The sequence below is a fragment of the Flavitalea flava genome (assembly GCF_054461575.1).
The window spans coordinates 1-46085 of sequence record NZ_JBTLQH010000051.1; the positions used below are offsets into that span (position 1 = coordinate 1).

General features: G+C 46.3%; 31 protein-coding genes. 18 read left to right on the plus strand and 13 right to left on the minus strand.

Annotated elements, in window-relative coordinates:
* Nucleotides 1-1700, plus strand: a 1700-nt coding sequence (locus ACX0G9_RS27325) for a TonB-dependent receptor domain-containing protein (RefSeq protein ID WP_459068155.1), incomplete at its 5' end; no start/stop codon positions are given.
* 27 nt (nt 1701-1727) lie between these two features.
* Complete coding sequence (locus ACX0G9_RS27330) at nt 1728-3116, plus strand: hypothetical protein (RefSeq protein ID WP_459068156.1); 1389 nt, start codon at nt 1728-1730, stop codon at nt 3114-3116.
* Between the two features lie 59 nt (nt 3117-3175).
* On the opposite strand, the gene ACX0G9_RS27335 is transcribed toward ACX0G9_RS27330, so the two are convergent.
* The 5 genes from ACX0G9_RS27335 to eat form a co-directional block, all read right to left on the minus strand.
* The gene (locus ACX0G9_RS27335; RefSeq protein ID WP_459068185.1) at nt 3176-4588 is read right to left on the minus strand and encodes an aldehyde dehydrogenase family protein; all 1413 of its coding nucleotides are present in this window, start codon (nt 4586-4588) and stop codon (nt 3176-3178) included.
* On the minus strand, nt 4585-5289 hold the full coding sequence (locus tag ACX0G9_RS27340; RefSeq protein WP_459068157.1) for a gamma-glutamyl-gamma-aminobutyrate hydrolase family protein: 705 nt from the start codon (nt 5287-5289) through the stop codon (nt 4585-4587). The genes ACX0G9_RS27335 and ACX0G9_RS27340 overlap by 4 nt, the downstream gene beginning before the upstream one ends.
* 16 nt (nt 5290-5305) lie before the next feature.
* Entirely contained in the window at nt 5306-6457 is a 1152-nt protein-coding gene (locus ACX0G9_RS27345) for an iron-containing alcohol dehydrogenase (RefSeq protein WP_459068158.1), read from the minus strand.
* A gap of 64 nt (nt 6458-6521) precedes the next feature.
* Nucleotides 6522-7895 (minus strand): glutamine synthetase family protein, encoded by a 1374-nt coding sequence (locus ACX0G9_RS27350; RefSeq protein ID WP_459068159.1) that lies wholly within the window; start codon nt 7893-7895, stop codon nt 6522-6524.
* Nucleotides 7892-9376, minus strand: coding sequence for an ethanolamine permease (gene eat, locus ACX0G9_RS27355; RefSeq protein WP_459068160.1), 1485 nt, complete (start codon nt 9374-9376; stop codon nt 7892-7894). Before eat ends, ACX0G9_RS27350 begins: the two co-directional genes overlap by 4 nt.
* Before the next feature lie 241 nt (nt 9377-9617).
* Here eat and ACX0G9_RS27360 point away from each other — a divergent pair, with 241 nt between their 5' ends.
* Both ACX0G9_RS27360 and ACX0G9_RS27365 read left to right on the plus strand, forming a co-directional pair.
* Nucleotides 9618-12686, plus strand: a complete 3069-nt coding sequence (locus tag ACX0G9_RS27360) for a SusC/RagA family TonB-linked outer membrane protein (RefSeq protein WP_459068161.1) — start codon at nt 9618-9620, stop codon at nt 12684-12686.
* Between the two features lie 21 nt (nt 12687-12707).
* On the plus strand, nt 12708-14159 hold the full coding sequence (locus ACX0G9_RS27365; RefSeq protein ID WP_459068162.1) for a SusD/RagB family nutrient-binding outer membrane lipoprotein: 1452 nt from the start codon (nt 12708-12710) through the stop codon (nt 14157-14159).
* 98 nt (nt 14160-14257) lie between these two features.
* Here the strand turns inward: ACX0G9_RS27365 and ACX0G9_RS27370 are convergent, their stop codons facing one another.
* From ACX0G9_RS27370 to ACX0G9_RS27380, 3 genes are all read right to left on the minus strand, one after another.
* Nucleotides 14258-15355 carry a histidine kinase gene (locus ACX0G9_RS27370; protein WP_459068163.1) on the minus strand — a complete coding sequence of 366 codons (1098 nt, stop codon included), beginning with the start codon at nt 15353-15355 and terminating at the stop codon, nt 14258-14260.
* A 215-nt stretch (nt 15356-15570) separates the two neighbouring features.
* The gene (locus tag ACX0G9_RS27375; RefSeq protein WP_459068164.1) at nt 15571-16938 is read right to left on the minus strand and encodes a SusD/RagB family nutrient-binding outer membrane lipoprotein; all 1368 of its coding nucleotides are present in this window, start codon (nt 16936-16938) and stop codon (nt 15571-15573) included.
* Between the two features lie 20 nt (nt 16939-16958).
* The gene (locus ACX0G9_RS27380; protein ID WP_459068165.1) at nt 16959-20273 is read right to left on the minus strand and encodes a SusC/RagA family TonB-linked outer membrane protein; all 3315 of its coding nucleotides are present in this window, start codon (nt 20271-20273) and stop codon (nt 16959-16961) included.
* A 167-nt stretch (nt 20274-20440) separates the two neighbouring features.
* On the opposite strand from ACX0G9_RS27380, the gene ACX0G9_RS27385 reads away from it, so the two are divergent.
* The 3 genes from ACX0G9_RS27385 (at nt 20441) to ACX0G9_RS27395 (ending at nt 23091) form a co-directional block, all read left to right on the plus strand.
* A complete protein-coding gene (locus tag ACX0G9_RS27385) occupies nt 20441-20680 on the plus strand; it encodes a hypothetical protein (RefSeq protein ID WP_459068166.1) in 240 nt (79 codons plus the stop codon).
* A gap of 478 nt (nt 20681-21158) precedes the next feature.
* On the plus strand, nt 21159-22193 hold the full coding sequence (locus ACX0G9_RS27390) for a sensor histidine kinase (RefSeq protein WP_459068167.1): 1035 nt from the start codon (nt 21159-21161) through the stop codon (nt 22191-22193).
* A 142-nt stretch (nt 22194-22335) separates the two neighbouring features.
* Nucleotides 22336-23091, plus strand: a complete 756-nt coding sequence (locus ACX0G9_RS27395) for a LytR/AlgR family response regulator transcription factor (protein WP_459068168.1) — start codon at nt 22336-22338, stop codon at nt 23089-23091.
* Nucleotides 23092-23235: 144 nt separating this feature from the next.
* Here ACX0G9_RS27395 and ACX0G9_RS27400 read toward each other — a convergent pair whose 3' ends face one another.
* Together ACX0G9_RS27400 and ACX0G9_RS27405 are read right to left on the minus strand one after the other, a co-directional pair.
* Nucleotides 23236-24579 (minus strand): sensor histidine kinase, encoded by a 1344-nt coding sequence (locus ACX0G9_RS27400; RefSeq protein WP_459068169.1) that lies wholly within the window; start codon nt 24577-24579, stop codon nt 23236-23238.
* Nucleotides 24576-25937, minus strand: a complete 1362-nt coding sequence (locus tag ACX0G9_RS27405) for a sigma-54-dependent transcriptional regulator (protein ID WP_459068170.1) — start codon at nt 25935-25937, stop codon at nt 24576-24578. Before ACX0G9_RS27405 ends, ACX0G9_RS27400 begins: the two co-directional genes overlap by 4 nt.
* Nucleotides 25938-26373: 436 nt before the next feature.
* On the opposite strand from ACX0G9_RS27405, the gene ACX0G9_RS27410 reads away from it, so the two are divergent.
* From ACX0G9_RS27410 to ACX0G9_RS27450, 9 genes are all read left to right on the plus strand, one after another.
* Nucleotides 26374-27633 carry an efflux RND transporter periplasmic adaptor subunit gene (locus ACX0G9_RS27410; RefSeq protein ID WP_459068171.1) on the plus strand — a complete coding sequence of 420 codons (1260 nt, stop codon included), beginning with the start codon at nt 26374-26376 and terminating at the stop codon, nt 27631-27633.
* 9 nt (nt 27634-27642) lie between these two features.
* On the plus strand, nt 27643-28113 hold the full coding sequence (locus ACX0G9_RS27415; protein WP_459068172.1) for a hypothetical protein: 471 nt from the start codon (nt 27643-27645) through the stop codon (nt 28111-28113).
* 68 nt (nt 28114-28181) lie between these two features.
* Entirely contained in the window at nt 28182-28859 is a 678-nt protein-coding gene (locus ACX0G9_RS27420) for an ABC transporter ATP-binding protein (RefSeq protein WP_459068173.1), read from the plus strand.
* A 56-nt stretch (nt 28860-28915) separates the two neighbouring features.
* Nucleotides 28916-31357 (plus strand): ABC transporter permease, encoded by a 2442-nt coding sequence (locus ACX0G9_RS27425; protein WP_459068174.1) that lies wholly within the window; start codon nt 28916-28918, stop codon nt 31355-31357.
* A gap of 52 nt (nt 31358-31409) precedes the next feature.
* Nucleotides 31410-33842 carry an ABC transporter permease gene (locus tag ACX0G9_RS27430; protein ID WP_459068175.1) on the plus strand — a complete coding sequence of 811 codons (2433 nt, stop codon included), beginning with the start codon at nt 31410-31412 and terminating at the stop codon, nt 33840-33842.
* 76 nt (nt 33843-33918) lie between these two features.
* Nucleotides 33919-36336: an ABC transporter permease gene (locus ACX0G9_RS27435; protein WP_459068176.1), complete on the plus strand. Its 2418-nt coding sequence runs from the start codon at nt 33919-33921 to the stop codon at nt 36334-36336.
* Nucleotides 36337-36398: 62 nt separating this feature from the next.
* Nucleotides 36399-38786, plus strand: a complete 2388-nt coding sequence (locus ACX0G9_RS27440) for an ABC transporter permease (protein ID WP_459068177.1) — start codon at nt 36399-36401, stop codon at nt 38784-38786.
* 211 nt (nt 38787-38997) lie between these two features.
* Nucleotides 38998-39663 (plus strand): ABC transporter ATP-binding protein, encoded by a 666-nt coding sequence (locus ACX0G9_RS27445; protein WP_459068178.1) that lies wholly within the window; start codon nt 38998-39000, stop codon nt 39661-39663.
* Between the two features lie 71 nt (nt 39664-39734).
* Nucleotides 39735-41222, plus strand: coding sequence for a TolC family protein (locus ACX0G9_RS27450; RefSeq protein ID WP_459068179.1), 1488 nt, complete (start codon nt 39735-39737; stop codon nt 41220-41222).
* 72 nt (nt 41223-41294) lie between these two features.
* Here the strand turns inward: ACX0G9_RS27450 and metX are convergent, their stop codons facing one another.
* Nucleotides 41295-42305 (minus strand): homoserine O-acetyltransferase MetX, encoded by a 1011-nt coding sequence (gene metX / locus ACX0G9_RS27455; RefSeq protein ID WP_459068180.1) that lies wholly within the window; start codon nt 42303-42305, stop codon nt 41295-41297.
* Between the two features lie 67 nt (nt 42306-42372).
* Between metX and ACX0G9_RS27460 the strand changes: the two genes are divergently transcribed.
* Together ACX0G9_RS27460 and ACX0G9_RS27465 are read left to right on the plus strand one after the other, a co-directional pair.
* Nucleotides 42373-42795, plus strand: coding sequence for an OsmC family protein (locus ACX0G9_RS27460; RefSeq protein WP_459068181.1), 423 nt, complete (start codon nt 42373-42375; stop codon nt 42793-42795).
* An 87-nt stretch (nt 42796-42882) separates the two neighbouring features.
* On the plus strand, nt 42883-44052 hold the full coding sequence (locus ACX0G9_RS27465) for a trans-sulfuration enzyme family protein (protein ID WP_459068182.1): 1170 nt from the start codon (nt 42883-42885) through the stop codon (nt 44050-44052).
* A gap of 46 nt (nt 44053-44098) precedes the next feature.
* On the opposite strand, the gene ACX0G9_RS27470 is transcribed toward ACX0G9_RS27465, so the two are convergent.
* Both ACX0G9_RS27470 and ACX0G9_RS27475 read right to left on the minus strand, forming a co-directional pair.
* Nucleotides 44099-45424, minus strand: a complete 1326-nt coding sequence (locus ACX0G9_RS27470) for a citrate (Si)-synthase, eukaryotic (protein ID WP_459068183.1) — start codon at nt 45422-45424, stop codon at nt 44099-44101.
* Nucleotides 45425-45616: 192 nt separating this feature from the next.
* The coding region (locus ACX0G9_RS27475) for an LptF/LptG family permease (protein ID WP_459068184.1) at nt 45617-46085 on the minus strand (469 nt) is incomplete at its 5' end.

Sequence of the window (46085 nt, forward strand, 5' to 3'; positions counted from 1 at the left end):
GGTTATATTCTACTCAAACCAACCGGGTTGGTCTCCATAATAAGATAGATTATGTATTCAATAACCGCAATAAGATCTCCCTATATAATTTATACCTGCATCAGAATGAATATGAGACCAGGTACACACCCGATACGACAATTGGCACCAATTCTTCGCAAGGTTCCAAATCCGTGGATGTGGAATATCGCAGCAGGTGGCAGATCCAGACTATTTATAATGCTACCCTCCAGGGAGAACATCATCTCAGCGAAAAAGTAAAGCTGGATTGGAGCGGTGTATATTCCATTGCCTCGAACAAGGTACCTGATATGGCATCCTATAATTTTAATGCCAATGTGCTGGCTGACCCGTCAGGCAAAATAACCAGGGTGGACTCCAGTACGTATGGCTCTGGGATGAGCAGGATCTGGCAACACAATACCGACAAAGATTGGGCAGGTTATCTTAATCTTACCTATATCCCCAGGATTTTCCATCGGGAAGTGGAATTGGCCGGCGGTGGTCTTTACCGCTACAAAACCAGGGAGAACTATTATAACGACTACTCACTAACGCTGGCATCCGACACTTCACAGCGTTTCACAAACATCGATGCGGCCCAGCTGGTATTCCGCCCGGCAGCTACCTATGGAACCGGTAATATTACTACGACAAAGCACGCTAACAGTTATAGCGCTCACGAAAAGATCGCTGCGGGATATTTACAGGCTAAATTCATGCTGACTCACGCATTGCAGGTGTTGGGCGGCGTACGTATAGAGAACACCCAACAGGATTATACGGCTGCTATGCCGGCCTCTTTTGACCAAAGACATGGCACTATCCAATACACGGACGTATTACCAAGTCTTCATTTAAAATATATGTTGGACCGCCGGCAAAACCTTCGTCTTTCCTATTTTAAATCCATTAGTCGTCCTGGTTTTGGCGAGATCGATCCGTATGAGATCCCTGGAGATTATTACAAAGAAATTGGCAACCCTCTCGTGAAACATACAAGGGCTGACAATTTCGATCTGCGGTATGAATTATTCCCCGGCCTGGCCGACCAGGTTTTGCTTGGCGTCTTTTACAAGCAATTGAAAAACCCTATAGAATATTTTATTTGGACCAACGGGCACCCAAGTGATCTTTATATTCAACCTCAAAATGCGGACAAAGCCACGAACTATGGCCTTGAAGCCGTAATCACTAAATACTTCGGAATGTTCGGCATTTCGGCAAACTATACTTATACACATTCCCGCGTTACAACCGACAAAATACTTTGGGTAAATAATATCAAAACTTCGGTCTCTCAGACCAGGCCTTTACAAGGCCAGGCCGATCATGTTGGCAATCTTTCCTTATTGTTTAAAAACCCTCAAATGGGCCTTGACATGCAGCTGGCCTTTGCTTATACCGGTGACCGGATCGCCCAGGTATCCCCCTGGTACGGTCTTGATTTCTGGCAGAAACCAAACATCCAATTGGATTTCTCTTTAGAACAAAGAATTGCCCGGCATTTTTCATTTTACGCCAAAATCAATAACCTGACCAACTCACCCAATAAACAGTATTTGAAATTCTCTCCATCGGAAATCTCAAAGAACAATGCAGGTGCGTCTTTGCCATTTCAAACATCAAACAGTTATACAACCGTGCAGAGAGATCTTTACAAGATCAGCTTCCTGGGAGGTTTCCGGTATAAATTTTAACCATCAATTCTCTAATAAAGAAAAGTCATGAACAAACTGATAATACCCGTCCTGATCATCCTTACGGGGTCTTTTTTGACAGGTTGTACAAAATGGGCAGAAGAAAAAACAAATATTTCTCATTACGTTCTGCCTCCGGGAAAAGCCGTGAGCGATGCCGCACCTGTGAACGGCTCCGTTAAAGGCGTTATGCTCGCAGGCAAGACCTACATTCTGGATGGTGACATCTATATCAATAAAGGGGATACATTGACCATTCAGCAGGGAGTGACGCTGAATATCAAAAACGCTGCCGGTATCGTTGTCAGGGGAATTCTTCTTAGCCTGGGAAGTCAGGCTCAACCCATCCTGATGACTGTCCCCGGTTATTTAAAAGATCCGACTCCCGGAGCTAAGGATTCCGCTCATAGCGGAGGATGGAAAGGTATAATCGGTGATACATCCTGCCCACTGATGGTGATCAAATGGACCCGCATGAATTTTGGCGGCGCCAATTATGGTCCCGTTGTCGGCCCTAGCGTCAACCAGGGCTCCGGAACCTCCTATAATATTCTCTTCCAGAACAAAAACGGCTCATTTATCCTGGAGGATTCCTGGATCTATGGGGGTACAGATGACTGTATCCGTATATCCAGCGGTAAGGTCCATGTCTTCAGGAACACGTTTGAGAATAATGGAGGCAGTGGAGGAGATTGTGTGAACATGAAAGGGGGTACCGTTGGGACTTTGGCCTATAATTTCTTCATTGGAACTGCTTATAATGGGCAAAAAGCATCCAATAAAGGAGGTGGTATCGGTTACCCCGAAACCAATATTGTGATGTACAACACTACCTTCGTGAATGGAGGAAGGGGGGTCGTTCCGGGGCAGCGGGGTTCTACGGTCAATTTTGAACAAGGTGCAGGAGGCGCGTTTTATAACAACGTAGCGATCAACTGTCGTGTAGGCTACCGTGTGGTCAACAATCCAGTGGCAGATACTGCTAACATGACCTACGGTTACAACTACCAATGGGCAGACAACACAGACATTGCCAACCAGTTTTTTACCTTCGGCCCGGTTTGTACAAAACCGCAATCCACCGATCTGCCTGATCCTTCTTCGTACCTGCCGGCCAATTTTAACTATCAATCCCCCCAGACCTATGATGGTACTTCCGCGGTACAGAAACTAAATCCCCTGTTCGTCAATTATCCGTTGCCGGTCGTCGGAGGTATTTCACCCTGGACCATTACTGCGATCGGAAGCTTTAACTTCCATCTGCAACCGGGCTCCCCGCTTATTGGAAAAGGATATATAGGAGTTCACCCCTTGGTCGTCGTTCCGGTAGACCCTGTTTACGGCGCAACAGAGGTAACCCCTCCCGGCTCCGATCTGGGTTGTTATCAATACAATGGAAAAGGTAATCAGCATTAAAAACGTAAAAGGCCGTCTGATCAGGACGGCCTTTTACTATATCTATATCTTTTGATTTTTCAGGGCCGGATATGATAAGCCTTGGGCACTACAAAGGCCCGGATACCCTGATAGGAAAGGGTCATCCCCAGACCTGAATGTTTCCTTCCCGACCAGGGAAGGGAAGCGCTGACCCGGTCGCAGCAATTCCAGTATACCGTTCCCGTGTTCAATTGTTTCATGATCGCCTCAGCACGCTCATAATTTTTTGAGTAGATAGCAGCCGTCAATCCATATTCCGAATCGGCCATCAATGCAGCAGCTTCAGTATCGTCTTTGACTCGTTGTATCCCAACTACCGGACCGAAAGATTCCTCGGTCATCAATCGCATGCTGTGATCCACATTCACCAGCACGGCCGGTTCTATGAAATAACCCTTACGATCAACCTTTCGTCCTCCATATAATAATTTTGCACCTTTGGCGACCGCATCGGCAACCTGTCCCAATAAAAACTCCAATTGTGCCTCCCTGCTCAAAGGACCGATCTCCGTTCCCGGATCAACCGGATCCCCGATCACCATTTTCCTGGCCTGTTCCGTATAAGACTCCACAAAACGATCGTAAACCGCTTCATGGACATAGATCCTTTCCACCGCACAGCAACTCTGTCCGTTATTATAAACCACTCCTTCAAGGGCGGCGGCAGCCACTTTCTCAATATCCTCCACATCTTCCATTACGTACAAAGGATCTTTACCCCCTAATTCCAATTGACAGGGTACCAGTTTGGAAGCTGTTTTCTCTGCAATGTACCGGCCGGTTCGGTAACTGCCGGTAAAAAAATATCCCTGAAGCGGTAAGGAAAGCAGGTGCTCCCCTACCGTTCCTTTTCCAATAACCATTTGAAAACAATTTTCGGGTACCCCTGCCTGGTATAACAACCGTTGAATATGCATCCCCGTCAGCGTGGCATATTCCGAAGGCTTATAAAAAACCGCATTCCCTCCGATAAGGGCTGGGATAAAGACATTAACCCCCACCAGGTAAGGATAATTCCAGGCTGAAATATTCGCGATCACTCCCAGAGGTTCGTAAACGATTTTTTCGCGGGTAGCGCCTTCCGTGGTAATCCATTCTTCCGCCAGGTATTTAGCGGAGTTGTCCAGAAAAAAACGAATCCTGCTGCGGGCGCCATTCAGCTCGTTAAAGGCCTGCTGCAAAGGTTTTCCGGTTTCCCTGGTAAGGGTAGCGGCCAGATCCAGTTTTTCAGCTTCCAGCAAGTCATAGAAACGGGCAATGCAGGCAACCCTTTCTTCCACCGGAAGAGCTGCCCAGCCTGCCTGCCCCTTTTTTAGCAATTGATATTTTTCCTTTACGGTCGATTCTGTATCTTCTCCAATTTTTTGTATGATCTCTTCGGTGGCAGGATTAATGATTGTCATAATAGTATGTTCTTTTCGGCTTGTAATTCTATGCTTGATTTTTATTATTTTTTATTCTTTTTTATCTCATGTACAAAACGTTCCCGGATATTTTTATATAGAAAGGCATCGGGAAGATGATTGGTATACATCCTTTCCGGATGCCATTGAACGGCCAGCAGAAAAGACTTCCCCTCAGGCTGCATCCATTCTATCCCTTCGATCGTGCCATCTTCTGCATGGCAGTTCACCCGCAGCCCCTCGCCCAATTTATCTATCGCCTGGTGATGGGCGCTATTGGCTTCACCGTTTTTTACTCCGGCAATCCCAAAAAGCAAACTCCCTTCTTCGATCGTTACCGGATGCTCCTGGTCTTTATTGTTTGCATACTCATGTGTAAGATCCCCTTTTTCGCCCAGATCCTGGATCAGCGTTCCCTTCAGCAGCACATTGATCAGCTGCAATCCACGGCAAACGCCGATCACCGGTAATTTCCTTTCCAGCGCAAATTCGAAGACCGATTGCTCGAATTGATCCCTGTCCTTTTTCCATTCCTTTGGAGCCTTTGTATATACCGAAGTTCCCCCATACATTTCCGGGTGGATATCCACTCCGCCGGACAGGACAAAACCATCACAATCCCTGATGGCATCTTTATCCCCATCAACAGAAAGTTTTATAACCTCAACTTCCGGGTTATTCCCCTTCAGCCATTTTACATAATTCTGATGTTTTTCCCCGTAACCCGTATATGTCAATCCTATTTTCATTCCCAGGTGTTTATGTTTATAACGCCTCCGAATAGAGCTTTCTAAAATCTTCCCTGCTCACCGGCCTGGGGTTATTGGGGTGACAAAAATCAGCAAAAGCAAGATCGGACAGCGTTTCCAGGTGTTCTTCCTTTACCCCGATATCCCTTAACCGCAGTGGCAGGCTTAATTGTTTGTTTAGTTCAAAAAGACGTTCCACTACAGCCTTTCCGGTTTCTTCGGTCAATTCCATCGTCCTTGCGATCGTCCGGAACTTATGCTCGCTGCCGGTAATATTAAATTGCATCCCGTACGGCAGATTTACCGCATTGGCAAGCCCGTGATGCGTATCGAGGAGCGAGGAGAGCGGATGCGCCAGCGAATGCACGACCCCGAGTCCTTTTTGAAAAGCTACGGCCCCCATCAGGGACCCCAGCATCATTTTGCTTCTTGATTCCAGATCGGGTGCAGTCACCGCTTTGACAATCGATCCATTGATCAGGATGATGCCTTCCAGGGCGATCCCATCGCACATGGGATGATAATTCTTTGCCAGGTAGGCTTCCAGGTTATGGGTCAGCGCGTCCATGCCTGTTGCGGCCGTTACAAAAGGAGGCAGTTCCATCGTCAGCAAGGGATCGGCAAAAACAATCTTAGCCAGCAACTTGGGCGAGAACAGGATCCTTTTACGATGCGTATCATTTTCTGAAATAATGGCACTTCTGCCAACTTCGCTGCCAGTACCGCTGGTTGTCGGTATGGTAATAAAATAAGGAACATCCCCCGTAACGTATTGATCTCCGCCGATCAGGTCATCATAATCGAAAAGATCCCGGAGATGATGGATCCTCAGCGTGATGGCCCTGGCCACATCCATAGCCGCACCACCACCTATGCCGATAATACAATCCCTGTCTGTTCGCTTAAATGCTTCTCCTCCATTCTCTACATCGGACTTTACCGGATTCTTATGAATATCGGAAAACACTTCTACGGAAATGCCCCGTTTGGTCAGGTCTTCCTTTATTTTTTGAAAAAATCCCAATTGAACAACAACCGGGTCCGTTACCAAAAGCGCCTTCCTAAGGCCGTTTGCAAACAGGTGATCAGGCAACTCCCTGACCGCCCCTGCACCAAATAGAATAACCGTTGGAAAATTAAATTGCCGGATCATATTAAAATCTGTCATCGTCTATATCAAATTAAAAGGTTAATTCAAATTATTATACCATCAGCCTCCCAGAGCAAAAGGATCAAATTATCTCGAAATATCGTTTCAGTTCCCAATCTGTCACCACTTTGGCAAATTGTCTCCACTCCCACTCCCTCGTCCGGGTAAAATGATCCACGAAGGTTTCCCCGAAAAGCTCTGCGGCAATGGGAGATTGTTTCATGGCCTCTGTAGCCTCCCAAAGATTTTTTGGCAATATCCCGTTACGTTTGTCTGAATATCCGCTGCCGACAGTGGCTGCAGTAGTCAGTGTCAATTTATTCCGGATCCCGTACAACCCTGCCGCCAGACAAGCGGACATGGCCAGGTAAGGGTTGGAATCGGATCCGACCACCCTTGTTTCCAACCGGGTGGAGGCCGTTCCTCCGGGTAAGGCCCGAAGGGCAGTTGTCCGGTTGTCATGACCCCAGGTCAGCGTAGTAGGCGCCCAGGCGCCTTCGACCAGGCGTTTATAACTATTGACGGTTGGTGCGATCATCGGCAGGATATAGGGCAGACAAAGCAACTGTCCGGCCATATAACTCTCCATCAGTGAACTCATTCCCGTCCGGCTTTCCTTATCATAAAATAAATTCCTGCTGCCGTCCTCCGACCACAAACTTTGATGCACATGCCCGCTGCAACCTGGCAGGGATTCATTGAATTTGGCCATAAAGGTAGGAAGGATGCCATGCCGGAAAGCGATCTCTTTGACCCCGGCCTTGAAAAGAACGGCACGGTCTGCCGCTTCCAGGGTATCGGCATATAAAATTGCCGCTTCATATACACCGGGGCCCGTTTCAGTGTGGATACCCTCCAGGGGCACTCCGAATTTCTTCAATTGATCGAAAAGATCATGAAAAAAGGCACTTCCCTGTGAAGCACGCAGGATGGAATAACCAAACATACCCTGTGAAATCGGTTGCAGATCACGCAAAGATTCTTCCACCGAAGCGCTCGGTTTTCTGATAAAATTGAACCATTCGAATTCCTGGGAAAAAAAGGCCGAGAAACCCTGGTCCTGAGATTGACCGATGATCTTCTTCAACAGCCCCCTTGGGCAAACCGGTAAATCGTTTTGAGCCGCATCCCGGAAATCCGCCAGAAAAAATGGAATTCCATTTTCCCAGGGCACTTGCCGGTAAGTCTTCCAGTCAACGACAGCCGCCGCATCCGGGTAACCGGTATGCCACCCGGTAAAACTTCCGTTATCATAAGCCTGATCGCCGGCATCCCATCCAAACACCACATCACAAAAACCAAATCCCTTTTCAGCCACCGATCTGAATTTTTCAAAACTCATGACCTTACCACGAAGGATCCCGTCTATGTCTGTGACAGCCAGTTTTACTTTTTCCACCCCCTGCGCGGCCAATTGTTCTATTAATTCAGGAAGGGATTGTTTGTTTCGCATCATGGGCGTTTATCATTAGGGATTTTTACAATATGTTGCTTTACAAAAAAATGAAACCAAATATAGCCCAGACCCAGTATCGAAAAATAGATCAGGGACAAATTAATATTCAGGGTGATCATGGCAACCATGGACAGCGCGGCAATCAATAGAGCGATCAGGGGGAAATAAGGATAAAAAGGCACTTTGAAAGGACGTTCCAGATCAGGTTCTTTTTTCCTTAGGGCCAGCACCGCGAGCATGGAAAGAATATAGAGGGTCAGGGCCCCGAAACAGGACAAAGTAATGATCTCGGAAGTTTTTCCGGTCAGCAGGGCGATAATACCAATGACCATATTGACCAGCAAAGCATTTACCGGGGTCTGGAAGCGTACATGAACCTTTCCGAAGACAGCAGGTATATATTTCACCCGGCCGAATTCCAGGGTAGCCCGGCTGGCGGCCAGGATAATACCATGGAAAGAGGCAACCAGGCCCATTAAGCCGATGGTAATGAGTAAATGATATAACCACCCCCCTGCGCCGGTGATCTTTGACAAGGCCAGGGGAAGAGGTGAGTCCGAAGGAGGGGCGCCCGGAGCGGGATAAACGATGGCCTCCCAACCTGCCACTCCAACGGAGGAAAGAAAGACCAGGATACAAAGAACAACCAGGGTAGCAAGAGCGGACCCGAATCCCAATAATATATTCCGCTGAGGCCGGACCGTCTCTTCGGCCACATTGGCCACTCCTTCCAGTCCCAGAAAGAACCAGAGCGCAAAAGGGATGGCAGCCCAGACGCCATTCCATCCGTGGGGAAAATCATTATGCCTTATATTTTCCATGGAAAAATGAGGAAAGGTGATTCCAGCGAACAGCAGCAATTCGAAAACTGCCAGAATGGTAATGATCAGTTCAAAACCTGCTGCCGCCTTAACACCGGCAATATTCAGCCCCGTAAAGATCAGGTAGGCGACGATGGCGATCACGGTGACAGGGATCTGGGGAAAAAAGATATGAAAATAAGCGCCAATGGCGGCAGCTATGGCGGGCGGGGCAAATACGAACTCGATGATCTGCGCCATCCCTGCAATAAAACCGATCTCGTTATTGAGCCCGCGGGTGGCATAATCGAACACACCGCCAGCCTTTGGAATGGCACAGGCCAGCTCCGTATAAGAAAAGGTAAAAGTGATGTATAACAGGATAATCCCTGCGGTGGCTATGGCAAGCCCCAGGGTCCCTCCTTCGGCAAGCCCCAGGTTCCATCCGAAATACATACCGGAAATAACATACCCCACTCCTAACCCCCATAACATGACCGGGCCAAGGGTCCGGGAAAGCTGCGGTGTTCCGGTGGCCAAAAGATCGGAAGCAGCCCCGTCAGCCCCGGAAGGAGATCCGGGAGGTGAGGATGGTCCGGAAGAAGGTGAGGATGGCCCGGAAGAAGTAGTCTGACCAGTCTGAGCAGAGGGCAAAAAAGGTTGTTCGGAGGGTTTGGGCATATATGCGTCAGTTTTAATATATCAGTTTTCCTGAAAATTAGAACAAAAGAGGCAAAGATCCAGTGCGGCATACTCGTATGATCATTGTTTCTTTTTAGTTATTATTTAACATTTTCTATTTTTTCGGTTCCGGATAATCCTGTTTGAGTCGGCAATATTCACGACTGGGACATTAACAGGGACTTTTGTGCATTAATTCTGTTAATTTTTTTGTCTTATTTTTTTTACCAAACATTTTTATATGAGAAAATCGCTATCATTAATGACATTGCTCTTATCCTTGGCAATGTTCCTTAATGCGCAAACCAAGGAAATTACAGGGAAAATTACCGATTCAACCGGAAATCCAATCTCCGGTGCATCTATTAAAATTAAAGGCGTAAAAGGAGGAACGAGCGCATCCACCGATGGAAGTTTCCGAATCGGCGCTCCTCAGAACGGTACACTTATTATCAGCGCAATAGGATTCGAACCACAGGAAGTGAAGGTTGCCAATTCAAATAATGTTTCCATTCAGTTGCGGACCGGAGCTTCGAGACTGATGAATGAAGTGGTAGTAACCTCATTAGGTATTAAACGGGAAAAAAGGAGCCTGACCTATAGCACCCAGGAAATAAAGGGAGATGCATTGGTAGCCGCCAGACAGGACAATATCGTCAACGGTCTCGCCGGCAAGGTTTCCGGTGTTCAGGTCACTAACTCAACAGGTATGCCTGGAAGTTCTGCCCGTATAGTGATCCGCGGCGCAACTTCCCTTACGGGGGAAAATCAGCCTCTTTTTGTTGTTGATGGTGTACCTATCGATAACTCGGAAGCTGGCGCCATCGATGCCTTGAATCAGGGCCCGGACAACGTTTCCCTCAACCAGGGAAGTACTTCCAACAGGGGTATTGACATCGACCCAAACATTATCGAAACGGTGAATATCCTCAAAGGTGCGGCAGCTACTGCGCTTTACGGAGCTGCGGCTGCGCGGGGGGCCATTATTATCACCACCAAAAATCCGGGAAGGTCTTCCAAACCCAGTATCAACGTCAGCAGCAGCTACAGTATGTCCAATCCGATCTTATATCCCATCCAGAACAAATATGGGCAGGGCTTTAACGGTGATTTTTATGATGGGGATGTGGATAAAATATCTGGTTCCTGGGGGCCTTTGATGGATACCTTGAAGGTTAACGGAGCACCGGCAAAAAAATACAACCCACAGAAAGATTTTTTTCGGACAGGTCACACCACGGATAATAATATCAGTGTTTCCGGAGCCAACGATAAATCCAAGTACCTCCTCTCTTATTCTTATTTAAAGAATGATGGGATCACCCCCAAAACGAATTTCACCCGCCATTCCTTTTTTGGAAAATATTCCAGCCAGTTGAGCAGCAAAGTTGTTGCCAATTTTCAGTTGAACTATATCAGTTCTATCAACAACAGGATGCAGGAAGGTAACGGGTTAACCAATCCATTATGGACCATTTTCTCCGCACCGATCTCCTGGAATCCTCATCCGGATACTTATCCCGATGGAAGCCAGCGCGTTTACCGGTTCAGCAGGAACAGTCCATATTTTATATTGGATAATACTGCCTTTGTCTCAACCGTCAATCGTTTCTTACCCACCGCCTCTCTCGTATATACTCCGTTGTCCTGGATGTCCATTACAGAAAGACTGGGTGCGGATATCTATACCGACGAATCCAACTATCATGAATCCGATAAGATCGTCTCCGGGTTCTTCAATAATAGCGGAGGAGCTACCAACAGGGTACAATCCTACCGTCAATTCAACAATGACCTGATCGTCGAAATGCACAAAGATCTGGGCAATGATCTTTTTGGGAATATTATCCTGGGATCCAATATTCAAACACAATCCTCAAGGGTTTATACGCAGACTGGTGTAGGATTAAGTGTAGCTGATTTCTATAATATCAGCAGTATGGTCGTGCAAAACAGTACTGACATTCTTACCCGGAAAAGAAAGGTAGGGTTCTATGCGCAGGCCAACCTGGAATGGAAAAGAATGCTGAACCTGTCCCTTACCGGCCGTTATGACGGAAGTTCCGTGCTGGCTACCAATAAGAATTTTTATCCATACGGATCTGCGGCCTTAGGCTTTATATTTACGGAATTGATGAAGGATAACACCTCTCCCTTAAGTTTCGGAAAGGTGAGGGTTTCCTACTCGTCCGTAGGCAATGACGATCTGGCGCCCTATTCTTTGGCCACCCCTTATATACAGGCAACCGGATCAGCCAATAATATCCTTTACCCCTTCAACGGGCAAAATGGTTTCTTAATAGCCAATGTATTGGGGAACGCTGCGCTGAAAAATGAAAGCCTGAATGAGTTCGAAACAGGTCTTGAATTAAAGTTCTTCCATAACAGACTATCTTTTGAAGGATCTTATTTCGACAGAAGGACAAAGAACTTATTGACCCCGGTACCCATCGGACCATCTTCGGGTTATTATAAATATGAGTTGAATGCCGGCAGTATGCAGGATAAAGGTGTTGAATTATTGGTGAGCGGAACGGTGTTGAAGACCAGGGATATCACCTGGGATGTTTCTGCCAATTTCACCAAGATCAAAAACACAGTTCTTTCCCTCGCGCCAGGAGTAAATTCCATTCAATTCGGCGGATTTGGCGGCGGCGGCGGAACCTATGCATTTGCCGGCAAGCCCTATGGTGCTCTTTATGGGTCCAAATACCAAAGGAACGCCAAAGGAGAGCTAGAAGTTGACGATACTGGTAGCCCTTTAAAAGGAGACAACGATGTCATCGGAAATTCAACGCCTGATTTTACAGCAGGACTGTCTAATACCTTTTCTTATAAGAATTTTTCATTGAATTTTGTCTTTGACTGGAGACAGGGTGGGGATATCTATAACCTGGATAACCATTATAACTGGTTCTATGGTACGCCAAAGGCTACGGAAGACCGCAGGCCAAGATTGGTTAAAGGGGTATATGCCGGAACGGATGTAGTCAACACCACCATGATTTCTGCCCAGGATTATTTCCGGAACGTCAGCGATATCGATGAAGCCGTTATTGAAAAAGGTACTTATGTCAAATTAAGATCGGTTGGATTATCCTATTCGATTAACCCGTCTGTGATAAAAAGAACGCCCTTTAAGTCCATCACCATCAATCTTACCGGTAATAACCTTTGGATCTACAAACCCTCTTTCACGGGTTCGGATCCTGAGGCCAATCTCCAAGGAAATGGGAACGGGCAAGGTATCGTTAACTATATCACACCGACAAGCCGTACATATATTTTAGGGATGAGGCTTGCGTTTTAATCTAACCATTAAATTGAAAAAATGAAAAAGATCAAATCATATATATTACCCGCCGTTTTGCTGATTGTAACAGGCAGCAGTTGCAAAAAATTCCTGGATATAAACAAAGACCCGAATAATCCTGCAGATGTCCAGGAATCGATGTTGCTTTATCCCATCGAGACCGCGACCTCCACTGTTGTGGCCGGGGGAAGCCTTACTATTGGCAACTATACCAGTATTGCCATTACCATTGATTACTTTTTGCAGCAAATCGCCCTGAACCAGGTTGCACCGCAGGCAGATACCTATCTGTTACGACCTGCGGATCTTGATCAGGCAGCCTTGGTTACTTATAGTACGATCCTGCAGAATTTAAGGATCCTGAACCAAAAAGCGGAGAAGAACGGGAACCATTCCTATGGCGTAATTGCCAAAGTCCTGACTGCCTATAACCTGGGCGTGGCTACAGATATTTGGGGTGACATTCCTTATTCAAAAGGTTTTGACGGCAAACTCCAGGTGCCATACGACAAACAGGAAGATGTTTATAAAACTATACAATCCCTACTGGATAGCGCGATTCTTGAAAACACGCTGGCCCCGGGAATTCTCCTCCAACCAGGAAAAGATGATGTTATTTACTTTAACGATGGTGATCCGCTCCAGATGAGCCGTTGGGTAAAATTCGCCTACACATTAAAAGCCAGGTACTATATGCACCTGACCAAGGCTCCGGGTTATGATGCCGCTACCCAGTCCAACCTTGCTTTGGCGGCTTTGGCAAATGGGTTTTCTTCCCAGGCCGATGAGGCTAACTTTGCCGGTTATACCGGCAGCTCCGGAGGGGAAAGCCCTTGGTTCCAAAATATCGATATCTCAGCAGGGCCTACCGTTCTCGCATCGACCTTCGTTGATTCCCTGGTCAGCAGGAACGATCCCCGGCTTCCCATTATGGTTGCACAAGGATCGAACGGCACGTATAATGGACGGATTATCGGTACCGAACCCGATGGGGATCCTTCCGTTTATTCTCTTCCCGGTGCCTTTTACTCAGCAAAAAATGCTCCCCAATCGATCATGAGTTATTCGGAGGCATTGTTTATAAAAGCTGAAGCAACCTTCAGAACTGCGGGAGCTGCAGCTGCCACTCCCATTTACCAGGCCGCCATTAAAAGTCATATGATCAAATTGGGCCTTGGCCCCGTGATCGACTCTCCTGAGGTGAAAAATTACCTGGCAGCCCGCGGTACCCTGACCAACGCCAATGGCATTCGATTGATCATGGAAGAAAAAACGATCGCCAATTTCCTGGCTATTGAAAATTACAATGACTGGAGAAGGACTGGTTTCCCTGCGCTGACCATTGTGCAGAATCCACATATTCCCAGCATTCCAAGGAGATTCCCTTATCCATTGGCTGAAATCACCGCAAACCCGCAGCCGGAGCAGAGCGCTACGCTTACCGACAGGGTTTGGTGGGATGCTCCATAGAGCGACGAACTTTTCATAAGTTGAATACAAAAAAGACGGCACGGGAACAGACCCCGTGCCGTCTTTCATTTATCTGTTCACATTTATCTTTTCAAATTCTATTTATTAACGGCCCCATGAAGATCCATTTGCAGATCGATCATAAAATGGCCGGAAGTGATGATGATCTTTAGATCATGGCTTCGGGGATATAGCAGATTTAGTCTGTTCCCGATGCTCTGCAGAGAGGGTCTGTCCAGGCCGGTGAGGGTGGAACTATCATTAGGCTTATTCCAACTTAACTTCATCCGGAAATTGCCGTCTGCAACCCGTATTTCCAGATTGATTAATTTTTCCGACAGATTAAGACAGGCCAGTTGCCGGAACCCATTCTCCACGATGGGCAGAAGGATAAAAGGCGAGATCTGTTTACCGGACGGATTGCCCGTTACGTGAAAACGAACGCCCAGGTTCCCCGGCGCTCCCGTTTTTTCCAGCTCTACATATTCCTCAAGGCTTGCCAGTTCTTTTTCAAGGCTCACGCTCGCCTGATTATTATCATAAATAACATTCAACAACAGGTTCTTTATTTTTTTCATCATCTCCGGTATAAGGGTCGGGGAGGAAATGGATAGCTGCTCCACACGGTCCAGGGCATTGATCAGAAACACAGGCTGCATTTTTCCTTCCTGCAAATAAGGCACGATAGTTTGTTTCTCTTTTTTTATCAGATCCAGCTCTTTTTGTTTGATAAAAACCGTTTTCCCCAATTTAATGGCGGCAGCCAGTCCCCCTTCCATATTGATCTGGTAGAACAGGTATAAAAAAGTCCAATAGAGACTCATGGTAGAAGCAGGATGGGGCATTCCGAAATATTGGCGAATAGGCGGTAACAGGTAATGAACATACCCTTCATAACTTACGATAAAGGTGATGCTGAGCAGAATCCAAAGCAGGGTCATTTTTATATAATGCCCCTTATAAAGATACCTGGGAATAAGAAAGTAGATAATGGAATAACAAAAGATCATGTCCAGGGGAGTGGAGATGATCACTTCAACTAAAGAGGAAGCAAAATTTTTAGCAAAGTCATATTTATTATGCCAATATACGATCTGTAAGGCAGTATAATAGATGATCCATAATATCCAGAACAGGGAATGCCGCGCAATCCTGTATCGGGGATTATTCGAAAACACCAATGAATTAAGGCTCATAAGCAGTTGAAGTAGTAGTGGTAGTAGTATAAAATTAAACCTATGATTAAGATACAAAATGATTCCGGACTATCCCGTATAAGATTACCCGGGACGCATAATTATTTACCGAAAGAAATAGTGTATTCCGGGACTGAATATCAGCCCTTCCCCGTTCAAGGTAAAGGGCCGCCCAATAAGTGGGCAGCCCTTTGAAAAATCTATCCTATTCCTTTTTATTTGTCCCAGAATAGCAGTGGCGAGTTAAGCGTGACATTCGTAGGAACATTCACGAGATTAAAATTTAATTCGGTTTGCGGATAAAGCAGCCTCCGTGGGATCGCATTTGGCGGAGCCGTAGTCGTCAGATTCGGGGAACCTGTCCTCCGCCAGAGCACCCAGGCTTCAGGGTTAAGGAACAATGCCTTAAATTCCTCTGCCGATACGGTGGCGATGGCAGCATCAACAGAACCGGGCAAGGTTGCATTTGCCGTAATGTAAGCACCGATCTCCGATTGACCCACACCTAACTTGGTCATATTGGCCGTTATGGCTGCTTTTAAGAGCGTTTCGGCGGCAGGAATACCACCTCCGTTCCTGAGTGTCGCCTCTGCAGATACAAACAACAATTCCTCGTAAGTGATCAATTCGGTAGGAGAACTGATCTTATTATAATAACTAGTGGCCACACCAGTATTATCAGTTCCGTCCATATCAAACGCGGTATACCGGGGATCGTTGGCAGCCAATAATTGAATGGCAAAGGGGCTGGATTCAAAATTTTCGTCGCCTGGTCTATCTCTGTAAAATTGGTACCAGGAATTCGCGGAGGTCTGCGTAGGACCGAAGGTATAGACGGCGCTATGGGAATTCTCTGTAAAAGATTGCGCGATTTCCGTCAGCGCCTTTGTGGCCATGGCAGGATCCCCTTTGCTTTGGTGTATGGCCAACCTCGCTTTGATGGCATGTCCGAATTTGATCCAATTGTCGGCATTTCCACCATAGATTACATCGTCATTTCCCGGGATCAGCAATCCGGGATCTGCATTTTGCAGTAAAACCGTGCCTGCATCGATCAGTGCGGAAACTGTATCATATAAATCCTTTGCTTTATCATAGGTCGGATGAAAAATAGGAATGGCCGCATTTCCTTTGAAAGCCTGCGAATAAGGAAGATCACCCCACAAATCCACGCTCATTTGTAAAGTATAGGCCAGGATAATTCTGGATATCCCCCCATAAGCATTATAGCCTCCCGCGTCGGAAATTTTCATTAACGTATAGTCATTCTCTAAAGTAGAGGTAAACAGATCCGGCCAGAGATTGTCGAATACACCCGGGTTCAGATTATAGATATAGTACTGCTGTGACTGGCTATTAGCGCCGAACATTTGTTGCATCAGCAAAGCGGAGAACCGCGATATATCCCCACCCTGTGTGTAGCCCAGGGCTGCTTCCACGGTCGGCAGCAGCAACTTGGGCGGTACGGTGGGCAATACATTCGGATTGTTATTTACATCCGTAAAAAAGGTTTTGCTGCAGGAGCCGGTAATCAAAATACCGGGGATCAATAATAGTAAGGCTATTTTTGGAAATCGTTTCATTGTTCTCATTTTAAGGTTAATTAAAAACCGACATTCAGACGAAGGCCATAACTTTTGGTACCCGGATTATTGAAATAGTCCAATCCCTGAACGTTGGAAGGCCCTCCCAAACTGGTTTCAGGATCAACTCCGTCATACTTGGTCCAGATATGCAGATTGTTGGCGAATGCAGTCAGCGTCAACATCGTGAAGGGCGTCTTCTTTAACATGCCCTTAGGTAAATCATAGGACAGACTGACTTGCCTGATCCTCGTGAACCCTCCATTCTCGATGTCTGGCTCCTGGCCACCACCAAAACTATTACCGGTATTTTGCCAATAGGATTGATTAAAGGTCGAAGCGATTGTATTAGGCGCTCCTGGTCCTGGTTTTTCTACCCCGCCATCCAGGTGTACCACATTACCATTATCATCCAAATGCCCCAACAGACCCTTGAATACAGTTGCAGAACCCCTGTTGGCCGTCTGACCCGCAGTTCCTTTATTGGTCAATGCACCACGCGTGCCATTCCAAAGATCCCCGCCGTGACGGACATCGATCTGGAAACCAAATACAAATCCTTTGTAGTTCAAATTACTGATCACTGATCCTATCCAATCCGGGTTTGGATTACCAATGACCTGGCTTGGACCAACTCCGCCTCCAATTGGTTGTGCATAAGAACCAGAAGCTGGCTGGTCATCGATCAGGAGAGGACTTTTAAGGTTGGTCAGATCGGAATGCGGTGTGGTCGATCCGTAGATCACTCCATAAGGAGAACCTGGTATCGCAAAAATTCCTGCTTCCCCTGCTCCGAACCCTCCCATGAAAAAGCTGGTGATACCGGGATATAAGGTGACGACCTTACTGATGTTCCTTGACCAGTTCACGATCACATTCCATTTCAAACCGTAAGAGGTCTGTACCGGAGTACCATCCAGGGTAAGTTCAAGCCCTTTATTGGTGATCGTAGGACCGTTCACCAGCTTACCGGCGAATCCTGTACTGAAAGGAAGGGAAATGGGCATGATCCCATCGGTAGTTTTACTATAATATCCGGTCGCATTGAACATGAGCCGGTTATTCAGGAAGCCCAGTTCAAAACCGCCTTCATATGAATTGGTTTTTTCCGGTTTCAGATCGGGATTGCCGATAGTGGCAATAGCCGAACTGATCTGGAAACCGGATCCACCGGCAGCAGGAAAAGTGATACCTCCTGTAAAACCATCGGCAAAAACGGCATTCGTAAATGGAGTAGTAAGACCATAAGGAGAGGCATCCTTTCCGACCTGGGCAAAAGAACCTCTTACCTTACCAAAGGATACTATTGATTTATTAAAGCCAGGCAATTCAGAGAATACCCAGCCCAATCCAACAGAAGGGTAAAAAAAACTGTTATGCGAAGCAGGCAGGGTTGAAGTAATTTCATTCCTTCCCGTAATGGACAGGAACAGCATTCTCTTATAATTCAACTCTGCATCTCCATAAAAGGCCATTGTCCTTTTCCTCGATTCCGTTTCGTTTGCCTGAATGGATTGAGCGTTGGCTAAATCATAAAACCCTTCTGCATTAAAACCATTTCCAATGGTAAATACATTATCCTGCTCAAGCGTAAAATAATTATGCCCCAGGATTAAAGATCCACCAAAATCATCAGAGAAGTTTTTGTGCAGGTTAACAATGAAATCCGAATTGAACTGACGGTTAGTGTAATGGATCAGATAGATCGAACCCGCAGGTGCATTGTTTGAATTGATGTCATAGACGGTTTTGTCGTTCTGCGAATAGACATCTCCTCCCACCCGATAGGTAAGTGTCATCCAGGGTGCGACGATATAATCTGCCTGAGCATACCCAAGGACCCTGTCCAGATCGGAATGAGTAGGTGATTTGTTGACGACCCAGTAAGGATTATCATATCCGGGACCACCTCTGTAGTTTCTTTGTGATCCTGCATTTGGCCCGGTTAGGATCTCGTATGCATCTTTGTGATAGGCCGCATCGGAATAACCGTTGGAATTATCAAAAGTAACTGGCGTCCGGACCAGACCCAGCATTACGCCGGAAATATTGGACCCCTGCTGGACCTTATAATTACTGGAATTGAAAAAATTGATGCTTGCCGAAGTACTCAACCTGTCGCTGATCTTTGTCTGTCCGCTAAGACCCAAGGTTGTTTTTACATATTTAGTTAAGGGCACGATACCAGTCTGGTACAGATTTCCCAAAGATACCCGGTAACCTGATTTATCATTTCCCCCCGATAAAGAGACGTTATTATTGTAGGTCAGCCCGGTCTTAAAAAATTTATACCGGTCATAAGGAGTTACAGGAGTCTTGGCAGAGGGATCTGACCTGCCGACGATATGACCATGTTTGTCAAATTCATAATCGGTAGCGCCATCCCAGGACAAGGTATCGATCTTGGCACCCCAGGATGTCGACCCATGCGCTTCGGGAGGTGCATACTGGCCATGTGATCCCTGTGAATACAAAGACTGCAATTTAGGTAACAGGCTTACTTTATCCATGGTCACCGAGGAATTGAACGTGACGGCAGTTCTTTTTCCGGCACCGCCCCTTTTAGTAGTGATCACGATTGCGCCGCTGGCGGCCTGGAGCCCGTATAAGGCGGTTGCGGCGGGGCCTTTTAAGACGTTAATGGACTCTATATCATTGGGATTCAAATCATTACCTCGGTTGGTAGGCTGCTGACCACCGGTAAGGTTCCCTGCCGCTCCGGAAGATACATTGCCTGCTGGGGCGGTGGCATCGAAGTTATTGATCGAATTATCGATCGGCACCCCGTCAATGACCATCAGCGGCTGGTTATTCCCGGTTATGGAAGTAGCTCCCCGCAACCTTACATAGGTTCCACCACCTGGGTCGCCGGTGCTATTGATCACGGTCAATCCGGAAGCCTTACCTTCCAGTTCACTCAGGGCATTACCCGTTCCCGATCTGTTAAGGGCGTCGCCATTAATGGTTTGGGTGGCATTGGTAAGCTCCCTTTTTTCTCTTTTAATCCCTAAAGCTGTGACAACCACCTCGTTGAGAGATCTTGTCGCTTGGTTTAACTGAACGGAGACCATACTGGAACCGGAAATATCCACTTCCTTGCGATCAAATCCGATTGCACTGACATAAAGCGTTTTGGCACTGGAAGGGACGTTAATCCGGAAACTACCGTCCTGGCCGGCACTGGTCCCGCCCCGGGCACCTTTAATGTTGATGGAAGCTCCTGCTAACGGCAGGCCGGTTGAATCGGTGACCTTACCCGTCACCTCTTTGGTTTGCGCCTGTGCCCATATGGCAAAAAGCATGAATAGGACGGTTTGAACGAAAAGTTTTCTCATTTTACTGTCATTTTGGGTGATAACAATGTGACTCATGGCACACAAACAGCTAAAGACTGGAGGATCTTCAATACCGTCTGTGTAGATATAAACCCTTACATCAATTAAGAAGGGCCTGTCTAAAGGACAAAAAAATTAACATTTCTGACGCATTAGAGATCCCGTTCATGACTGAATCGGTATTTTTGCTTACTGAAGCCGTGTTTTTCGATACTGAAAATTCAGTAATTTCAAATATTGTTAAAATCCGCCTACACTTTGTTAAAATGCTGTTATTGGAAGTTGATGACGGAATTTTGAAAATTGGCATGGGCTGCCCCGAAAATAGAAGCTCGAAAAATCGGGTCCAAAATACATCGGAAAAACAGCGATTCGCACTTAATGGAACTGGCAAGCTGCCGGGATAAATTGGAGAAGAAGAATTATGGGGAGATAATTTATGGGAAGAATAAAAAAAAAAGAGCAGGTGGTAGAAACCACCTGCGAGTCACATGAGAAAACTTCTAAAGACAGCTTTTACAGGATCCGGGGGAGCTGCCCCTAGAGAAATTTATTTCCCCGGAATAGATTATTCACTACTAGCGGCGAAGGTATATAGTATTCAAGGCAGTTAATAGAAAAATTTACCCAACCACGAGAATAATTGTTTGAAGACCTTCTTTAAACGATTGAAGACGCGTCAAATTGCTCTTTATTTGAAATTTACCGCTACCCATTGTCCCTGATTCGTCCTTTTGATCATGTAATTTTTCCTTTCACAATAAATTAACTTTTCTAATACAGGTGAATATGGGTACTTGCTGTTTCTTCTACTACACACTACGACTACTTCCAAAAACCTTGTACAGGATCGCCGGGGCGGCCTAAGGCTCAAATGCAACTGCTATGAAGAATGAATTGGTTTTAAATGATAAGATGGTTAAGCTGATCGGTGTACCGGCATTGGGTTTGCTCATCCCGAACCTGACGGGTCTTATTACAAACAATCAGTATTCATTCCTTGAATTGTGTACATCCTACGCATTCTTTATCCTGATCGCCTTTCTGGTCTGGCAGGGCAATCTCTGGTTGATGTATTTCATACGGAAAACTTACGACTGGTCGTTCAAACAATATTATAAAATTATTATTTCTCTTTTCCTGACCAACATTGTTTACTCAGGCGTGGTGGCTGGGCTATTGCTTAACGTTTGGAGACTGTTTTCCAGGGAGACCTATCTCCGGAATGGCCCTATGCTGAACAGTACGCTTATCATTATCATCGCCGCCTGTTTTATCATGAATATTTATGAGATCATCTTTCTGAATATGGAAAGAGAACATACGCAATCAAGAGTGGAACAACTGAATATTGCCAAAGTACAGGCCGAATTGGAAGCGCTCAAAAATCAGATCGATCCCCACTTTATTTTTAATTCCCTGAACACGCTTTCCTTTTTGATCACCAGGGACCCTCAAAATGCCCGGCTATACAATGATACCCTGGCAAAAGTATATCGGTATATCCTCAGTAATAAAGAAAAGGATATGGTACTGTTACGGGAAGAGATAGAATTTATCAGCAACTATTTCTATTTGCTGAAGATCCGTTTTGGTGAGGCTATCAGTATGATCATTGAGATCACCGACCTTTCCTCCGAAGATTTCCTGATTCCGCCCATCTCTATGCAGGCCCTGGTGGAAAATGCCATTAAACACAATGAATTCAATGATAAAACGCCATTGACCATTCACGTTTCCATCTCTTCCAATTATGCCATTGTAAAAAATATAATTAATCCCAAAAATTATGCAGCACCAACCTCCAGGATCGGGTTGGGCAACCTCGATAACCGTTATAAGCTGATTACCAAACGAAATATCATCATAGAAAATAATTTCAAGTCATTCACGGTAAAACTACCCATTATTAAATTCTGACGCTCCCCCGGTACTATCCAATCCCTTCTGAAACACCCCCTCCCTGTGAAGCAACAATATTCCCGAAATGGGTATTTTATAGATAAGCGGTAAACAAAAACTATAAAACATGCCTACATTTGTATCGTCAAAATTGAGTCACATGAAAGTGCTTATCGTAGAAGACGAAGGCCCTGCCTTTGAGAATATGGTAGAAGAACTCCATGCCATAGATGAAGATATAAACATTCTGGCCGGGTGCACCAGCGTCGACGAATGCGTACGCTGGCTGAATAAGAACCCCCATCCGGATCTTATCCTGATGGATATCCAGTTGTCGGATGGCCTTTCCTTCAATATTTTCAAGGCCTGCACTATTACCTGCCCGGTAATTTTTACAACGGCCTATGACAAATACCTGACCCAGGCATTCGAGTATAGCAGTATCGATTACCTCCTCAAACCGATCAGTCAGGACAAACTGAAAAATGCCATAAAAAAATACAAAAATCTTCAAAGCCATTTTGTAAACAACAATCCTTCCTCCGCCGATCTCCTTGCTTTGCAGGATAAAAAAAGGTCAAGGGTGCTGGTTAAAAAAGGGATGGAATACCAAACCGTTCGTGTAGAGGACACTGGTTATTTTTTTACAGAGCACAAACTGGTTTTCCTTGTCGATAAAGAGAACCGGAAATACATGGCGGAAAAAAACAATCTTACCGAACTGGAGGAAGAGCTGGACAGAAATCTGTTTTACCGGGCGAATCGGAAATACATTATCAACGCCAATTATATAAAGCGTTTCAAACCCCTGGAAAGAAGCAAAATCAGTGTGGAACTGGTACTGCCTGTCAATGAGGAGATCATTATCAGCCAGGAGAACTCTGCCTCTTTTAAAAAGTGGATTGGTGAGATTTAGAAAGGGGAAGTGCGCTTTTTTGAAATTTAGCGCACTTCCCCTTTCTGTCTAATGATTGGCCTACGGCCTGGCTGCCCGTGGCAGCCCACGTGACAATCAGGATATGCCAGGTCGTCTGTGACGCCCTTTTATCCCCTCGCCACTTTAAAAATGCAGCAGGAAAGAACTCCCCTCCCCTTCTACCGATTGTACCTGGATATTCCCTTTGTGCAGCATCATGATCTGCTTGCAAAGGCTCAGGCCAATACCGCTCCCGCTCTTTTTTGTTGAAAAGAAGGGAATAAAAATGTTATCCATTACCTCTGGCGACATACCTGTTCCATTATCCGCCACTTTAATAGTCACCTTATTACTGGACGAAGCGATCGCCAGTAAGGAAATACGGGGTTCTGCACTTTCCTTTACCGCCTCGATGGCATTTACAAGCAGATTGATCAGTACCTGTTCGATCAGACTGGCATCCGCTTCAAGGGACAAATCCGGATCCTTCAGGATGATCTCCATTTCTATATTTTTCTGATCCAGGGTCGGCTGCATCAGGTGATGCAGATTCTCAAACAAGTCCCTGGCATATATCTTCTTCAGATTAGGAGTAGTGATCTTATTAAGATTACGATAGGTTTCTGCAAATTTCAGCAACCCTTCGCTCCGTCGCCTGATCGTCTCAATACCCAGATGGAGATCCTCCAGGGCGCCGGGTTCCCCTTTAAGCTGGCTGATCGACGCCTGTAACCGGTGTAACATCGTCTCGGCCAGCGAAGAGATGGGGGCAATGGAATTCATGATTTCATGTGTCATAACACTCAGTAATTTCTGCCAGGCCTTTGCTTCTGTCTCATCCAATGCCTCATTCACATCCTGAAAGGCAATCAGCTTATATACTTTACCGTCGGTCTGAAAGGCAGTAGCCGCCAAAAGTGTTTTAAAGGTATTGCTGTCCTTGGTAATGGCGACTATTTTGCTGTCTCCCGGGCGCAGGTTCATGATCTCGTGATATAAGGCTGCATCTCTTCTTTCCAGGGAATGGATCGTCTTGAGATAGGGAACGCCCAGCATATTTTTGAATGATTCATTCATCCACCAGATATCGCCGCTTTTATGTTCATAAGACAGGATACCCGTATTCACCAGTTCCAGGATCTTCTGCAGGTATTGGTATTGTGTTTCCCTTTCCCGGCTGATGAGCTTAAAGGTGGAATTGATCTCATTAAATCCCTGCCGGAGGGACTGCAACTCCACGGGCGCCTCTTTCACATCGAAATAACGGGAAAAATCCCGGTAATGAATGGATTCCACGAATTGCTCCACCTCCGTTTGCGCCTTGCGATGGAAATTATAAAAATCAACCAGTTGAAAAATGATCACCGGGATCAGGGAAGCCAGATACGCATAGTACCCCTTTACCAAAAGAAAGGATGCGCCAGAAAGAGTGAGGAACATAAATAAGACCCTGATCAGAATCCGTTCCTGGTATCGTTTGAATATCATATATCGTATTTGCTCAGGCGACGGTAAAGTGCTGTCCGGGTCAACCCAAGCTCCTTGGCAGCCTTGGAAATATTTCCGTTATGTTTTTCTATGACCATCAGAATGGCATTTTTTTCAATCGTACTTAATTTTAGCTCCTGCGGTTCGTCAGGCATGGATTTTCCGGACTCGATCGGAGAAAAGATAAGATCCTTGGCCTGCAATACATCCCCATCCGTCATGATAACAGCCCGTTCGATGGTGTATTGCAACTCCCGCACATTTCCCGGGAAATGGTAGCTCTTCAGTTTTTCAATGGCCTTCGCATCCAGATCATGAGAAGGTTTCATGTATTTATTGGTATAGATCCGGGTAAAATGCCGGGCCAGTAAAATGATATCGTCTTCTCGTTTGCGCAGCGGAGGAACCATGATCTCCACCGTATTGATCCGATAGATCAGATCCTTCCGGAACCTGTTTTCGTTGGCTAGTTCACTCAAGGGAACATTAGTGGCACAGATCAACCGGATATCGATGGGCAAAGGCTGATTGGCGCCCAGCCGGGTCACCTGGCGGTTTTGTAATACGGACAATAGTTTTGCCTGCTGATGCAGGGAAATGTTCCCGATCTCATCTAGAAAAAGAGTTCCGCCGTTGCTTGTTTCAAAACGGCCCATCCTGTCTTCCCGCGCATCGGTAAATGCCCCTTTTTTATGACCGAACAGCTCACTTTCAAATAAGGACTCGGTCAAAGCCCCCACATCGACCTTGACATAGGGCTTGTCAGCCCGTAAGGAATGCTGGTGAATGGCCTTGGCGATCAGATCCTTACCCGTACCGTTCTCGCCGAGTATCAGAATATTGGCATCCGTGGGAGCTATTTTTTCCACCTTGAAAAAAATATCCTGCATGATCTCCGATTCCCCCAGCAGTTCGGAACCGATCACCGAATCTGCGGCAACCGAAAAACCGCCGCTTCCCTTTTTATTATCTTTTTTTTTCAGGGCTTCCTTGATGGTGGTGATCAATCTTTCGTTGTGCCAGGGTTTCACCACAAAATCAGCAGCGCCTTCCTTGAGAGAGCGCACAGCCAGATCGATATCGCCATAGGCCGTGATCATGATCACGGCTGCCTCCGACCCGAATTCCCTTAATTTCCGCAACCAGAACAACCCCTCGTTCCCGGTATTGATGGAACTGTTGAAATTCATATCCAGTAAAATCAGATCAAAGGGTTTTTTGGCCAGCAGGGAGCGCATGTTCTCCGGGTTTTTCTCCGTAACTACTTCGGCTGCTTCCGTCTTGAGCAATAGCCTGACCGCAGTAAGGACGTCAAGATCGTCATCGATCACTAAAATTGAGGCGTTCTTTAAATTCATATCTCAGGTAAAAAATTTAAAAATAGGTTACTCGAAAATGCAACACCGGGATACAACCGGCGTCTTTGGTAAAAGACGATTATCGGGATACAGGCAATTATAAGACAATGTTACCGAAGTGGCTGCTAATATTCCCGCCGCCGTTCCGGTTACAAGACCTAACTACAAGTATACCCTAATTATAATCGTATGACAATTAATTTTTTATGTCAGAACCATCGTTTTTACCAGTGTATCGAAACCGTACAGTTCTTGTATCAAAAATGAACTACCAAATGGCTTATATAGTTCTAAGAATCTGTAAATCATAGGTATTACATTCTGGCATGTGATTGATAGTATACCGATAAGAATTTTCTCATGTGTAGTAGTCCACCTGGTATTTTTATACTGGGTGGCTTTTTAAAGAAAAACAAAAATTACTAAATTCTTAATCGTGGACAGAGTTATACCGAAAAAAACGTGGACAACCAAACGCCTGATGACTATTGGCGGAATATCAGCTTTGGTTCTTTTAATAGCGGGCAGTTTTTATTTCACATCCGGAAAATCAACGCTTAATGTTGATACTGAACGAATTACAATTAGCGAAATCAAAAAAGGTACTTTTCAGGAATCCATTCCCCAGAACGGCACTGTACTGCCCCTGACTACCATTTACCTGGTAACCACCGAAGGGGGCCGGGTATTGGAAAAATATGTGGAAGACGGAGCCGTCCTTAAAAAAGGCGATCCCATCCTTAAATTAGGAAATACCGAACTGGAATTGACCCTGGCCAACCAGGAGACCAATGTATTCAACCTCCTGACGCAGATGCAGATTGCCCGAACGAATGCCCAGCAGAATACGGTAGGCAAGCTGACGCAGATGGCAGATGTGGAAAGTTATTTTAAAGAAGCCGAAAGGGTTTATACCCTGGACAAAAAATTATACGAGCAAAAGGTGATCGGGTCCCAGGAATTCAAACAGGCAGAGAACAATTATAACTATTATTTGAGGAAAAGTACCCTGACCCAACAGATCCTTAAATCCGACAGCATTTCTGTAAACCAGCAGGCAGAGCAGGACAAACAGTCCTACCTGCGTGCTCAGAATACCCTGAGCATTCTTCGAAGAAGAGTCGGTGACCTTATCCTGCGTGCGCTGGTCGACGGGCAGTTGACTTCCCTGGACGCCGAAATCGGCCAATCCAAAACACCCGGAGCCACTCTTGGGCAGCTGGATGTACTGAACGGTTTTAAGGTCAGGTTACCCGATGTGGACGAACATTATATTTCCCGCATTTTTACCGGGTTGACCGGGACTTTTACCTTTAAGGAGAAACCCTATAAGCTGAAGATCATTAAAGTATATACCCAGGTGACAAATGCCCGTATCCAGGTAGATATGGATTTTGTCGGAGAAGTGCCCAAGGGCCTGCGTAAAGGACAAACCCTGCAGATCACGCTGGCTTTAAGCGATGAAACGACTGCCGTTCTTGTCCCTAAAGGTGGATTTTACCAGCAGACAGGAGGGAATTATATTTTCAAGGTCAGCGCGGATGGCAAAACCGCTTATAAAGTCGATATTCAACTCGGCCGGCAGAACACGGACTATTACGAGGTTTTACAGGGGCTGAGCCCGGGAGATAAGGTGGTCACTTCCAGTTATGAGAATTATGGGACTATGCAGGTATTGGTATTGAAAAAAGATTAAAAAAAAATTATGCTACTGAAATTTCTTTACACTGCCATCCTGCTCTTTGGAATAAACGATTTTGCTTCTTCCAATGAATTTGCAGGCACTAAGGAATGTACAGATCCAAAAGAATGCACAGATCCAAAAGAATGCACAGGTCCAAAAGACTGTACAGATCCAAAAGACTGTACAGATCCAAAAGAATGCACAGGTCCAAAGGAATGGGCGAATTCGACGGAATGCACAAGCCGCTGCAGCAAGGGGCTGACCTGTCCGTCGTCGCCAAAAGGAACCTCAGCCGTCAAACCCGTTATGCAGGTGAAGCATGTTATAATTGCTCCCTCCATGGCCATCCCCTCCTTAGCCATCCGGCCGGCAGAAGGAGGAAAAACCAAACAGGCAGAGACAAAGAGGGCAGGTGATGATATGGACAAACATCAGGAAGGGAACGGTAAAACCGGAGATTTTTCACCGCTTCTTGTTGCCCTGTATATTTAAAAAACATTATCTTTTAGCCAAATAAACCTACACATCATCTAAACAGTTTTAACTTAAACAGCATTAATATGATCAAGATCAGCGAACTCCAAAAAGTCTACCGCACTGAAGAAGTGGAAACGATAGCCCTGAACCGGCTCACCTTTGACGTGAAGGAAGGAGAATTTGTCGCAGTTATGGGTCCCTCAGGTTGCGGTAAATCAACCCTCCTTAATATTCTGGGTCTGTTGGACGATCCCGATGGCGGCAGCTTTTTATTCAACGGTACGGAAGTTGCGCATTTTAATGAACGCAAAAGAGCTGATCTGCGCAAACGAAATATCGGTTTCGTGTTCCAAAGCTTCAACCTCATCGACGAACTTACCGTATTTGAAAATGTGGAATTACCCCTGATCTACCTTGGCGTAAAAGGCCCTGAAAGAAAACAACGGGTGGAGGTCGTATTGGATAAGATGCAGATCATGCATCGCCGCAATCATTACCCTCAACAATTATCGGGTGGTCAGCAACAACGTGTTGCCGTTGCCAGAGCAGTGGTCAACAATCCCAAGTTGATCCTGGCCGATGAACCTACCGGTAACCTGGATTCATCCAACGGGAACGAGGTCATGCAATTGCTGACAGACCTCAATGAAAAAGGCACTACCATCATCATGGTTACACACTCCGAACATGATTCCCGTTACAGCCATCGTATTATACGCATGTTGGACGGACAGACAGTTACGGAGAATATCCTGGTTTAAGGTTTGTTTGCCAATGTTTTTTGTTTTGGGGCTTACGGGTCTTTTAATTTTTTACTATGCTTAAGAGCTATCTTAAAATAGCGTTTCGGAATATAACCCGAAACAGGGTTTATGCAGTCATCAACATCACAGGACTGGCTATCGGAATTGCCGCAAGTCTTTTGTTGTTTGTCGTGGTCCGTTATGAATTAAGTTATGATACCTTTCATTCAAAGGCCAGCCGGATCTATCGGGTAGTATCAAAAGATAAATATGCGGATGGCATTACCTATAACGGCGGTGTGCCGGTCCCGATGACCGATGCTTTACGTCAGGACTATCCGGAGGCAACCTTCGCTTCGATGACCAGTAACCTCGGTTGTCAGGTGACTATACCGGAGACAGGGGCAATAAAGGGTGCGCCCAACGATGGCTCCAATAAAAAATTCATTGAAAATACCGGTGTCTTTTTTATCGGGCCCCCCTTCTTTACCATCTTTGATTCGAAATGGCTGGCAGGCACTCCCGGCGTATTGGCATTTCCGGATAATGTGGTCCTGGATAAAAGCACCGCCATAAAGTATTTCGGCAGCTGGACGGAAGCTGTAGGCCGGAACTTAAAAATGGATAACCTGCTGACGCTGAAAGTGGCAGGAGTGATAGAGGATTATCCGGCAAACAGCGATTTTACACTGAAAGTGATAATCCCCTTTTTAACCCTTAAGCAACATGCCAAAGAATATCAATTACACGAGGACTGGAATACCCTCGGGAGCAACCACCAGGTTTTTCTGTTACTGCCCGAAAATCAGTCTGCCCAATCCGTTAACACCCGTTTAGCTACCGGTTTCATTAAGAAATATTATCCCGACAGAGCCCTGAGCATTTCTCAACGATCGCATTTTTTGCAACCCTTAAAGGACTTACATTTCGATAACCGGTTTGAGAACTTTGGGAACCATGTTACCGGCAAAACCACCCTTTGGACCCTTTCTCTGATCGGAATCCTGGCTATACTGATGGCCTCCATTAATTTCATCAATCTGGCTACAGCGCAGTCTGTCGGCCGTTCCAAAGAAGTGGGGATCCGTAAAGTATTAGGCAGCAACCGGCCCCAGCTTATTTTTCAGGTAATGGGTGAAACATTTCTGATCGTATTGAGTTCTGTATTGCTGGCCGTCCTGCTTTCCAAAATATCTCTGCCTTATCTGAAACATATTGCCAGCGTCCCTGAAACGATGCATTTGCTGAACGGCAGCAGTATCTTGTTCCTGTTGTTGGTCACAGCCCTTGTTACCCTGTTCTCCGGTTTATATCCTGCCTTGATCTTATCTGGTTTTAAACCGGTTCTTGCCCTGAAAAGCCGTATCACTTCCGCTACGCTTGGTGGTATATCCATGAGAAGAGTGCTGGTGATCACGCAATTCACTATTTCCCAGTTCCTGATCGTCGGCACCGTCGTTGCTGTCAGTCAGATGAATTTCGTGCATAACGCAGATCTGGGATTTAATAAGGAAGCAGTTCTGGTCATGCCCGGGCCTTCCGACAGTGCCAGCCTGCAAAAAATGAAATTTTTCAAAGAACAGTTATTACAGAACCCGGACGTAAACGCAGTTACCCTTACCGCAGATGAGCCCTCTTCCGATAATAACTGGAGTTCCAATTTTTATTTCAATCATTCTGAAAAAGATATTCCTTTCAACGCTTATCTGAAATTCGGAGACGCGGATTATTTTAAAACCTTCGGCATCCATTTTCTGGCTGGACAGCCTTACGCTCCCGGGGATACGGCCCGTGGAATCGTGATCAATGAAACCATGGCAAAAAAATTGGGAATCAAAGATCCGCAGCAGGCTATTGGAAAAGAAATGCGGCTGCTCATACCCGCCTGGCAACGGATCGTTGGTGTAGTAAAAGATTTTAAGACCAATTCACTGAGGGAGGAAGTAAAACCTCTTGTTATTACTGCCAATCTGAATTATAGCAGCCGAACCGCCATCAAAGTAAATACCGCTCATTTTTCCAGTACGATCGCTTCTATCCGGCAGCTTTGGGAAACTAATTTTCCCGACTATGTACGAAATGATTATTTTATCGACGATCATATTGCCGAATTTTACAATCAGGAAAATCAATTGGCCCTCATCTATAAGATTTTCACGGGCCTGGCCATTTTTATCTCCTGTCTCGGCTTGTATGGTTTAGTCTCCTTCATGGCCATGCAAAAAACAAGAGAAGTGGGTATCCGCAAAGTTTTGGGTGCTTCAGCCGGGAGCATTGTATACCTGTTTTCCAGGGAATTTACCCTGCTTATCGCAGCGGCCTTCCTTTTAGCCACTCCGGTTGCCTGGTACCTTATGAATAATTGGTTGAATAATTTTGCCTACCGGATCCACCTGGGTGCAGGCGTATTTTTAATCGCTCTTTTCAGCACCGTCCTGATCGCCTGGCTTACCGTGGGCTATAAGGCCATACGGGCCGCACTGGCTAATCCGGTTAAAAGCCTGAGAGCGGAATAGAATTGCCCAAGAGGAGAATTGATTATTACTAACAATCGTTAAAGCTAATCTCATGCTCAAGAATTATCTGAAGATCGCCGTCCGTAACCTGATGAAATATAAGTTTATTTCTTTCATCAACCTTTTTGGTCTTACCATCGGTATGGCCTGTTGCCTGCTCATCCTTACATATATTCTTCATGAGGTGAACTATGATAAATACAATAGCCGGGCCGACCGGATTTACCGGGTAACAAGGAGTTTTAACAACAAGGATGGTATCGTTTCCCTTCACCTGGGAGCCGTCGCCCCGCCCTTTGGCCCGCTTTTACAAAATGAATTTCCCGATATTCAGAAGATTACCAGGATTCTTCTTGCAGGGACAACGCCCATGCGTTACGAAGAAAAGATCTTCAATGAGAAAAATGTATATTTTGCCGATAACAATTTCTTCAGTGTTTTCGATGTAATCCTGACCAAAGGGAATCCTGCTACAGCCCTGGCTGACCCATTCAGCATTATGCTTACCGAGAATGCTGCCAGGAAATATTTCGGCAATGAAGATCCGATGAACAAGGTCATTCGTTTGAACAGCAAAAATAATTTTAAAGTAACCGGTATTTATAAGGACTTTCCTTCAACTGCCCACCTCCATCCGGAAATATTGTTATCCTTCAATACCCTCAAAGACAGCGCTATCTACGGAGAACATAATTTGCTCACCAATTGGGGCAATAACTCCTTTTTTACCTATCTCCTGTTCCCGAAGGATTATCCGGCAAAAAACCTGGAAGCGCAGTTCCCTGCCTTCCTGGATAAAAATATGCCTGCGGATTACGCAGGCCCGGGTTCCAAACCTTCGAAATTTACGAAACTCTATCTGCAAAAACTAACGGACATTCACCTTCGCTCTCATCTCGATGAGGAAATAGAAGAGAACAGCGATATCAGCCGGGTGTATATTTTTGGGGCCATCGCTCTTTTTATCTTACTGATCGCCTGCATCAATTATATGAACCTGTCCAGCGCCCGTTCTACTTTACGGGCTAAGGAGATCGGGATCCGTAAAGTAGCCGGAGCCTTAAGAAGCGAGATCATCACCCAATTTTTAAGCGAATCGGTCCTCATTGCCTGGCTGGCGATCCTGCTCTCCATCCTGTTGACCTGGTTTGGATTGCCCTGGCTCAATAAGCTCACCGGTCTGACGCTTGGCATACAAAGCCTTTTGAATGCCAGGGTATTGGTGCCGCTGTTCCTGGCTCCCTTTTTCATCGGGATAATTTCCGGAATTTACCCCGCTCTGTTCATGTCTTCATTCCAGCCCTCGAAAGTCCTGAAGGGGCTGTTCAAGGCCGGAGGAAAAAACATTTCTTTCCGCAAAGTGCTGGTCGTGACCCAATTCTCTATTTCCATCATCCTGATCATCAGTACGGCTATCGTTTTCCAGCAATTGCATTTTATGCAGCAAAAATCGCTTGGATTCGACAAGGAACGTATCGTAACCATGTTGTATGACAATGGCCTGGATAAAACCTATGAGACCTTTCGCACCGAACTGCTGAGCAATTCCAATATAAAAAATGCGACGCGCTCCTCCCGGATCCCCAGTGGGCGGCTGCTGGACGAGCAGGGCGCATCCACCGAAAGCGGGGATTCCCTGAGACCGGTAAATGCGGATATAAAGTTCCTGGCCACCGACTATGATTTTCTTTCGTCTTATGGAATTCCTGTCGTTGCCGGAAGGGATTTCTCCCGGGAATACGGAACGGATAGCAACTCCTTTCTGTTGAATGTTGCCGCTACCGAAGCCCTTGGTATGCGTCATCCACAGGAAGCCGTAGGGAAAAATTTCGAATATGGCGGTACAAAAGGAAAGGTGGTTGGAATCATAGGAGATTTTCATTTTGAATCCATGCACCAGCCTATTGTACCAATGATCATGATGATGCCTGCAGCCAGCCAGGGTTTCTATTCACGCATATCTTTAAAAATTGCAGGGGGAAATACAACAGCGGCCCTTGCCCACCTGGAAAAGACCTGGAAACGATTCCTGCCGGAAACGCCTTTTGATTATACCTTCCTCGATGAAAAGTTCGATGAGTTATATAAATCCGAACAAAGACAGGGCAGTCTTTTTACTATTTTTTCGGGTATTGCTATCTTCATAGCCTGCCTGGGTCTATTTGGATTGTCCGCCTTTGCCATTACCCAACGAATAAAAGAGATCGGCATTCGTAAAGTCCTTGGAGCCAGTGTTGGCAGCATCGTGGGGTTGTTATCGAAGGACTTCCTGCTTCTCGTTCTCATAGCCGCCCTGATCGCCTTTCCGGTTGCCTGGTATACCATGGATAAATGGCTGGGGGATTTCGCCTACCGGACATCCATTCAGTGGTGGGTATTTTTGATCGCGGGCATCCTGGCGGCAGCCGTGGCACTTATCACCATTAGCTTCCAGGCAATCAGGGCCGCCGTGTCCAACCCGGTAAAAAGCCTGCGATCTGAATAAAACCTCCTGTCCCCTAAAGGGGGAAAAAGTAAGAACAAAAACATACTCTTTTAAAAAGTAATAATATACAATAACCATGTTCAAAATCAGTTCCCCCTTTAGGGGGACAGGGGGTTTTAAGATTGGCTGGCGCAACCTTCGACGGCACAAGGCTTATACGGGGATCAATATCGCAGGTCTTTCCCTGGGCCTTGCCTGTGCCATTCTTATTTTTACCCTTATCCGTTTTCACCTGAGCTTTGATACTTTCCATCCGGCTGGAGACAGGATATACCGGGTCATCACCGAATTCCACGAGGATAAGATCGATTATCAATCTGCGGTGCCCCAACCCCTTGGCAAGGCCTTCCGCAATGATTATACCTTCGCTGAAAAAACAGCAAGGGTTGTAGCCTATCACAATTGCCTGATCACTCTTCCCACCGAAAAAGAAGTAAAAAAGTTTAGGGAGGAGGATAAGATCGCCTTCGCAGAGTCATCTTTTTTTGAAATATTTAATTTTCCCCTGGCACAGGGTGATCAACGAACCGCCTTGCTTAATCCCCATTCTGCTGTAGTAACGCAAACTATCGCCAATAAATATTTCGGCAGGGAATCACCCATCGGTAAGACCATCCGGCTGGATAGCAAGACCGATTTTACCATCACCGGTATATTAAAAGATATACCTGCCAATACCGATCGTAAACAGGAGATCTATCTTTCCTATGATAATTTAAAGGATTACAGCAGCTGGATTGGAAGTGACAGCAGTTGGGGAGCCGTTTATAGCGGCAGTATGTGTTTTGTCCGCCTCAAGCCCGGAATGAGCCCGGCGACCGTAGATAAAGCCTTTACCGGTTTTAGTTCAAAATATTACCAGGGAAGGGATGCGAAGATCTGGCAATTTAAATTGCAGCCGCTTTCCGATATTCATTTCAATTCGGAGTTCGATGGCTCCGCAGACAAAAAATATTTATGGGCCCTGGGTTTCATCGGCCTGTTCCTGATCATTACCGCCTGTGTTAACTTTGTCAATCTCGCCACCGCCCAGGCTTTAAACCGGTCTAAGGAGGTCGGCATACGGAAAGTTCTGGGCAGCCTGCGTTCCCAGCTTTTCTGGCAATTCATCGCTGAGACGACCCTGATCACCGGCTTTGCCTTATTGCTGGCCTACGGACTATCGCTGATCGCCCTTCCTTCTCTTAACCAATTGCTGAAGACCAAAATGACTCTTCGGCTTTTCAGTGACTGGTCTTTATCTGTATTCCTGGCAGCAATTTCCCTGATGGTCATTTTCTTGTCGGGCTCCTACCCTGGTCTCGTCCTGTCCAGGTTCCAGCCTGCACTGGCCCTTAAAAGCAAATTGTCGCAGGCTCATATAGGAGGATTTTCCCTTCGCCGGATTTTGGTCGTAGCCCAGTTCACGATCTGCCAGATCCTTATCATCGGAACGATTGTAATTGCCTCCCAGGTCCATTATTCAAAAAATATCGACCTTGGATTTAATAAGGAGGCGATTGTAACCCTGCCCATTCCTGTCGGGGATAAAACGAAGATGAATACCCTGCGCGACCAGCTGGCTGCGGTCTCCGGAGTTGAAAAGATCACCCTTTGTCATCAGCCTCCTGCCTCAGGCAGCAACAGCAATACAGGGATCCGGTATGATAATCGTGCCGAAGACGAACATTGGTCCATCAACATGAAAGGAGCCGATGATAAATATCTCAATACCTTCGGATTGAAACTGGTCGCCGGAAGGAACTTTTTTCCTTCCGATACGACCCGTGAATTTGTGGTCAATGAGACCTTTGTGAAAAAATTAAATCTTCCCTCTCCGCAGGAAGTGATCGGCAAACGTATCAGCATCAACGGCGGTACCATCTCTGCCCCAATAGTAGGAGTAGTGAAGGATTTTCATAATTACTCTCTCCACAATGAGATCGCCCCGATCTGTATGATGGCCGGATATGATTACTATGAGAATTGCAGTATCAGGATTAATCTGGCCAATACAAGGCCGGCATTGGCTTCCTTCGAGAAGATCTGGAACGGGATCTATCCGGAGTACCTGTTCGCTTATCATTTTCTGGATGACCGGATTGCTGAGTTTTATGAAACGGATACCATGATGCTGACCCTGGTTGAAGTATTTGCCGGAATAGCCATCCTCATCGGTTGTCTGGGTCTCTATGGATTGGTTTCCTTTATGGCCCTGCGTAAGACCAAGGAGATCGGTGTGAGAAAAGTTTTGGGGGCCAGCCTGATGAATATTCTTTGGTTATTCGGTAAAGAGTTCAGCCGTCTGTTGGTCATCGCCTTTGCTATCGCCGCGCCTCTTGCCGGCTGGGTCATGTACAGGTACCTGCAGGATTTTAAATACAGGATACAGATCGGGGCCTGGATCTTTGCCCTGGCCATCCTGGCAACTTTCCTGATCGCAGCCCTGACCGTAGGTTACCGCTCCCTTCGGGCAGCGCTGACCAATCCCGTGAAAAGTCTTAGGTCCGAGTAGATCCCATCTGGTTTGAATAGGGAATAGCTACGATTGCCGCAAAAAAACAAGTCATCACTACTATGTTAAATACGCATTTGAAACCGGCCCTGCGAAATTTCCGGAAATACCCGGTTTTTTCTCTGATCAATCTTGCCGGTTTATCTATCGGGATGGCTGCCTCTTTTATCCTGTTGATCTATTCACAACGGGAAATGAGTTGTGACCGGCATTTCCGGGATGCGGACAGGATAGTCCGGATCGGCACTGACTTTTTTAACATGGGAGGGTTTGCCAAAAGTCAATCCCTGCTTAAAGAACTGCTGACTGCTTCCTGTAAGGACGTTCAATATGCAACCTCCTTTGATCGTTCAGGCGTAGAGATTCCCGTTCGCTCCGGCCAGCAGGATCGTGCATTTACGGATATTTATCCATATTATATCGACCCTGTCTTTTTCAGGGTCTTTTCTTATCCGGTCAGCGCAGGGGCTATTCCGCAGGAAGGACTGGCGCCCGGGGAGACTATTCTTTCAGAAAGTTATGCCAAACGTTTCTTTTCCGGGACAGATCCCATCGGAAGGACCATCCTTATCGGAAAAGAGAAAAAACCGTTTACCGTCATTGCCGTCCTGAAGGAAGGTTTTGAAAAATCCCACCTCGATCCACAGGTGCTGTTACCGCTGGAGCCTGCCATAGTTTCCTCTCCAACCATCAACTGGTCTTCAGCATCTGTATACAATTATGTAAAATTAAAAGAGAAGGGATCGGTAGCTGGTTTAAAAAGCTGGCTGGACCGCCTGCTGGAAAAAGGCGTCTACCCTTCCGGCAGCACATCGGTCTCCTTCGCACAATGGAAAGAAGGAAACACTGCCGTAAAATTCCTGATCCAGCCGTTGACCGGTATTTATTTCCATTCCGATCTGAAATTCGAATTATCCCCAGGTGGCAATTTAACCCAGGTAAGGTTATTAGGAACGATCAGTATCTTCCTTATTTTACTGGCGATCATCAATTATGTGAATCTGGTTACCGCCCGTTCTTCCATCCGTTCCAGGGAGATGGGCATCAAAAAAGCCTTCGGGGCATCCCGAAAAGATCTTGTTACCCAGATCCTCCTGGAATCTTTATTGTTCAGCTTTCTGGCTATGTTCCTGGCTTGCGGTCTGATACAGGTCATCCTTTTTTTCTATCAATCCGCCACAGGCTCAGTCCTTACAGGGCCACTCTCTCTTCTCAAGGTTCATTATGCCTGGCTGATCTTTTTCTCTCTTTCTACAGGATTTCTGGCAGGCATTTATCCTGCCTTTTATCTTACCGCATTTAAACCCCTGCTATCCATCCGGCCACTTGTCAGGCTGCCCGGAAAAAACAATTTCCGGATACGTAATATCCTGGTTCTTATTCAGTTCACCCTTGCGGCCTCCCTGATCTTCGTCTCCTTTGTCGTATACGGTCAAATACAGTATATGAAAAACAAGGATAAAGGTTTCCGGGGGGAGGGTGTAGTACTGATCGAGAATGCAGGCGCCCTGAACCAAAGGGCCCTTGCCTTTCAACATTACCTGGAACAACAGTCCCAGGTAATAAGCACCAGTTTCTGCAACCGGACCCCTGGGGGCAACAGCATCTGGATGTATACTTACCGTACCGCATCTATGAAAGAAGATATGACCCTTCAGACCTTTCCCGTCGATGATAAATATATTGCCACCCTGGGAATGCGCCTGACCAATGGAAGAAATTTTGATAAAAAACGTATAACGGATACCAATGCCCTGATCCTGAATGAATCGGCCGTGGCCGCCCTTGGATTATTCGATCCCGTAGGCGCTTCGATCAATGGAGATCAGCGGGTCATCGGGGTGGTAAAAGACTTTAATTTTGCTTCTCTCCGGGAAAAGATCGGGCCTGTCGTTCTGCGGTATTCCCCAAATGGAAATGCCCTTGCTGTTAAGATCAGCGGCGGACAGACCAGCGCCTTTCTGGACCTGCTGATAAATGCAGGAAAAGAATTTATGCCGGAAGAACCGCTTAAGATCAGTTTCCTGGATGATAATTTCGCCAAACTGGGCCGGAAAGAAAAACTCATGGGCAATGCCCTCAGCTTTTTTACCATCCTGGCCATCTTTCTGGCCACGTTAGGCCTTACCGGGCTAATTCTGTTTACCATAGAGAACCGAACGAAAGAGATCGGTATCCGAAAAGTGCTGGGGGCAAAACTTCCCGATCTTCTTGGTTTGGTGTCGGGAGATTTTATCCGGTTGGCGGTACTCTCTTCCCTGATCGCCTTTCCCCTGAGCTGGTGGCTGGTGCATCAGTGGCTGGAAAATTTTGCCTATCGTATTTCTGTAGGTTTCCAGACTTTTTTTCTAACCGAATCCATCCTTCTGGTCATTGCCTTTTCTGTCATCGGTCTGTTGACATTGGGTACCGCCCTGGCTAGTCCCGCGAAAAGTCTGAGAACGGAATAATGGAGAATGTACACCTGAGTACACCCGATCGCCCGTTCATGTAGCCGGAAAAAAGGACTCAAGGGGTGTATCAAAAACGGACAGTTCTTGTATCGAAAACGAACTATCTTCTATGTAATTGATAGATAGTATATTGTGTATCACTGAGTAACACGCTGGCATGTTATTCACAGACATATAGACCAGCAATTAAAAAGCTAATTTTTTATGTATGATTGAATTAAAGCGCATATCGAAATGGGTAATGGTCGGCGGGAAACCAAATTTTATTCTGAAAGATATCAATCTTCATATCGGGGAAGGCGAGTTCGTTTCCATAATGGGTCCATCCGGTTCGGGAAAATCCAGTCTGCTGAATATTATCGGAATGCTGGATGATGCATCGGAAGGAGAATATTTTTTCATCGACCAGAGTGTACATACGTTGAAGGAAAAACATCGTTCGCAATTGTACAAACAATATATCGGATTTGTATTCCAGGCTTACCACCTCATCGATGAACTAACGGTTTATGAAAATATTGAGACCCCGCTCATCTATCAGAATATCAAATCTTCCGAACGTCAGGCCATGGTGGCAGATATACTCGATCGATTTCAGATTGTAGGTAAAAAAGATCTTTTCCCGGCTCAGCTTTCCGGCGGCCAGCAACAATTAGTGGGAATTGCCCGGGCCCTGATCGGCAAACCCAAATTATTACTGGCAGATGAACCAACCGGTAACCTGAATTCCAAACAGGGTGAAGAAATCATGGATTTATTCAAACAACTGAACCAGGAAGGAGTAACGATTATACAGGTGACCCATTCGGAAAAAAATGCTGCTTACGGATCGAGGATCATCAACCTTTTGGATGGCCGTGTCGATAATGGTTAATCGCAGAACAAAACACCAAAAGGAAAAGAACACGAAGCAGAACAAACGTAAATAAAGCGTAAAATGTAATTATGGAAAAGAAGGCGATTCTTTATTTATTAATGGTTGTACTATTGTCCCTGAACAAGGCCCATGCACAAAACAAAACAAACACCACAAATAATACCGGCTCTCCGGAAATAGGCAGTTCGCTCAGCATCCGACAGGCCGTCGATATTGCCATCAAAAACAATCTCCTGGTCAACCAGGCCGATCTGTTGTCCCAAACTGGTAGAACAAACCTCAATCAGGCCTGGGATAATCTGCTGCCTTATGTTGCAGCTCAGGCCACTCAGGGAATTGGTTTTGGACGCAGTCTTATTACCCAATCCTATACCTATACCGACGAGCAGACGGTTTCCGGAAATTATTCGGCAAATGCCAATCTGACCCTGTTCAGCGGATTGAGTTTGCAAAATAGCATACGTCAGTATAATTATGCCTATAAAGCCACCAAAATGGATCTGCAGCAGCAAAAGGACAATATTACCTTGAGTGTGTTGCTGGCTTACCTGCAGGTCCTAAGCAGCCAGGACCTCCTGAATATCTCCCGTGAACTGGCCGGTATCGATGACAAACAAGTGCAACGATTGCAGGGCCAGAATAAAGAAGGTGCGCTGCTTTTACTCTCCAATCTTACCGATCTCAGAGGGCAATACGCCGGAGACCAGGCCAATCTGGCTATTGCTGCGGGTAACCTGGAATCGGCAAAGATCAATCTCTTTCAATTGCTGAATATCCCTTATAAGAGGGAGCTCGAATACGACCGCAGCGCTTTGTTGCTTCAGCTGAATGATTACCAGGAAAATCCGGACAGCATATATCAGACGGCCCTGCATACCCTCCCATCTATTAAATCCGCAGATCTGAGGATCTTATCCTATCAGAAAGCGCTGGCTGCAGCCAGGGGACTGTACTATCCAACCCTTTCTTTTTATGCCAACGTCAATTCCTATTATTCCAATGCGGCCCCCCCAACCCAGATCCCAACAGGAAAAACAGATTTAATAACAGGGAATATCGTTACCGTAGGTGGTACGCAATATGATGTTATAGCTCCCCAGCAGCAACAATATAGCAACCAGAATCCAAGCTGGGGCGATCAGTTCAAGAACAACAGGCAAACGTCCCTGGGCCTGCAGCTCAACATTCCCATTTTAAATTTCCTCAGGGCCAGGAATAATGTTAAAATGGCAAAGATCAATCTCCGGAATACCGAGATCAATGCCAATTCCACCCGCCTGTTATTACAGCAGAGCGTCGAACAAGCCTATCAGAATATGATATCCTCTTATAAACAATATAAGTCTTATATCGATCAGGCGGCTGCTTATAACGAATCGTTCCGGACCACCGAGATCCGGTTCAATGAGGGAGTGATCAATTCTGATGTTTATGTGATTGCCAAGAACAATTCGGACAGGGCTAATATAAGTCTCGCACAGGCCAAATACACCTATATTTTCCGGACCAAGGTCCTGGATTATTATCAGGGAAGATTGAGCTTGCAAATGCCCTGATAACCTTAATTTCGACAAATCCTGCAGATGGCCTGCAAATGGTCAGCATAAGCCTGTCCTGACCAGGAAATTCTAATCCAGCCAATCCCTGAGATGACCGGCAATATCCGGGCCTTCCACCATAAAACCGTCATGCCCATAAGCGGAATCGATTTCAACCAGGGTGGCATCAGGCATATGGGAAGCAATAAAACGTTGCTCTTCCACCGGACAAAGTATGTCGCTGCCAATTCCGATGATCAGCGTTTTCCGGGTTATAGCCTCCAGTATTTCCGTCATTTTCTTATGACGGCCCCTGGCCAGTTGATGACTGTCCATAGCCTTGGTAAGCAGCCAATAACTATAGGCTGAGAAACGGCTGACCAGTTTATCCCCCTGGTAATTTATGTAGGAAGCAGCCTTAAAATGGTCTAGTTTTTCTTTGTCCGGATCGGTTTGTTTCCGGACCATGATACCGTAATTACGATAGGTAAGTATCCCAATGGCCCTTGCCGCCTTAAGGCCGTTCCGTCCGGCATCGGCAGTCTCTTCCTTCCACGTGGCATCTGCCTCGATCGCAAGCCGCTGCGCGGCATGAACGGCGATACCCCATGCGCTTTCCGAAGGAGAAGTGGCGATGAGGAATAATCTTTCAATCACTTCTTTTTCCATTACGCTCCATTCCAAAACCTGGTACCCCCCCATGCTTCCCCCCATCAACAGGTGAATCTTTTTAATTCCCAGGTGTTTGCGCAGCAAAATATGGGCATTGACCATATCCCGGATGGTGACCTGGGGGAAATGGCTAAAATAAGGCTTTCCGGTCCGGGGATCCTCTTCCATGGGCCCGGTACTGCCATAGCAGGAGCCCAGGATATTAGCGCAGACGATAAAATGCCGCGAAGGGTCGACAGGTCCTCCCGGACCGACCACTCCCGGCCACCAATGGGCAACGTCGGAATTGGCCGTAAGGGCATGACATACCCAAATTATATTGCTTCCCTCTTCATTTATCTGACCATATGTATGATAGGCAATCCTAATACCAGACAGCGATTGCCCGGATTCCAGGTCAAAAGACTGCTCATAATGATAATATTTCATTCGCCGGTTTCTCTATTTCGATGCAAATTAAGCGTATAGGTGAATTACATTTGCAAAAATCTTTTTTATGATACAGATTGAGGTTAACAGGGTAAACGGGGACTTTGGATTCGAAGCCAGGGATTCGTCCGGTCATATCGCCAGGATGGACAGCAGCCCGGAGACCGGGGGGTTGAATTTCGGCATCCGCCCTATGCAAATGCTGTTGATGGGTCTCGGAGGCTGCAGCGGCATCGATATCCTCTCCATCTTAAAGAAGCAGCGGCAGGTGGTCGAAGGCTTCCATATGCTTGTAGAAGGTGAAAGAGAACCCGGAAAGGAGCCATCCCTCTGGCAAAACATTCATTTGGTCTTTGAATTAAAAGGGAAGATCGATCCGGATAAAGCTCAAAAAGCCTGCGAACTATCTATGGATAAATATTGTTCAGTTGCAGCCACCTTAAAGGAGGCCCGTTGTCAAATAAGTTGGGAAGTCCGGATCGTGGATTAGCCTGGTCGTTTATAATCCTTCAAAATTCATAACCATTCAAAATTTATAGTCATTCAACATTCATCGTAAACATTATACAGTTTTTATATGTCACTACATCGCATAACCAAGGCCATACGGATCCGTACTGACCGCACTGATGAAAGAGAACATTCATCCCCCCTGTACCTGACCAGCAGTTTTGTTTTTGACGACGCAGAGCAAATGCGCGCGGCTTTTGCAGATGAGACGGATGATAATATATACAGCCGGTTCAGTAATCCTTCCGTACAGGAGTTTGTAGATCGTATGTGTGCCCTGGAAGGCGCTGAAGCAGGTTTTGCTACGGCCTCGGGCATGAGCGCAGTAGTCGCCTCTTTTATGGGTCTTCTGAAGAAAGGAGATCACCTGATCTCCTGCAATGCCATTTTCGGGAGTACCCATACCGTCATAACCAAATACCTTCCGAAGTTCGGGATCGAATATACCTATGTAAATGCCGGTGATCCGGACCAGTGGGAAGCCGCCATTCGTCCGAATACGAAGATGATCTATATGGAGACCCCCACCAACCCGGGACTCGATATCATCGATCTGGAAGCAGCCGGTAAGATCGCAAGCAAACACAAACTGATCCTGAATGTAGATAATTGTTTCGCCACTCCTATCGGCCAAACGCCGATCCAATACGGAGCCGATCTGGTCGTTCATTCCGCAACCAAATGGATCGACGGACAGGGGCGGGTATTGGGAGGAGTCATTCTTGGGAAAAAAGAACTGATTAAGGAGATCTATCTGTATTGCCGCAGCACGGGTCCCTCCTTGTCGCCCTTTAATGCCTGGATCCTGAGCAGAAGCCTGGAAACCCTGGATGTACGCATGGAGAGACATGCCTCCAATGCCCTTTTTATTGCCAGTGCCCTGGAGACCCATCCAAAAATTTCCTGGCTGAGATATCCTTTTTTACCCAGCCATCCCCAGTATGCCATTGCTAAGCGTCAGATGAACAGTGGCGGAGGTATATTCTGCTTTGAATTAAAAGGAGGTCTGGAAAGTGGAAGGAAGTTCCTGGATAACCTGGAAATGCTTTCAAAAACCGCTAATCTGGGTGATACCCGCAGCATCGCCTCTCATCCGGCCAGTACAACACATGCCAAGCTGACGCCGGAAGAAAGACAAGCCGTCAATATCACTCCTGGTCTTATCCGCATTTCCGTCGGTCTGGAACATAAGGATGATATCCTTCAGGATATTCTGCAAACGCTGGAGAAAATATAAAAAATTGCCACAGGCTCATTCTTTCCCCCCTTTAGGGGGTGGGGGGTTAATCCCCCCAGATTTCATCCTTCCCGGCCAACCAGGATTTCACGAGTTCGGTGGTTACGGATTTCGGTCTTTCCAAAGGGAGACCTAAGGCCCGGTCCCAGCATAGACTGGCTAGTACTCCCAAGGCCCGGCTAACCCCGAACAGGACGGTATAGAACTCATATTCAACCATGCCGTAATGAACCAGCAGGGCGCCGCTATGGGCATCCACATTCGGCCAGGGGTTCTTGATCTTTCCCAGGGACTGAAGAATGGGAGGTACTGTTTCATAGATATTCCATACGGTTTGAACCAGGGAATCGTCTTTGATATGTTTCTTACCAAATTCCATCTGAGCGGTAAACCGTGGGTCCGTCTTACGCAATACGGCATGACCATAACCGGGAACTACTTTTCCTTCATTCAGGGTCTTGCGGACATAGTCTCCGATCTGCTCCGGACTGGGTAATTCCACTCCCAGCTCCTGCCGCATTTCCAGGATCCATTTGATCACTTCCTGGTTAGCCAGACCATGCAAAGGGCCGGCCAGTCCATTCATCCCCGCGGCAAGGCTCAAATACGGATCGGCCAGAGCGGATCCCACCAAATGGGTAGTATGGGCGCTCACATTTCCTCCCTCATGATCTGCATGAATGGTCATGTACAACCGCATCAGTTCCCGGAAGGTCTCATCCTCATATCCGAGCATATGGGCAAAATTACCTGCCCAATCCAGCAAACCATTGGGATGGATGTGATCCTCACCCTTATATTTTCTACGATATATATAGGCGGCCACACGGGGAAGACGGGCGATGAGGTCCATGGAATCGTCAAAAACAGCCTCCCAGTAGTCCTTTTTATTCATTCCTGCAGCATATCTTTCTGCAAATTTGCTTTCCGTCTGAAGTGCCATAATGGCTATTACAAACTGCGTCATGGGATGAGTGGCAATCGGTAAGGCCTCGATCGCTGCAAATACGTGATTGGGCACATGGCTGCGCCGCTGCCAGTTAGCAGTGATCTGTTGCACATCCTCATCCGTCGGTAATTCACCCAGCAGCATTAAATGAAATAATCCTTCCGGCAAAGGTTCCGTCCCACCTTGCGCCTTGGGCAATTTGGTCTGTAAATCCGGTATGGAGTATCCACGGAACCGGATCCCTTCCTGGGCATCCAATAAGGATGTTTCCGTCACCAGACCCGTAATTCCCCGCATTCCCTGGTAGATCTGAGAAAGGGTAACTTCTCCTATTTTCTTATTTCCATGCTCTTTTAATAAATCCTTGATCTCAGCTGCCACAGCATCCGCTTTTGATTTAAACCTGTCCTTTATTACTGCCATATCGAAACTATTTTAATGTTCTTTCGGATTGAAGAGTTTGTTAGGTCATACGGCTATTATTTAATTTAGCCATATGCCCGGATCTCTCTAATGATGGCCCTTCGGGCAGGGAACCCGTGGTTCCCAGCGAACGGTTCTGACACGGGTAAAGTTAGGCCAAGGATCGTTGTAGAACAAATGATTAGCCAAACATTATTTGGGAGTTTTAAAGTATAACCAGATCGCCACGAAACTAAATATGATGTTAGGCAGCCAGGCGGCCAGCATGGGAGGAAGATTTCCCTTTGAAGAAAAGGTAACCGAAAACTTGTCCATCACGACGAAAAGGGAGGCGGTAACGATACCAAATGCCAGGTGAAGACCGCTACCTCCCCTGATCTTACGGGAGGAAACTACGGCCCCGATAAGGGTCATAATGATCACTGAAAAAGGTGTAGCATCCCTGCGGTAACGTTCCACCTTAAAAGTATTCAGGCCCTCCGAACCTCTGATCTCTTCCATATGGATGAACTGTTTTAACTCCGGTGAGGTAAGTTTATCTTTAAGATAATCGTCCCTTCTGAGTTCCTTTGGAAGCACATTCAGGTTCACATGCAGGGTATCGATCTTTGCGACTGTTTCTTTGATCCCGTCAATTTTCCGCTCGATTATGGTAGTCAGC

What these genes read in the sequence shown, in the direction of transcription:
- ACX0G9_RS27330 (WP_459068156.1), top strand. Translation starts at nt 1,728, where the DNA reads ATGAACAAACTGATAATACCCGTCCTGATCATCCTTACGGGGTCTTTT.
- ACX0G9_RS27385 (WP_459068166.1), top strand. Translation starts at nt 20,441, where the DNA reads ATGACTGAATCGGTATTTTTGCTTACTGAAGCCGTGTTTTTCGATACT.
- ACX0G9_RS27450 (WP_459068179.1), top strand. Translation starts at nt 39,735, where the DNA reads ATGGAAAAGAAGGCGATTCTTTATTTATTAATGGTTGTACTATTGTCC.
- ACX0G9_RS27435 (WP_459068176.1), top strand. Translation starts at nt 33,919, where the DNA reads ATGTTCAAAATCAGTTCCCCCTTTAGGGGGACAGGGGGTTTTAAGATT.
- metX (WP_459068180.1), bottom strand. Translation starts at nt 42,305, where the DNA reads ATGAAATATTATCATTATGAGCAGTCTTTTGACCTGGAATCCGGGCAA.
- ACX0G9_RS27460 (WP_459068181.1), top strand. Translation starts at nt 42,373, where the DNA reads ATGATACAGATTGAGGTTAACAGGGTAAACGGGGACTTTGGATTCGAA.
- ACX0G9_RS27365 (WP_459068162.1), top strand. Translation starts at nt 12,708, where the DNA reads ATGAAAAAGATCAAATCATATATATTACCCGCCGTTTTGCTGATTGTA.
- ACX0G9_RS27345 (WP_459068158.1), bottom strand. Translation starts at nt 6,457, where the DNA reads ATGACAGATTTTAATATGATCCGGCAATTTAATTTTCCAACGGTTATT.
- eat (WP_459068160.1), bottom strand. Translation starts at nt 9,376, where the DNA reads ATGCCCAAACCCTCCGAACAACCTTTTTTGCCCTCTGCTCAGACTGGT.
- ACX0G9_RS27395 (WP_459068168.1), top strand. Translation starts at nt 22,336, where the DNA reads ATGAAAGTGCTTATCGTAGAAGACGAAGGCCCTGCCTTTGAGAATATG.
- ACX0G9_RS27350 (WP_459068159.1), bottom strand. Translation starts at nt 7,895, where the DNA reads ATGATGCGAAACAAACAATCCCTTCCTGAATTAATAGAACAATTGGCC.
- ACX0G9_RS27425 (WP_459068174.1), top strand. Translation starts at nt 28,916, where the DNA reads ATGCTTAAGAGCTATCTTAAAATAGCGTTTCGGAATATAACCCGAAAC.
- ACX0G9_RS27415 (WP_459068172.1), top strand. Translation starts at nt 27,643, where the DNA reads ATGCTACTGAAATTTCTTTACACTGCCATCCTGCTCTTTGGAATAAAC.
- ACX0G9_RS27380 (WP_459068165.1), bottom strand. Translation starts at nt 20,273, where the DNA reads ATGAGAAAACTTTTCGTTCAAACCGTCCTATTCATGCTTTTTGCCATA.
- ACX0G9_RS27430 (WP_459068175.1), top strand. Translation starts at nt 31,410, where the DNA reads ATGCTCAAGAATTATCTGAAGATCGCCGTCCGTAACCTGATGAAATAT.
- ACX0G9_RS27470 (WP_459068183.1), bottom strand. Translation starts at nt 45,424, where the DNA reads ATGGCAGTAATAAAGGACAGGTTTAAATCAAAAGCGGATGCTGTGGCA.
- ACX0G9_RS27400 (WP_459068169.1), bottom strand. Translation starts at nt 24,579, where the DNA reads ATGATATTCAAACGATACCAGGAACGGATTCTGATCAGGGTCTTATTT.
- ACX0G9_RS27445 (WP_459068178.1), top strand. Translation starts at nt 38,998, where the DNA reads ATGATTGAATTAAAGCGCATATCGAAATGGGTAATGGTCGGCGGGAAA.
- ACX0G9_RS27405 (WP_459068170.1), bottom strand. Translation starts at nt 25,937, where the DNA reads ATGAATTTAAAGAACGCCTCAATTTTAGTGATCGATGACGATCTTGAC.
- ACX0G9_RS27390 (WP_459068167.1), top strand. Translation starts at nt 21,159, where the DNA reads ATGAAGAATGAATTGGTTTTAAATGATAAGATGGTTAAGCTGATCGGT.
- ACX0G9_RS27370 (WP_459068163.1), bottom strand. Translation starts at nt 15,355, where the DNA reads ATGAGCCTTAATTCATTGGTGTTTTCGAATAATCCCCGATACAGGATT.
- ACX0G9_RS27375 (WP_459068164.1), bottom strand. Translation starts at nt 16,938, where the DNA reads ATGAAACGATTTCCAAAAATAGCCTTACTATTATTGATCCCCGGTATT.
- ACX0G9_RS27340 (WP_459068157.1), bottom strand. Translation starts at nt 5,289, where the DNA reads ATGAAAATAGGATTGACATATACGGGTTACGGGGAAAAACATCAGAAT.
- ACX0G9_RS27420 (WP_459068173.1), top strand. Translation starts at nt 28,182, where the DNA reads ATGATCAAGATCAGCGAACTCCAAAAAGTCTACCGCACTGAAGAAGTG.
- ACX0G9_RS27360 (WP_459068161.1), top strand. Translation starts at nt 9,618, where the DNA reads ATGAGAAAATCGCTATCATTAATGACATTGCTCTTATCCTTGGCAATG.
- ACX0G9_RS27465 (WP_459068182.1), top strand. Translation starts at nt 42,883, where the DNA reads ATGTCACTACATCGCATAACCAAGGCCATACGGATCCGTACTGACCGC.
- ACX0G9_RS27440 (WP_459068177.1), top strand. Translation starts at nt 36,399, where the DNA reads ATGTTAAATACGCATTTGAAACCGGCCCTGCGAAATTTCCGGAAATAC.